Source organism: Pseudomonas sp. IT-93MI4 (assembly GCF_949767635.1).
GTDB lineage: Bacteria > Pseudomonadota > Gammaproteobacteria > Pseudomonadales > Pseudomonadaceae > Aquipseudomonas > Aquipseudomonas putida_A.
In genome coordinates, this window is the sequence record NZ_CATKPP010000001.1 from 57,672 (window position 1) to 114,805 (window position 57,134).

At 61.1% G+C, this 57,134-nt stretch carries 49 protein-coding genes and 1 other RNA gene (2 of these 50 cut by a window edge); 19 read left to right on the forward strand and 31 right to left on the reverse strand.

Annotation, left to right across the window (positions count from 1 at the left end; genetic code table 11):
- The 3 genes from xdhC to xdhA form a co-directional block, all read right to left on the reverse strand.
- Positions 1–485: the 5' portion of a xanthine dehydrogenase accessory protein XdhC gene (gene xdhC / locus ACM6I7_RS00225; protein ID WP_095138654.1), read on the reverse strand. The gene continues 373 nt to the left of window position 1, outside the view; the window shows 485 of its 858 coding nt (coding positions 1–485); it begins with the start codon at positions 483–485; its stop codon lies beyond the left edge, outside the window.
- Between the two features lie 118 nt (positions 486–603).
- On the reverse strand, positions 604–3,003 hold the full coding sequence (gene xdhB, locus ACM6I7_RS00230; protein ID WP_097087625.1) for a xanthine dehydrogenase molybdopterin binding subunit: 2,400 nt from the start codon (positions 3,001–3,003) through the stop codon (positions 604–606).
- Entirely contained in the window at positions 2,996–4,450 is a 1,455-nt protein-coding gene (xdhA, locus tag ACM6I7_RS00235) for a xanthine dehydrogenase small subunit (protein ID WP_414887732.1), read from the reverse strand. Before xdhA ends, xdhB begins: the two co-directional genes overlap by 8 nt.
- A 267-nt stretch (positions 4,451–4,717) precedes the next feature.
- On the opposite strand from xdhA, the gene ACM6I7_RS00240 reads away from it, so the two are divergent.
- The 7 genes from ACM6I7_RS00240 to ACM6I7_RS00270 all read left to right on the forward strand — a co-directional run bounded on the left by ACM6I7_RS00240 (position 4,718) and on the right by ACM6I7_RS00270 (position 16,237).
- Positions 4,718–5,377, forward strand: coding sequence for a GntR family transcriptional regulator (locus tag ACM6I7_RS00240; protein ID WP_007961062.1), 660 nt, complete (start codon positions 4,718–4,720; stop codon positions 5,375–5,377).
- 2 nt (positions 5,378–5,379) lie between these two features.
- On the forward strand, positions 5,380–8,868 hold the full coding sequence (smc, locus tag ACM6I7_RS00245; RefSeq protein WP_414887733.1) for a chromosome segregation protein SMC: 3,489 nt from the start codon (positions 5,380–5,382) through the stop codon (positions 8,866–8,868).
- A gap of 259 nt (positions 8,869–9,127) precedes the next feature.
- Positions 9,128–9,991 carry a cell division protein ZipA gene (gene zipA, locus ACM6I7_RS00250; RefSeq protein ID WP_096797077.1) on the forward strand — a complete coding sequence of 288 codons (864 nt, stop codon included), beginning with the start codon at positions 9,128–9,130 and terminating at the stop codon, positions 9,989–9,991.
- Positions 9,992–10,077: 86 nt separating this feature from the next.
- The gene (gene ligA / locus ACM6I7_RS00255) at positions 10,078–12,435 is read left to right on the forward strand and encodes an NAD-dependent DNA ligase LigA (protein WP_414887734.1); all 2,358 of its coding nucleotides are present in this window, start codon (positions 10,078–10,080) and stop codon (positions 12,433–12,435) included.
- A 252-nt stretch (positions 12,436–12,687) separates the two neighbouring features.
- Entirely contained in the window at positions 12,688–13,854 is a 1,167-nt protein-coding gene (locus tag ACM6I7_RS00260) for a putative zinc-binding metallopeptidase (protein WP_027613268.1), read from the forward strand.
- 111 nt (positions 13,855–13,965) lie between these two features.
- Positions 13,966–14,062, forward strand: an RNA gene (gene ffs, locus ACM6I7_RS00265) — signal recognition particle sRNA small type.
- A 225-nt stretch (positions 14,063–14,287) separates the two neighbouring features.
- On the forward strand, positions 14,288–16,237 hold the full coding sequence (locus ACM6I7_RS00270) for a hypothetical protein (protein ID WP_414887735.1): 1,950 nt from the start codon (positions 14,288–14,290) through the stop codon (positions 16,235–16,237).
- Between the two features lie 121 nt (positions 16,238–16,358).
- Here the strand turns inward: ACM6I7_RS00270 and ACM6I7_RS00275 are convergent, their stop codons facing one another.
- Positions 16,359–17,108 carry a substrate-binding periplasmic protein gene (locus tag ACM6I7_RS00275; protein ID WP_414887736.1) on the reverse strand — a complete coding sequence of 250 codons (750 nt, stop codon included), beginning with the start codon at positions 17,106–17,108 and terminating at the stop codon, positions 16,359–16,361.
- Positions 17,109–17,251: 143 nt separating this feature from the next.
- Between ACM6I7_RS00275 and dnaX the strand changes: the two genes are divergently transcribed.
- The 5 genes from dnaX to ACM6I7_RS00300 all read left to right on the forward strand — a co-directional run bounded on the left by dnaX (position 17,252) and on the right by ACM6I7_RS00300 (position 23,037).
- Complete coding sequence (gene dnaX / locus ACM6I7_RS00280) at positions 17,252–19,333, forward strand: DNA polymerase III subunit gamma/tau (RefSeq protein ID WP_414887737.1); 2,082 nt, start codon at positions 17,252–17,254, stop codon at positions 19,331–19,333.
- A gap of 67 nt (positions 19,334–19,400) precedes the next feature.
- Positions 19,401–19,739: a YbaB/EbfC family nucleoid-associated protein gene (locus ACM6I7_RS00285; protein ID WP_003223337.1), complete on the forward strand. Its 339-nt coding sequence runs from the start codon at positions 19,401–19,403 to the stop codon at positions 19,737–19,739.
- 263 nt (positions 19,740–20,002) lie between these two features.
- Positions 20,003–21,037: an NADP-dependent oxidoreductase gene (locus ACM6I7_RS00290; RefSeq protein ID WP_041067808.1), complete on the forward strand. Its 1,035-nt coding sequence runs from the start codon at positions 20,003–20,005 to the stop codon at positions 21,035–21,037.
- 66 nt (positions 21,038–21,103) lie between these two features.
- On the forward strand, positions 21,104–21,706 hold the full coding sequence (recR, locus tag ACM6I7_RS00295) for a recombination mediator RecR (RefSeq protein WP_027613263.1): 603 nt from the start codon (positions 21,104–21,106) through the stop codon (positions 21,704–21,706).
- 182 nt (positions 21,707–21,888) lie between these two features.
- Positions 21,889–23,037 (forward strand): acyl-CoA dehydrogenase family protein, encoded by a 1,149-nt coding sequence (locus ACM6I7_RS00300; RefSeq protein WP_336841178.1) that lies wholly within the window; start codon positions 21,889–21,891, stop codon positions 23,035–23,037.
- A 110-nt stretch (positions 23,038–23,147) separates the two neighbouring features.
- On the opposite strand, the gene ACM6I7_RS00305 is transcribed toward ACM6I7_RS00300, so the two are convergent.
- Together ACM6I7_RS00305 and fnr are read right to left on the reverse strand one after the other, a co-directional pair.
- A complete protein-coding gene (locus ACM6I7_RS00305; RefSeq protein WP_003223345.1) occupies positions 23,148–23,696 on the reverse strand; it encodes an adenine phosphoribosyltransferase in 549 nt (182 codons plus the stop codon).
- A gap of 78 nt (positions 23,697–23,774) precedes the next feature.
- Positions 23,775–24,509, reverse strand: coding sequence for a fumarate/nitrate reduction transcriptional regulator Fnr (gene fnr, locus ACM6I7_RS00310; RefSeq protein WP_003223347.1), 735 nt, complete (start codon positions 24,507–24,509; stop codon positions 23,775–23,777).
- 154 nt (positions 24,510–24,663) lie between these two features.
- Here fnr and ACM6I7_RS00315 point away from each other — a divergent pair, with 154 nt between their 5' ends.
- Positions 24,664–25,146, forward strand: coding sequence for a hypothetical protein (locus ACM6I7_RS00315; protein ID WP_027613260.1), 483 nt, complete (start codon positions 24,664–24,666; stop codon positions 25,144–25,146).
- Here the strand turns inward: ACM6I7_RS00315 and hemN are convergent.
- From hemN to ACM6I7_RS00355, 8 genes are all read right to left on the reverse strand, one after another.
- The gene (gene hemN, locus ACM6I7_RS00320; protein ID WP_414887738.1) at positions 25,143–26,525 is read right to left on the reverse strand and encodes an oxygen-independent coproporphyrinogen III oxidase; all 1,383 of its coding nucleotides are present in this window, start codon (positions 26,523–26,525) and stop codon (positions 25,143–25,145) included. The genes ACM6I7_RS00315 and hemN overlap by 4 nt on opposite strands.
- 195 nt (positions 26,526–26,720) lie before the next feature.
- Positions 26,721–27,404: a sulfite exporter TauE/SafE family protein gene (locus tag ACM6I7_RS00325; RefSeq protein ID WP_097087645.1), complete on the reverse strand. Its 684-nt coding sequence runs from the start codon at positions 27,402–27,404 to the stop codon at positions 26,721–26,723.
- Positions 27,397–27,609: a cbb3-type cytochrome oxidase assembly protein CcoS gene (gene ccoS / locus ACM6I7_RS00330; protein ID WP_025110359.1), complete on the reverse strand. Its 213-nt coding sequence runs from the start codon at positions 27,607–27,609 to the stop codon at positions 27,397–27,399. The genes ACM6I7_RS00325 and ccoS overlap by 8 nt, the downstream gene beginning before the upstream one ends.
- 22 nt (positions 27,610–27,631) lie before the next feature.
- Positions 27,632–30,082, reverse strand: coding sequence for a heavy metal translocating P-type ATPase (locus tag ACM6I7_RS00335; RefSeq protein ID WP_223007396.1), 2,451 nt, complete (start codon positions 30,080–30,082; stop codon positions 27,632–27,634).
- 173 nt (positions 30,083–30,255) lie between these two features.
- Complete coding sequence (locus tag ACM6I7_RS00340) at positions 30,256–30,795, reverse strand: FixH family protein (protein WP_414887739.1); 540 nt, start codon at positions 30,793–30,795, stop codon at positions 30,256–30,258.
- A gap of 11 nt (positions 30,796–30,806) precedes the next feature.
- Entirely contained in the window at positions 30,807–32,222 is a 1,416-nt protein-coding gene (ccoG, locus tag ACM6I7_RS00345; RefSeq protein WP_098967982.1) for a cytochrome c oxidase accessory protein CcoG, read from the reverse strand.
- A gap of 222 nt (positions 32,223–32,444) precedes the next feature.
- Positions 32,445–32,855, reverse strand: a complete 411-nt coding sequence (locus ACM6I7_RS00350) for a type II toxin-antitoxin system VapC family toxin (protein WP_098967983.1) — start codon at positions 32,853–32,855, stop codon at positions 32,445–32,447.
- Complete coding sequence (locus ACM6I7_RS00355; RefSeq protein ID WP_047599120.1) at positions 32,855–33,109, reverse strand: type II toxin-antitoxin system Phd/YefM family antitoxin; 255 nt, start codon at positions 33,107–33,109, stop codon at positions 32,855–32,857. The genes ACM6I7_RS00350 and ACM6I7_RS00355 overlap by 1 nt, the downstream gene beginning before the upstream one ends.
- Before the next feature lie 626 nt (positions 33,110–33,735).
- Here ACM6I7_RS00355 and ACM6I7_RS00360 point away from each other — a divergent pair.
- Complete coding sequence (locus tag ACM6I7_RS00360; RefSeq protein ID WP_414887740.1) at positions 33,736–34,740, forward strand: metallophosphoesterase; 1,005 nt, start codon at positions 33,736–33,738, stop codon at positions 34,738–34,740.
- 56 nt (positions 34,741–34,796) lie between these two features.
- Here the strand turns inward: ACM6I7_RS00360 and ccoP (ACM6I7_RS00365) are convergent, their stop codons facing one another.
- The 8 genes from ccoP (ACM6I7_RS00365) to ccoN (ACM6I7_RS00400) all read right to left on the reverse strand — a co-directional run bounded on the left by ccoP (ACM6I7_RS00365) (position 34,797) and on the right by ccoN (ACM6I7_RS00400) (position 41,698).
- On the reverse strand, positions 34,797–35,780 hold the full coding sequence (gene ccoP / locus ACM6I7_RS00365) for a cytochrome-c oxidase, cbb3-type subunit III (RefSeq protein ID WP_027613250.1): 984 nt from the start codon (positions 35,778–35,780) through the stop codon (positions 34,797–34,799).
- A complete protein-coding gene (locus ACM6I7_RS00370; RefSeq protein WP_003175465.1) occupies positions 35,777–35,962 on the reverse strand; it encodes a CcoQ/FixQ family Cbb3-type cytochrome c oxidase assembly chaperone in 186 nt (61 codons plus the stop codon). Before ACM6I7_RS00370 ends, ccoP (ACM6I7_RS00365) begins: the two co-directional genes overlap by 4 nt.
- Before the next feature lie 6 nt (positions 35,963–35,968).
- Entirely contained in the window at positions 35,969–36,577 is a 609-nt protein-coding gene (gene ccoO, locus ACM6I7_RS00375) for a cytochrome-c oxidase, cbb3-type subunit II (protein WP_024164411.1), read from the reverse strand.
- On the reverse strand, positions 36,577–38,019 hold the full coding sequence (ccoN, locus tag ACM6I7_RS00380) for a cytochrome-c oxidase, cbb3-type subunit I (RefSeq protein ID WP_414887742.1): 1,443 nt from the start codon (positions 38,017–38,019) through the stop codon (positions 36,577–36,579). Before ccoN (ACM6I7_RS00380) ends, ccoO (ACM6I7_RS00375) begins: the two co-directional genes overlap by 1 nt.
- Positions 38,020–38,504: 485 nt before the next feature.
- Positions 38,505–39,455, reverse strand: coding sequence for a cytochrome-c oxidase, cbb3-type subunit III (ccoP, locus tag ACM6I7_RS00385; RefSeq protein WP_097087653.1), 951 nt, complete (start codon positions 39,453–39,455; stop codon positions 38,505–38,507).
- Positions 39,452–39,649 carry a cbb3-type cytochrome oxidase subunit 3 gene (locus ACM6I7_RS00390; RefSeq protein ID WP_027613249.1) on the reverse strand — a complete coding sequence of 66 codons (198 nt, stop codon included), beginning with the start codon at positions 39,647–39,649 and terminating at the stop codon, positions 39,452–39,454. The genes ccoP (ACM6I7_RS00385) and ACM6I7_RS00390 overlap by 4 nt, the downstream gene beginning before the upstream one ends.
- A gap of 5 nt (positions 39,650–39,654) precedes the next feature.
- Entirely contained in the window at positions 39,655–40,263 is a 609-nt protein-coding gene (ccoO, locus tag ACM6I7_RS00395) for a cytochrome-c oxidase, cbb3-type subunit II (RefSeq protein WP_003223389.1), read from the reverse strand.
- A gap of 10 nt (positions 40,264–40,273) precedes the next feature.
- Entirely contained in the window at positions 40,274–41,698 is a 1,425-nt protein-coding gene (gene ccoN / locus ACM6I7_RS00400; RefSeq protein WP_103368400.1) for a cytochrome-c oxidase, cbb3-type subunit I, read from the reverse strand.
- A gap of 95 nt (positions 41,699–41,793) precedes the next feature.
- Between ccoN (ACM6I7_RS00400) and ACM6I7_RS00405 the strand changes: the two genes are divergently transcribed.
- Positions 41,794–42,471 (forward strand): alpha/beta family hydrolase, encoded by a 678-nt coding sequence (locus ACM6I7_RS00405; RefSeq protein ID WP_027613247.1) that lies wholly within the window; start codon positions 41,794–41,796, stop codon positions 42,469–42,471.
- A 647-nt stretch (positions 42,472–43,118) separates the two neighbouring features.
- On the opposite strand, the gene ACM6I7_RS00410 is transcribed toward ACM6I7_RS00405, so the two are convergent.
- On the reverse strand, positions 43,119–43,586 hold the full coding sequence (locus tag ACM6I7_RS00410; protein ID WP_414887743.1) for a hypothetical protein: 468 nt from the start codon (positions 43,584–43,586) through the stop codon (positions 43,119–43,121).
- A gap of 256 nt (positions 43,587–43,842) precedes the next feature.
- Here ACM6I7_RS00410 and ACM6I7_RS00415 point away from each other — a divergent pair, with 256 nt between their 5' ends.
- Complete coding sequence (locus ACM6I7_RS00415; protein WP_414887744.1) at positions 43,843–44,112, forward strand: DUF6124 family protein; 270 nt, start codon at positions 43,843–43,845, stop codon at positions 44,110–44,112.
- A 739-nt stretch (positions 44,113–44,851) separates the two neighbouring features.
- On the opposite strand, the gene ACM6I7_RS00420 is transcribed toward ACM6I7_RS00415, so the two are convergent.
- From ACM6I7_RS00420 to inhA, 3 genes are all read right to left on the reverse strand, one after another.
- Complete coding sequence (locus ACM6I7_RS00420; RefSeq protein ID WP_003223402.1) at positions 44,852–46,417, reverse strand: methyl-accepting chemotaxis protein; 1,566 nt, start codon at positions 46,415–46,417, stop codon at positions 44,852–44,854.
- Positions 46,418–46,519: 102 nt separating this feature from the next.
- Positions 46,520–47,311, reverse strand: a complete 792-nt coding sequence (locus ACM6I7_RS00425) for a CPBP family intramembrane glutamic endopeptidase (protein WP_285374578.1) — start codon at positions 47,309–47,311, stop codon at positions 46,520–46,522.
- Between the two features lie 237 nt (positions 47,312–47,548).
- Positions 47,549–48,235, reverse strand: coding sequence for an isonitrile hydratase (gene inhA, locus ACM6I7_RS00430; RefSeq protein ID WP_414887745.1), 687 nt, complete (start codon positions 48,233–48,235; stop codon positions 47,549–47,551).
- Positions 48,236–48,324: 89 nt separating this feature from the next.
- On the opposite strand from inhA, the gene ACM6I7_RS00435 reads away from it, so the two are divergent.
- Positions 48,325–49,308, forward strand: a complete 984-nt coding sequence (locus tag ACM6I7_RS00435; RefSeq protein WP_027614209.1) for a GlxA family transcriptional regulator — start codon at positions 48,325–48,327, stop codon at positions 49,306–49,308.
- On the opposite strand, the gene ACM6I7_RS00440 is transcribed toward ACM6I7_RS00435, so the two are convergent.
- The 4 genes from ACM6I7_RS00440 to ACM6I7_RS00455 form a co-directional block, all read right to left on the reverse strand.
- Positions 49,277–50,170 (reverse strand): alpha/beta fold hydrolase, encoded by an 894-nt coding sequence (locus tag ACM6I7_RS00440; protein ID WP_027614208.1) that lies wholly within the window; start codon positions 50,168–50,170, stop codon positions 49,277–49,279. The genes ACM6I7_RS00435 and ACM6I7_RS00440 overlap by 32 nt on opposite strands.
- A gap of 176 nt (positions 50,171–50,346) precedes the next feature.
- A complete protein-coding gene (locus tag ACM6I7_RS00445) occupies positions 50,347–50,736 on the reverse strand; it encodes a hypothetical protein (RefSeq protein ID WP_027614207.1) in 390 nt (129 codons plus the stop codon).
- 390 nt (positions 50,737–51,126) lie between these two features.
- On the reverse strand, positions 51,127–52,953 hold the full coding sequence (locus ACM6I7_RS00450) for a glycoside hydrolase family 15 protein (RefSeq protein ID WP_414887746.1): 1,827 nt from the start codon (positions 52,951–52,953) through the stop codon (positions 51,127–51,129).
- Positions 52,946–53,746 carry a glucose 1-dehydrogenase gene (locus ACM6I7_RS00455; RefSeq protein WP_414887747.1) on the reverse strand — a complete coding sequence of 267 codons (801 nt, stop codon included), beginning with the start codon at positions 53,744–53,746 and terminating at the stop codon, positions 52,946–52,948. Before ACM6I7_RS00455 ends, ACM6I7_RS00450 begins: the two co-directional genes overlap by 8 nt.
- A 251-nt stretch (positions 53,747–53,997) precedes the next feature.
- Here ACM6I7_RS00455 and ACM6I7_RS00460 point away from each other — a divergent pair, with 251 nt between their 5' ends.
- Positions 53,998–55,170, forward strand: coding sequence for an MFS transporter (locus tag ACM6I7_RS00460; RefSeq protein WP_247268332.1), 1,173 nt, complete (start codon positions 53,998–54,000; stop codon positions 55,168–55,170).
- A 179-nt stretch (positions 55,171–55,349) separates the two neighbouring features.
- On the opposite strand, the gene ACM6I7_RS00465 is transcribed toward ACM6I7_RS00460, so the two are convergent.
- Positions 55,350–56,483: a cupin-like domain-containing protein gene (locus tag ACM6I7_RS00465; RefSeq protein WP_183782298.1), complete on the reverse strand. Its 1,134-nt coding sequence runs from the start codon at positions 56,481–56,483 to the stop codon at positions 55,350–55,352.
- A gap of 133 nt (positions 56,484–56,616) precedes the next feature.
- On the opposite strand from ACM6I7_RS00465, the gene ACM6I7_RS00470 reads away from it, so the two are divergent.
- Positions 56,617–57,134: the 5' portion of a thioesterase II family protein gene (locus tag ACM6I7_RS00470; RefSeq protein WP_414887748.1), read on the forward strand. The gene runs 217 nt beyond the window's last position; the window shows 518 of its 735 coding nt (coding positions 1–518); it begins with the start codon at positions 56,617–56,619; its stop codon lies beyond the right edge, outside the window.

Below are 57,134 nucleotides of genomic sequence, written 5' to 3' on the forward strand. Positions count from 1 at the left end.
AGGTCGTCAATTTCATCCACAGGCTCTTCGGCGACGATTTTACGCACGCCATGGGGGATCTGTTCGGGGAATTCCTCTTCCCGCGAATCGATCCAGCGCACCCGGCACGGCAGGCTGGCGAGCAACGGCACCAACGCGCGGCCGACATGCCCGGCGCCGAACACCGCGATCTGCGCCTGCACCTGGCCCATCGGTTCGAACAGCAACACGGTGGCGCCACCGCAGCACTGGCCGAGGCTGGCGCCGAGGCTGAAGCGCTCCAGATGGGTGTCCTGCTTGCCGCTGGCGAGCATCTCGCGGGCGATCTGCATGGCTTTGTATTCCAGATGCCCGCCACCGATGGTGTCGAAGGTCTGTTTCGCGCTGACGACCATTTTCGAGCCGGCATTGCGCGGAGTCGAGCCGAGTTCTTCGATGATCGTCACCAGAACACAGGGTTCGCCCTGGTTCTGCAGGTCGGCGAGGGCGTCGATCCAGTTGTACATGTTCACCTCGACATCTGTCGTTGTCTGTTCGGGCCTCTTCGCGAGCAAGCCCGCTCCCACATTTGGAATGCATTCTCCCTGTGGGAGCGAGCCTGCTCGCGAAGGTCGCACCTCGGTCCTAGAGCGGAGCCAACTCGGTTTCAGCTTCGACCGCTTTCACAGTCTTGAGCTGGCGCATCTGCTCACAGCCCCACAACACCCGCTCCGGGGTCGCCGGCGCATCGATCTGCGGTTGATGCTTGTAATCACCGAGGCTCGCCACCGCGTCCTTGATCGCGCACCACGCGGCAATCCCGAGCATGAACGGCGGCTCACCCACAGCCTTGGAATGGAACACCGTGTCTTCCGGGTTCTTGCGGTTCTCCACCAGCTTCACCCGCAGGTCCAGCGGCATGTCCGCCACGGCCGGGATCTTGTAGCTGGCCGGGCCGTTGGTCATCAGCTTGCCCTTGTTGTTCCAGACCAGCTCCTCCATGGTCAGCCAGCCCATGCCCTGGACGAAACCGCCCTCGACCTGACCGATGTCGATCGCCGGGTTCAGCGAGGCGCCGACGTCGTGGAGGATGTCGGTACGGAGCATCTTGTACTCGCCGGTCAGGGTGTCGACGATCACTTCGCAGCACGCCGCGCCGAAGGCGAAGTAGTAAAACGGCCGACCACGGGCCTGGCTGCGGTCGTAGTAGATTTTCGGGGTCTTGTAGAAGCCGGTGCTCGACAGCGAGACCTGATTGAAATACGCCAGTTGAATCAGCGCCTCGAAGGTCATGATGTGGTCACGCACGCGCACATGGCCGTTGTGGAATTCCACGTCTTCTTCGCTGACCTTGTAGTGCCGCGCGGCGAATTCCACCAGACGCTGCTTGATGATCTCGGCGGCGTTCTGCGCGGCCTTGCCGTTGAGGTCAGCGCCGCTGGAGGCCGCAGTCGGCGAGGTGTTCGGCACTTTGTCGGTGTTGGTCGCGGTGATCTGCACCCGATCCATTTCCACCTGGAACACTTCGGCCACCACCTGCGCGACTTTGGTGTTGAGACCCTGGCCCATTTCCGTGCCGCCGTGGTTCAGGTGGATGCTGCCGTCGGTGTAGACGTGGATCAGCGCGCCGGCCTGATTGAGGAAACTGGCGGTGAAGGAAATGCCGAACTTCACCGGGGTCAGCGCCAGGCCTTTTTTCAGGATCGGGCTGTTGGCGTTGTAGCGACGGATCGCTTCGCGGCGCTCGGCGTACTGGCTGCTTTCTTCCAGTTCGGCGGTCATCTCTTCGAGCATGTTGTGCTCGACGGTCTGGTAGTAGTGGGTGACGTTGCGCTCGGTCTTGCCGTAGTAGTTGGCCTTGCGCACGGCCAGCGGATCGAGGTTGAGGTGACGGGCAATCGCGTCCATCACTTCTTCGATGGCGACCATCCCTTGCGGGCCGCCGAAACCACGGTAGGCAGTGTTCGACGCGGTGTTGGTCTTGCAGCGGTGACCATTGATGGTCGCGTCCCCAAGGTAGTACGAGTTGTCCGAGTGGAACATCGCCCGGTCAACGATCGACGCCGACAGGTCCGGCGAACAGCCGCAGTTGCCGGCCAGGTCCATATTGATCCCGTGCAGGCGCCCGGTGCTGTCGAAGCCGACGTCGTACTCGACATAGAACGGGTGGCGCTTGCCGGTCATCAGCATGTCTTCGACCCGTGGCAGACGCATCTTGGTCGGCTGGCCGGTGAGGTGCGCGATCACCGCGCACAGGCACGCCGGGCTGGCGGCCTGGGTTTCCTTGCCGCCGAAACCACCGCCCATGCGGCGCATGTCGACGACGATCTTGTTCATCGACACGTCGAGCACTTCGGCCACCAGCTTCTGCACTTCGGTGGGGTTCTGCGTCGAGCAGTAGACGATCATGCCGCCGTCTTCGGTGGGCATCACCGAGGAGATCTGCGTCTCCAGATAAAAGTGTTCCTGGCCGCCGATGTGCAGCGTGCCCTGAATGCGGTGTTCAGCCGTCGCCAATGCCGAGGCCGAATCGCCGCGCTGATGGGTGTGGCTGTCGAGCACGAAGTGGCGTTTGCGCAAGGCTTCGACCACGTCCAGCACCGGCTCGAGATCTTCGTATTCGATGATCGCCGCCATCGCCGCTTTGCGTGCGGTTTCCAGGTCTTTCGCGGCCACGGCCAGCACCGGTTGCCCGACGAACTGCACGTCATCGATGGCCAGCAGCGGATCGCCCGGCAGCAACGGGCCGATGTCTTTGAGGCCCGGCACGTCTTCGTGGGTGATCGCAATGCGCACGCCTTCGAAGGCGTAGCAGGGCTTGGTGTCGATGCTGATGATTTTCGCGTGGGCGCGGTCCGACAGCCGTGCGTAAACGTGCAGTTGATTGGGAAATTCCAGACGATCATCGATGTACTGCGCTTCACCGGACACATGCTTGGCGGCGCTGTCGTGCTTGACGCTGCGGCCGACACCGGTGGTCAGGTCCCTGGCGAACAGTTCCGCCAGTTCGGCTTGAGTCTTCTCTACGGCGTGATGGTTAGACATAAGCGGTCACCCGAGTCTCGATGTGCGGTGTTTGCAGTTCGATGAAGTATTTGCGCAGCAGGTTCTGCGCGCTGAGCAGGCGATATTCCTTGCTGGCGCGGAAGTCCGAGAGCGGCGTGAAGTCTTCGGCCAGCGCAGCGCAGGCGCGTTCGATCACAGCGTTGTTGAACGGCTGGCCGAGCAGCACGGCTTCGCAATGGGCGGCGCGTTTCGGAATCGCGGCCATGCCGCCGAACGCCATGCGCGCGTCGGTGATCACGCCGTTTTCCACGCGCAGATTGAATGCGGCGCAGACGGCGGAGATGTCATCGTCCAGACGCTTGGAGACCTTGTAGGCGCGGAAACGCTGTTCGGCGGTGGCGCGCGGGACGATGATTTTCTCGATGAACTCGCTTTCCTGACGGGCGGTGACCTTGTAGTCGATGAAGTAATCTTCCAGGTTCAGCGTGCGCCGGGTTTCGCCTTTGCACAGCACCACTTGCGCGCCGAGGGCGATCAGCAGCGGTGGCGAGTCACCGATCGGCGAGGCGTTGCCGATGTTGCCGCCGAGGGTGCCCTGGTTGCGGATCTGCAGCGAGGCGAAGCGGTGCAGCAGTTCGCCGAAGTCCGGGTATTCGGCGGTCAGCGCTTCATAGCAGTCGGAGAGGGCGGTGGCGGCACCGATTTCGATGCGCTCGTCGAAGGTTTCGATGCGCTTCATTTCGGCGACGTTGCCGACGTAGATCATCACCGGCAGGGTGCGATGGAACTGGGTGACTTCCAGCGCCAGATCGGTGCCGCCGGCCAGCAGCCGCGCTTGTGGGTAAGCGTCATACAGATCGGCCAGATCGGCGACGGTCAGCGGCACCAGGCAACGCTTGTCGCCACTGTTGAGTTCACCGATATCGGTCGGGGCGATGGCTTTGAGGCGGGCGATGGTCTCGGCTTCGCGGGCGTCGAACTGGTCCGGTTGCTTGCCACAGCAGGATTGCTCGGCGGCGGCGAGGATCGGCCGGTAGCCGGTGCAGCGGCAGAGGTTGCCGGCCAGCGCTTCGTGCGCCTTGGCCTGATCCGGTGCATCGCTGTTCTTTTGCAGCGCGAACAGCGACATGACGAAGCCGGGGGTGCAGAAGCCGCACTGCGAGCCGTGGCACTCGACCATGGCTTTCTGCACGCTGTGCAGTTCGCCCTGGTGCTTGAGGTCTTCGACGCTGATCAGTTGTTTGCCATGCAGCGACGACACAAAGGTCAGGCACGAGTTGAGGCTGCGATAGCGAATGTGTTCGCGGCCGGCGTCATCCGTTTGCAACTCGCCGACCACCACGGTGCAGGCGCCACAGTCGCCGCTGGCGCAGCCTTCTTTGGTGCCGGACTTGCCCACGTGTTCGCGCAGGTAATTGAGCACGGTCAGATTCGGGTCCAGGGCGTGCTCGCTACGGAGTTCCTGGTTAAGTAAAAACTGGATCACGGAAGGCCTCGCAGACTCATTATTGTTGTTAACCGACTTCAACCGAATTTAGCAGGTCTGACTTTTCGGTCAATGGTTTTCTGACTTAAAGGTCAGGAAAAGCGGTTTTGTCGATTAACCTGTGCTCTATTGAGTATTGACCCTGAGTGGATCCACTGCTTTTTTGCTTGAATCGTGCCAAAAAGCGCCGTGCGGGCACTCCGCCATGCACCTGCATTTGCGCTACACTGCGCCGCTTGTGCAGATCGAAGAGTTTGAAGGACAACCATGACGTTCAAGGCGCCGGACAGCCTCGCCGAGCAAATCGCTCACCACCTCGCCGAACGCATCATTCGCGGCGAAATGAAGCCGGGAGAGCGCATTCAGGAACAGAAGGTCACGCTGGCCCTCAATGTCAGCCGCGGATCGGTCCGCGAAGCCCTGCTGATCCTCGAACGCCGCCACCTGATCGCGATCCTGCCGCGACGTGGCGCCCATGTCACCGAACTCACCGCGCACAAGGTGCAGAGCCTGTGCACGCTGATGAGCGAGCTGTACATCCTGCTCGGCAATGCGGTCGCCAATGGCTGGCAGACCCAGGCCGACATGGCGCCGTTCGTGCAGATCCAGCAGCGCCTGACCGCCAGCTACGAGCGTCAGGACATCCGCACTTTCGTCGACGACAGCTTCGCCGTGATGCGCGCTGCGTACCCGTTTGCCAACAACCCGTACCTGCAAGAGACCGTCGAGAACCTGCAGCCGGCCATGAGCCGTGCGTATTTCCTCGCCCTCGAACAGCGCAAGGCCGAAATGAGCGAGTTCCTCGAACTGTTCGAACGCCTGCTGGCCGCTGTGCTCGCCCGTGATTTGCCGCAGATCCGCATCGTGCTGACGGCTTACGCCCAGCGCAGCTGCGATCTGGTGGTCTCCGCCCTGACGGTTGCCTGAGCGTGCGGCTGAAGTGCATCAAACTGGCGGGGTTCAAGTCCTTCGTCGACCCGACCACGGTGAACTTCCCCAGTAACATGGCGGCGGTCGTCGGGCCGAACGGTTGCGGCAAGTCGAACATCATCGACGCCGTACGCTGGGTGATGGGCGAGAGTTCGGCGAAGAACCTGCGTGGCGAGTCGATGACCGACGTCATCTTCAACGGCTCGACCAGCCGCAAACCGGTGAGCCAGGCGAGCATCGAACTGGTGTTCGACAACTCCGACGGCACCCTGGTCGGCGAGTACGCGGCTTACGCCGAGATCTCCATTCGCCGCAAAGTCACCCGCGACAGCCAGAACAGCTATTTCCTCAACGGCGCCAAGTGCCGTCGTCGCGACATTACCGACATCTTCCTCGGCACCGGCCTCGGCCCGCGCAGCTACTCGATCATCGAGCAGGGGATGATCTCCAAGCTGATCGAAGCCAAACCGGAAGACCTGCGCAACTTCATCGAAGAAGCGGCAGGCATCTCCAAGTACAAGGAGCGTCGGCGCGAAACCGAAAACCGCATCCGCCGCACCCACGAAAACCTTGCGCGTCTGACCGACCTGCGTGAAGAGCTTGAGCGTCAGCTCGAACGTTTGCACCGGCAGGCCGAGTCCGCCAAGAAGTATCAGGAATACAAGAGCGAAGAGCGCCAGCTCAAGGCGCAACTGTCGGCCCTGCGCTGGCAGGATCTGAACGATCAGGTCGGCCAGCGCGAGTCGATCATCGGCACCCAGGAAGTCAGTTTCGAAGCGCTGGTCGCCGAGCAGCGCAATGCCGATGCGGCCATCGAGCGGCTGCGCGACGGGCACCATGAACTGTCCGAGCGCTTCAATCTGGTGCAGGGGCGCTTCTATTCGGTCGGCGGCGACATTGCCCGGGTCGAGCAGAGCATCCAGCACGGCCAGCAGCGCTTGCGCCAGTTGCAGGACGATCTGAAAGAAGCCGAGCGCGCGCGTCTGGAAACCGAATCGCACTTGGGCCACGACCGCACGCTGCTGCTGACCCTTGGCGAAGAGCTGGACATGCTCATTCCCGAGCAGGAAGTCACCAGCGCCGCCGCCGAAGAAGCCGCCGCTGCGCTGGAAGATTCCGAAAGCGTCATGCACGGCTGGCAGGAGCAGTGGGACACCTTCAACCTTACCGCCGCCGAACCCCGGCGTCAGGCCGAAGTGCAGCAGTCGCGGATCCAGCAGCTGGAAACCAGCATGGAGCGTCTGGCCGATCGGCAAAAGCGTCTCGCCGAAGAGCGCGATCTGCTTTCCGCCGACCCGGAAGACGCGGCGATCATGGCGCTCAACGAGCAGCTCGCCGAATCCGAAGCGACCCTCGAAGATTTGCAGACCAGCGAAGAAGCGCAGGTCGAAAAACTTGAACAACTGCGTCAGGAATTGCAGCAGGCACTGACCGCGCAGCAGCAGGCGCAAGGCGATTTGCAGCGCCTCAACGGGCGACTGGCGTCGCTGGAAGCCTTGCAGCAAGCCGCGCTCGACCCGGGCACCGGCACCGCCGAATGGCTGAAGGAACACCACCTCGCCGAACGGCCGCGTCTCGCCGAAGGCTTGAAGGTCGAGGCTGGTTGGGAGCTGGCGGTGGAAACCGTGCTCGGCGCCGATCTGCAAGCGGTGCTGGTCGACGATTTCAGCGGCTTCGATCTGTCCGGGTTCACTCAAGGTGATCTGCGCCTGCTCAGCCCCGCCAGCGATGGTGTGCGGGTAGCGGGCAGTCTGCTGGACAAGGTCGAGGCACAGATCGATCTGTCGCCGTGGCTCGGCCAGGTCAAACCGGTCGACAGCCTTGAACAGGCGTTGGCCCTGCGCGGCCAGTTGAGTGCCGGGCAGAGCCTGATCAGTCGCGACGGTTACTGGGTTGGCCGACACTTCCTGCGGGTGCGTCGCGCCAGTGAGGCCGAGAGCGGCATGCTCGCCCGTGGCCAGGAAATCGAGACGCTGCAGGTCGAACGCGAAGAGCGCGAAGCCACGGTCGAAGCCATGGAAACCCGTCTGCAAACCCTGCGGGCGCAACAGCGGCAGCAGGAAAACGGTCGTGAGCATTTGCGTCGTTTGCTGCAGGACGAAGCCCGTTCTCAGGGTGAATTGAAGGCTCAACTGTCCGCCGGCAAAGCCAAGGCCGAACAGCTGACGCTGCGCCGCACCCGACTCGATGAGGAGCTGATCGAACTCGGCGAGCAGCGCGAACTGGAACACGAACAGATCGGCGAAGCGCGCATGCAATTGCAGGAAGCGCTCGACGCCATGGCGCTGGATACCGAGCAGCGCGAATTGCTGCTGGCTCAGCGTGACAGCCTGCGCGAACGCCTTGATCGCGTGCGCCAGGAAGCCCGTCAGCACAAGGATCACGCCCATCAACTGGCGGTGCGTCTCGGCTCGTTGCGCGCGCAGCACGATTCCACGCGTCAGGCGTTGGAACGTCTGGAGATGCAGGCCGAGCGCCTGACCGAAAAACGTGAGCAGTTGAGTCTGAATCTGGAGGAGGGCGAGGCACCGCTGGAAGAGCTGCGCCTGAAACTCGAAGAGCTGCTCGACAAACGCATGACCGTCGACGAAGAACTGAAGACTGCGCAGATTGCGCTGGAAGACGCCGACCGCGAACTGCGCGAGGCGGAAAAGCGCCGCACCCAGGCCGAGCAGCAATCGCAACTGATCCGTGGCCAGCTCGAACAACAGCGCATGGAATGGCAAGCGCTGACCGTGCGGCGCAAGGCGTTGCAGGATCAATTGCTCGAAGACGGCTACGATCTCAATGGCGTGCTCGCGACGTTGACCCCCGAGGCCAGTGAACGCGCCGCCGAAGAAGAACTCGAACGGATCAATGCGCGGATTCAGCGCCTGGGTGCGATCAACCTCGCGGCCATCGACGAATACACGCAACAATCCGAGCGTAAACGTTATCTGGATGCGCAGGACGCCGATCTGGTCGAAGCACTGGAGACCCTGGAAAACGTCATTCGCAAGATCGACAAGGAAACCCGTAACCGCTTCAAAGATACCTTTGATCAGATCAATGGCGGTTTACAGGCGCTTTTCCCGAAAGTTTTCGGTGGTGGCAGCGCGTATTTGGAACTGACGGGCGAAGATCTACTCGATACAGGGGTGACGATCATGGCGCGGCCGCCAGGAAAGAAGAACAGCACCATCCATTTGCTCTCTGGCGGGGAAAAAGCCCTGACCGCACTGGCACTGGTTTTTGCGATCTTCAAATTGAATCCGGCGCCGTTCTGCATGCTCGATGAAGTTGACGCGCCACTGGATGACGCTAACGTTGGACGCTACGCACGATTGGTTAAAGAAATGTCGCAGACCGTGCAGTTCATCTATATCACCCACAACAAGATCGCCATGGAAATGGCCGATCAACTGATGGGCGTGACGATGCACGAGCCGGGTTGTTCGCGACTGGTTGCAGTGGATGTCGAGGAGGCGATGGCGATGGTGGACGCCTGAGTCAGCGTGGTGTCGGAAGGGTATGAGTAGTCTGTAGGACTTTTTTACCGACTTCGACTTGCTGGCCAATCGACATATTCGCGCAAGCCAATGTGACAGACGGTGTAAAGTTGTCTTTGGTCGTGCTAGTTTAATGTCAATTTTTCGTATACGTGGGCAAAACGCCTGTCAGAACATAGAGTTGGCGCCACGTTTTAAAGCGGTTTGCACAATGTAAACCCCTTATTTTTCAGCATTTTTTATAGAGGCACGGGATTACATGGAAATCGGTCTGCGCGAGTGGCTGATCGTCATCGGCATCATTGTGATAGCCGGTATTCTTTTCGATGGCTGGCGCCGTATGCGCGGCGGCAAGGGAAAACTGAAATTCCGTCTTGACCGAAGTCTGTCCAACCTGCCGGACGAGGACACCAGCGCCGAGCTGTTGGGCCCGGCCCGCGTACTGGATACGCACAAAGAGCCGCAACTGGACGAACACGATCTGCCGTCGGTGAGCATGCCGGCCCGCGAAGCACGCGAGCCTCGCGAATCCGCTTCGAAACGTGGCAAGCGCGGCAGCAATGGTCCGGCCCAGGGCGACCTGAACCTCGATCTGGATCTGGACGGCGGCCCGAGCTTCAGCAGCCGTGATGATGACTTCGTCGACGACAGCAAGCCTGCGCCAGCCGTGGCCGACAAGGATCAGCCGCAAGCCGAAGAAGTCCTGGTGATCAGCGTGATCTGCCGCGACGCCGCCGGCTTCAAAGGCCCGGCGCTGTTGCAGAACATCCTGGAAAGCGGTCTACGTTTTGGCGAGATGGATATTTTCCACCGCCACGAAAGCATGGCCGGCAACGGTGAAGTGCTGTTCTCCATGGCCAATGCGGTCAAGCCGGGTATCTTCGATCTGGACGACATCGACCATTTCAGCACCCCGGCGGTGAGCTTCTTCCTCGGCCTGCCAGGCCCGCGTCATCCGAAGCAGGCCTTCGACGTGATGGTGGCGGCAGCGCGCAAGCTGTCCCAAGAGCTGAACGGCGAGCTGAAAGACGACCAGCGCAGCGTGCTGACCGCGCAAACCATCGAGCATTACCGTCAGCGCATCGTCGAATTCGAACGCCGCGCCCTGACCCAGAAGCGTTGATTGAAAGGTTGCCTCGCGATAATGAGGCAATCGGCAAAATAGATTGAGCAGCCTCGGCTGCTCTTTTGCTTTATGAGAGAACACCCATGACCGCCGCCAAAAACCGCATTCTAGAGCTGCGCGCTGAACTCGATCAGCACAACTACCGTTACCACGTCCTCGACGAGCCGAGCATTCCGGACGCCGAGTACGACCGGTTGTTCCACGAGCTCAAGGCGCTGGAAGCGGCCAATCCGGAATTGATCACCAGTGACTCGCCTACCCAGCGTGTCGGCAGTGTAGCGCTGACCGCGTTCACCCAGGTGCGTCACGAAGTACCGATGCTCAGCCTCGGCAACGCCTTCGAAGAAAACGACATGCGCGAGTTCGACCGTCGGGTGACCGAGGGTCTGGATCTGCCGGCCGGCGATCTGTTCGGTGGCGGTGCGGCGGTGGAATACAGCTGCGAGCCGAAACTCGATGGCCTGGCGGTCAGCCTGCTGTATCAGGACGGCGTGCTGGTGCGCGGCGCCACCCGTGGCGATGGCACCACCGGTGAGGACATCAGCGTCAACGTGCGCACCGTGCGCAACATTCCGTTGAAGCTGCATGGCACAGGCTGGCCGGCGACTCTGGAAGTGCGTGGGGAAGTGTTCATGTCCAAGGCCGGTTTCGAGCGCCTCAACGCCTCGCAACTGGAAGTCGGCGGCAAGACCTTCGCCAACCCGCGCAACGCCGCTGCCGGCAGCCTGCGTCAGCTGGATTCGAAGATCACCGCCAACCGCCCGCTGGAATTCTGCTGCTACGGTATCGGTCAGGTCTCCCACGATATTTCCGACACCCATATCGGCAACCTCAAGCAATTGCAGAAGTGGGGCATGCCGATCAGCCACGAGCTGAAGCTGGCCAAAGGCATCGGCGAGTGCCTGGATTACTACCGCGACATGGGTGAGCGACGTAACTCGCTGACTTATGAAATCGACGGCGTGGTGTTCAAGGTCAACAGCATCGCCGATCAGCGTGAGCTGGGCTTCCGTGCCCGCGAACCGCGCTGGGCGATTGCGCACAAATTCCCGGCCATGGAAGAGCTCACCGAACTGCTCGACGTGGAATTCCAGGTCGGCCGTACCGGCGCCGTCACTCCGGTGGCACGACTGAAACCGGTCAAGGTCGCCGGCGTCACCGTCGCCAACGCCACCCTGCACAACATGGATGAAGTGGCGCGCCTGGGCCTGATGATCGGTGACACGGTGATCATCCGTCGCGCCGGTGACGTGATCCCGCAGGTGGTGCAAGTGGTCACCGAACGTCGCCCGGAGAATGCCCGTCCTGTAGCGATTCCAGAGAATTGCCCGGTCTGCGGCTCCCATGTCGAGCGCACGCAACTGGTCAAGCGCAGCAAAGGTAAGGAAACCATCAGCGAAGGCGCGGTGTACCGCTGCGTTGGCCGTCTGGCCTGTGGCGCGCAACTGAAGCAGGCGATCATTCACTTCGTCTCGCGCCGGGCGATGGACATTGAAGGCCTTGGCGACAAGAGCGTCGAGCAACTGGTCGACGAAGGTCTGGTCAGTTCGCCGGCCGATCTGTATGCGCTGAAGTTCGACGACATTGTCGATCTGGAAGGCTTCGCCGAGGTCTCCAGCAACAAGCTGTTGGCGGCGATTGAAGACAGCAAGCAACCGGGGCTGGCACGGTTCATTTATGCGCTGGGCATTCCCGATGTCGGCGAGGAGACGGCCAAGGTGTTGGCGCGCTCGCTCGGTTCGCTGGAGCGCGTGCAGCAGGCGTTGCCGCAAGTGCTGACCTACCTGCCGGACATCGGCCTGGAAGTGGCCCACGAGATTCACAGCTTCTTCGAGGATGCACACAACCAGCAGGTGATCACCGAGTTGTTGGGGCATGGCCTGCAGATTCAGGATCAGGGTGAACTCGGCGCCGAATTTGCCGCCAGCACCACCCTCGGTGGTCTGCTCGACAAGCTGCACATTCCCTTTGTCGGCCCGGGCGGCGCGCAGAAACTGGCGGACAGGTTCGGTTCGCTGGAGGCGGTGATGAATGCCGACTGGCTGGACATGCGTCAGGCGCTGCCGGAGAAGCAGGCCAATTCGGTGCGCGAGTTTTTTGCTGTGCCCGAGCATCGGCAGATCGCCGAGGCCGCCGAGAAACAGCTGCGGGATTTCGGCATGCACTGGCTGAGCGAGAAGAAAGTCGTTGAGGGCCTGCCGCTGTCCGGCGAAACCTGGGTGCTGACCGGCAAGGTCGAGTTGATGAGCCGCGATGTGGCCAAAGAACACCTGGAGAGCCTCGGCGCCAAGGTCGCCGGCTCGGTATCGGCGAAAACTCATTGCGTGGTTGCAGGGCCGGGTGCTGGCTCGAAGCTGACCAAGGCCAATGAGCTGGGGGTGAAGGTGATGGATGAAGAGGCGTTTATCGCGTTCCTCAAAACCCATGGCATTTCTGCCTGATAGGGCTCAAACCTGTAGTGAGGGGATTTATCCCCGACCGGCTGCGCAGCAGTCGTAAAGCCTGAGCACACAGTTTGTCTGATTCAACTGAGTGGTAGGGTTCTGGGGCTGCTTCGCAACCCATCGGGGCGGTGCGACGTTTCGCTAAATCCCCTCACCACAAGGGTGGTATCGGCCAATAGCCGTGGAGTATTCGGAACGATGTCGGCTCGGCAATGATCTAGTCTTGGCAAGCCCCAGGGAGAGATCGCCATGTACCGCTTTTTCGAGCAGCTCAGTTCTCGCATTGTCGCGCCGTTCATGGGCGAATCTTCACGCAACAGCAAAATCTGGCCGTGCCGCTGCGGCCAGTCGTTGTTCTTTCGCAACAGTCAGTGTCTGGCTTGCAGCGCCATGTTGGGCTATCAGCCTGAAGAAAGTCGCCTGACCTCGTTGCAGCCCGGCCCGCAGGACGGCAGTTGGACACTCGATGCCGATCCCGACGCCGGATTGTTTCGTCGCTGCGCCAACCTCGACACGCCCGCCGCGTGCAACTGGCTGCTGCCGGATAACGGCCACGACAGCCTGTGCATCGCCTGCAGCCTCAACCGCACCATCCCCGACCTCTCAGTGCCGGAAAACCCCGAACGCTGGCGCAAAGTCGAAATCGCCAAGCGCCGGCTGGTGGCGCAACTGATCACCCTCGGCCTGCCGGTCATCCCGAAAACCGTGGATGAGGCCACCGGTCTGGCCTTCGACTTCATCGGCGTCGACCTCGAAGGCAACGCGCCAATGACCGGCCACGCCAACGGTCTGATCACCCTCGATATCAAAGAAGCCGACGACGCCCATCGCGAGCAGGTGCGGGCGGCAATGCATGAACCCTATCGCACGCTGCTCGGGCATTTCCGGCATGAGGTCGGGCATTATTATTGGGATCGTCTGATCGCCAATGGGCCGTGGCTTGAACCTTTCCGCAACCTGTTCGGCGACGAGCGCGCCAGTTACGCCGAAGCGCTCGACCGTCACTACCAGCAAGGCGCACCGCTGGACTGGCCGCAACACTACGTCAGCGCCTACGCGACCATGCACCCATGGGAAGATTGGGCCGAAACCTGGGCGCATTACCTGCACATGATGGATGCGGTGGATACCGCGCTGGGTTTCGGCATGAGCGCGCGGGAAATGGACTTCGACTACCAGCCGTTCCCGTCCAGCACGCTGTACGACCCGGAGCACCCCGGCGGCGCGGCGTTCCTGTCGTTCGTCAATGCGTGGATCGAACTGGCGGGCATGCTCAACGAGCTGTCACGCAGTATGGGCCAGCCGGATTTCTACCCGTTCGTGCTGCCGGCGGCGGCGATTGCCAAGTTGCACTTCATCCATCTGGTGATCCAGCAGGCGGGCGGCAAGGCGGACGAGGTGTTGCAGGCGCAATAGCAAGTGCTTGAAGCCCTTCATATTTTTAATCTGAAACCAACGGTTGTAACTTCGCTTCAGATAGGTACAATGGCGCGGCTCGCCGACAGGTGAGTGTCGTTATGGTGACCCCATCGGTCCCCCCGCAACGATTACCCGTGAACCTGGTCAGAGCCGGAAGGCAGCAGCCACAGCGGGAACATTGTGTGCCGGGGTGTGGCTGGTGGGGTTACCACCTTAACGAACGAAGAACGCTTCAACAGAACTGCATGGGTTTCGCCCACTGCGGTTTTTTTATGCCCGCGATTTGGGCTTTCACGCCAGCCCCTGTGGGAGCGAGGCTCGCGAAGGCTGCCCCCCGATGCCTGTTCAGTCACCAAGGTTGAACAGTGGCATACTCCACCGTCTTGCTGCGCGCGTCGTTGACAAGTTCGCGCCCTGGCTACGAGGTTGTATGCACCCGGAACATCACGATTTATCCACCGCCGTGTACTTGCCCGTGACGGATGAGACCTGCGCCAGCCTGTTGCAGCCCGATGGCGCAAAAACCCTCGGCGAGTTGACGGATGCGCAGCTGGCCGCCGTGCTGGTCATCCAGAATCTGGCTCAGGCCACCGAAAAGGATCTCACCGCCGCAGCGGCGGAGAAGGTGCTGGCGCGCCTGATCGCCTGGGCGGTCGATGGCGGGGCAGGGCTGCTGTCCGAGGCGCAACGGCTGTTCGACCCGCGCCAGTTGTACTTCGGCCTGAACGCCATCAGGGGATTGAACCTGCGATTGCTGTTGGCCGAAGAGGTGTCGGCGCAGGATTACCTGCTGCCCGATGGCAAGTGGGATGACGAGTTCAAGACGCGCCACCACGCGATCAACAATCCGTTCAGCCAGCAGATGATCAGCCCCGCGCACCGCGAGCGCTGGCTCAGCGCCGCGCAGGACAAACTGGTCAGAACCTTCCGCGCCAACCTCGATGAAGACCTGCACGTGCAAGGCTATGCCGGGATCGGCAAGAGCCACCTGGTCGGTGCCTTGACCGAGTGCCTGGACCCCGGGAAAACCCTGTTGCTGGCACGCACCCCGGAAAAACTCGCGACCCTGTGCCAGCGCATGGGCGTTGCCAGTGAACGCAAGCCAGGCATCACCTTTGAGGCGTTCGCGCGCGGGCTGATTTATGGGCGCAAGCCACAGCCGGCAGGCGCCGCGAGCCGAGTCGCGAGTAAACAGAGTCTGGCGCAGGAGCTGAACATCCTCGGCTTTCGCGAGCATGACGCGCAACGCACCCTGAACGTCTGCCTGGAAACCCTCGAGCGCTATTGCCACTCCCGGGACTACAGCCTGTCGGCGCATCATCTGCCGTATTTCAAACTGTCCTTGTCCGGCCTTGAGTCCAAAGTGTTGCTGGAGTATTCGAGCCGCGTCTGGACTTACCTTGAGGCCAACCCGGCGTGGGGCCGGCAGAGCGGCTTTGAAGCCTTGTTGCTGATCAAGCGTGCAAGCCTTGCGGGCTGCGTGGTGCCGCCGCGTTATACCCACGTGCTGATCGACGAGAGTCAGGACATTCCCGCTTCGCTGCTGCAGATTATCGAGCGTGGCCGACAGGTGCTGATCACGCTGGGCGATGAGTACCAGCACGCCGAGCGTGATCTGGTGAAGAGAAAGCGTGAGGTGCGCCAGAGCGATATCACCTACTCGGTACGCTCGGGTCGTAACGTCGAGCGTCTGGTCAATCCGCTGATTTCCCGGCACTCGGAAAAGAGCAAGGTGCCGTTCGAAGGCGCGCGTGAAGCTGACGTCGGCATCGAGTTTTATCCGCAGGGCTTTGTCCCGCCGGAAGGTTGCGTGGTGCTGACGGCCTCCCCTTGGGACACCATGAAGTGGGCCATGCAGCTGCACGATGCCAATTGCCTGTTCAGCTTTGCCGACATGACAGCGCAGCGCGACCTCGAGCACTTCATGACCAGCGCCATCGAGTTGTTCAGGGTGGATTACTACAGTTCCACGCACAGCGAGAAGGGCCCGCATCGCTATTTCAGCGATCTGCCGAAGTGGCAGCAGGTGCGCGATGCCAACCAGTTCGACGAGGCGTTTCTGTGGGTCGAGGCCGAGCTGGAGAAGGGCTTCAAGGTCGCTGACCTGACCCGGCTCAACCGGATGATCGGCGGCCCCGGCAAAAGCTGCCTGCTGATGCTGGCGCAAGAGGCGGGCGGCATGGAGTTCGACCGCGTTCTGCTGACGCCCGAGCTGCTGACCAACGTGCAGTTCAAGGACGCCTACGCGTTCGATCAGCGGATCTGCGCCGTATACATCGCCATCTCCCGCGCCCGGCAGCAGCTTTATCTGCCGTACGACGTGGTCGAGTGGATCGAGTTTCACGACTACCAGAAGTTCCGTGAGTCGCACGGCTACTGAATAATTCTCTGTCGGAAATGTCCCCCTGTGGGAGCGGGCTTGCTCGCGAAGGCGGTGTGCCAGTTAACGAATCAGATGACTGACACACCGCCTTCGCGAGCAAGCCCGCTCCCACAATGGGTTATGGGGTGGCTTCAGTGGACCCGGTATACAACCGGATGATGTCATCAATCTCCCCCGACATTTTCATCCGCAACAACGTGCGCAAGATCCGCTGCACCGGCACCTGAGGGTCATTCCTCACGTAGCAGCCCACATGCTGCTCCTGCAGCACCGCGACGCCGTGCAGTTGCTGCCCGGGCAGCAGGCGCTGATTGAACCAGTCGAGTGTCCATTGATTGCTCACCGCATAGCGGTAGCGGCCGGCCAGGAGTTTTTCCAGCACTTGTTCCTGATTACGCGCGTCCTCGCGTTGCAGGCGATCGGCGTCGAACAGCGGTTGCAGGGTCGGATAGGTATAGCCGAGCACGGTGCCGATCGATTGGCGGGGCAGGTCGGCAGGGTCGACGCGGGGCGGCTGAGCGTCGCGGCTGATCAGCAAATCGCGCTGGAACAGCAGCGGAAGGCTCCAGATATAGTCCCCGGACTGATTCGGCAGCCACGATTGTGCGGCATAGCAGCGCACGTCGACTTCACCGTGCTCCATGGCGTTCTGCACCCGGGCGCGCGGCAGGACGTGGAATTCGGCCGGCACACCGACCTGCGTCGCAAGGCTGAGCATGATGTCGTGGAGGATGCCCTGGGTCGGGCGGCCGTGGTCGATCTGCACCATCGGCATCGCCCAGCTGTCGGCCACGACGAAGCGCAGCGGCGGTTCGGCCGCGCTCACGCTCAGACTGATCCCCAACAAAGCTTCCAAGGCCCAACGCATAAATGCTCCGATGAGTCCCGATCACGAGCGAAATTTCCCCGCCAACAGCAGCTTAGCCAGATTAGACGAGCACACCGGATGCAATTTTGCCCTTGCTCCGCTAGCATTAGCCGCTTCAGCTTCCTTCGTTGCGACGGTTTTCGATGAGTTATCAGGTTCTTGCACGTAAATGGCGTCCGCGCTCGTTCCGCGAAATGGTCGGCCAGACCCATGTGCTCAAGGCTCTGATCAATGCCTTGGACAGCCAGCGGCTGCACCACGCGTACCTGTTCACCGGTACCCGCGGGGTCGGTAAGACCACCATTGCGCGGATCATTGCCAAATGCCTGAACTGTGAGACAGGTATCACTTCCAGCCCTTGCGGCGAGTGTTCGGTGTGCCGCGAGATCGACGAAGGCCGCTTCGTCGACCTGATCGAGATCGACGCCGCGAGCCGGACCAAGGTCGAAGACACCCGCGAGCTGCTCGACAACGTGCAGTACGCGCCGAGCCGTGGGCGCTTCAAGGTCTACCTGATCGACGAAGTGCACATGCTCTCCAGCCATTCCTTCAATGCGCTGCTGAAAACCCTCGAAGAGCCGCCGCCGTACGTCAAGTTCATCCTGGCGACGACGGATCCGCAGAAACTTCCGGCAACGATTTTGTCGCGTTGCCTGCAGTTCTCGCTGAAGAACATGACGCCCGAGCGCGTGGTCGAGCATCTGACCCACGTGCTCGGCGCCGAAAACGTGCCGTTTGAAGACGACGCGCTGTGGTTGCTGGGCCGCGCCGCTGACGGCTCGATGCGTGACGCCATGAGCCTGACCGACCAGGCCATCGCCTTCGGTGAAGGCAAGGTATTGGCCGCCGATGTGCGAGCGATGCTCGGCACGCTGGATCACGGCCAGGTCTTCGACGTGCTGCACGCGCTGATCGAAGGTGACGCCAAGGCGTTGCTCGAAGCCGTGCGCCACCTGGCCGAGCAAGGCCCGGACTGGAGCGGCGTGCTCTCGGAAATTCTCAACGTGCTGCACCGCGTCGCCATCGCCCAGGCCTTGCCTGAAGGTGTCGACAACGGTCATGGCGACCGTGACCGCGTATTGGCATTGGCTCAGGCGCTGCCAGCCGAAGACGTGCAGTTCTATTACCAGATGGGCCTGATCGGTCGCCGCGACTTGCCGCTGGCGCCGGATCCCCGTGGTGGTTTCGAAATGGTCCTGCTGCGGATGCTGGCCTTCCGGCCGGCGGATACGGCGGACGCCCCGAGGCAACCGCTAAAGCCAGTGGGGATCAGCCAGGCCACAGTTGATTCCGCAAATTCAGTGGCTGCCGCGCCCAAGCCTGCGCCGGTAGTCGCTGCGGCTGTTGCGCCTGCACCGGTTGTTGCTCCAGCACCAACGCCGGCTCCAGAGCCAGCGCCTGTGGTGGCCCATGCGCCAGAACCGGAACCAGAGCCAGTCGCCGCCGAAGCGGTGGTCGACCTGCCGTGGAACGACCCGGTCGAACCCGAGCCGGAACCCGAGCCAGTGCAGCAACCAGCCGTCGAGCCGGTACTGGAAACCGCCAGCGAGCAGCCCGAGTTGCCGCCGATGCCGCTGCCGACCCCGGACAGCGTGGTACCGGATGCGCCGGAATGGGCCGCCGCGCCGATTCCCGAGCCGTCGGTCGCCGAAGTCGATGCCGCCACACCGGGCATGGATCTCGACGATGAGCCGCCGTTGGACGAAGACTACATCGAGCCGGACATGGATTCGGCCTACAGCTACCTCGACGATCTGGCCAGCGAACACACCGCCGAGCCAGCCCCGGAACCCGAGCCGGAGCCTGCGGCCGCGCCGGCCACCGGTCTGGCGTTGCAATGGCTGGAGCTGTTCCCGCAACTGCCGATCTCCGGCATGACCGGCAGCATTGCCGCCAACTGCACGCTGATCGCGGTCGATGGCGACCACTGGCTGATGCACCTGGACCCGGCGCACAGCGCGCTGTTCAACGCCACGCAGCAGCGGCGCCTGAACGATGCGTTGAACCAGTTCCACGGTCGCACGCTGAGCCTGACCATCGAACTGATCAAGCCCGAGCAGGAAACCCCGGCGCAGGCCGCGTCCCGTCGCCGGGCCAACCGTCAGCGCGAGGCGGAGGAATCGATCCACGGGGATCCGTTCATCCAGCAGATGGTCCAGCAGTTCGGTGCAGTGGTGCGACACGATACTATTGAACCTGTCGATGCCTTGGTCGCCCAAGGCTAATAACTGAGGGCGTTCGGCGTTATGCGCCGGGCGCTGTTTTGATCCAAGTACTTTTGAGGTGATTCCCATGATGAAAGGTGGCATGGCCGGCCTGATGAAGCAGGCACAGCAGATGCAGGAAAAAATGGCCAAGATGCAGGAAGAACTGGCCAACGCCGAAGTCACCGGCAAGGCCGGTGGCGATATGGTCACCGTGGTAATGACCGGTCGTCACGACGTGAAAAGCGTCAGCATCGACCCAAGCCTGGTTGAAGGTCTGAGCGAAGACGATAAGGAAATGCTCGAAGCCGTGGTCGCTGCCGCCGTCAACGACGCCGTGCGCAAGATCGAAGCCAACAGCCAGGAAAAAATGGGCAGCATGACCGCCGGCATGAACCTGCCAGCAGGTATGAAACTGCCATTCTGATTCGCCTTTGCGGGTTGGATGAGCTACACAAAATGCCAGGCATCGCGCCTGGCATTTTTGTTTATGCCTCCAGGAGGTGCGGTGTCTTTGATGCCGCCTTCGCGAGCAGGCTCGCTCCCACATTTGGAATGCATTTCCCTGTGGGAGCGAGCCTGCTCGCGAATGAACTCACCTCGGTACAACTGAATAAACATCGAACGCCCCAATGCCACAAAGGTCTGCTCCCTATACCCCCGAATTCCCCATTCACAGGAGACGCTGACATGTCCGACCCTCTGACCCTCAACCAACGCTTCGTCCTCGCTTCACGCCCGGTCGGTGCGCCAACCCCGGAAAACTTCCGTCTGGAGCGCGAAGCGTTGCCGGATCTCGAAGACGGCCAGGTGCTGCTGAAAACCCTGTACCTGTCGCTGGACCCGTACATGCGCGGGCGCATGAGCGATGCACCGTCCTACGCCGCGCCGGTACAAATCGGCGAAGTGATGACCGGTGGCGCTGTCAGCCGTGTCGAGGATTCCCGTCATCCGAAATTCCACCAGGGCGATCTGGTGGTCGGCCTCACCGGCTGGCAAAGCCACAGCATCAGCGACGGGCGTAACATCATGCCGATTCCGTCCGGTCTGCCGAGCCCGTCGATGGCGCTCGGTGTACTGGGCATGCCGGGGATGACCGCGTACATGGGGCTGATCGACATCGGTCAACCGAAAGAAGGCGAAACCCTGGTGGTCGCTGCGGCTTCGGGTGCGGTCGGTTCAGTGGTCGGTCAGGTGGCGAAGATCAAGGGCCTGCGCGCCGTGGGTGTGGCCGGTGGAGCCGACAAATGCAAATACGTGGTCGAGGAACTGGGGTTTGATGCCTGCATCGATCACAAGGCGCCGGACTTTGCCGAACAACTGGCCAAGGCTTGCCCGAATGGCATCGACATCTATTACGAGAACGTCGGCGGGCATGTGTTCGATGCGGTGGTGCCGCTGCTCAATCCCAAGGCGCGCATTCCACTGTGCGGGCTGATTGCCGGTTACAACGCCACTGAGGTGCCGCAAGGCCCGGATCGTCTGCCGATGCTGCAGCGTACGTTGCTGACCAAGCGTGTGCGGATTCAGGGCTTTATCGTGTTTGATGACTACGGCGACCGCCAGCCGGAGTTCATCAGCCATATGGTGCCGTGGGTGCGCGACGGCAAGGTCAAATTCCGCGAAGACGTGGTGGAAGGTCTGGAGCAGGCACCCGAGGCGTTCATCGGTCTGCTGGAGGGACGCAACTTCGGCAAACTGGTGGTGAAGGTTGCCCAGGACTGAGCATTTGACGCTGGCCAGAGGCGCGGGTATAAACCGCGTCTCGTTGTTTTGTCGGACTTTTTACCCATGAGCTTCAGCCCTTTGATTCGCCAACTGATCGACGCCCTGCGCACTTTGCCGGGCGTGGGTCAGAAAACCGCCCAGCGCATGGCGTTGCAGTTGCTCGAACGTGACCGCAGCGGTGGCACGCGACTGGCTCAGGCCCTGAGCCAGGCCATGGAAGGGGTGGGTCACTGCCGTCAGTGCCGCACGCTGACCGAAGACGATCTGTGCCCGCAATGCGCCGACACGCGCCGCGACGACACGCTGCTGTGCGTGGTGGAAGGGCCGATGGACGTGTACGCGGTGGAGCAGACCGGTTTCCGTGGGCGCTACTTCGTGCTCAAGGGCCACCTGTCGCCGCTCGACGGCCTGGGGCCGGAGGCCATCGGTATTCCGCAGTTGATGGCGCGTATTGAAGAGGCGGGCAGCTTTACTGAAGTCATCCTCGCCACCAACCCGACGGTGGAAGGTGAGGCGACCGCGCATTACATCGCCCAACTGCTCAGCAACAAGGGCCTGATCGCTTCGCGGATTGCCCATGGCGTGCCGCTGGGTGGGGAGCTGGAGTTGGTGGATGGCGGAACGCTGGCGCATTCGTTCGCCGGGCGTAAACCGATTTCCCTCTGAGTTCAGCGGTGCTTTGACTGGCGCCTTCGCGAGCAAGCCCGCTCCCACATTGGAATGCATTCTCCTGTGGGAGCGGGCTTGCTCGCGAATGGCGCACCTCGGTCTGACTGATACACACAAACATATTGAAAACCAAGCAAGCGCTCGGTTAACGTCGGCCAACCCTTCGATGGAGTTCGCCGATGCCTGCCTTCCAGGAATACTTCGACCCCAGCCACCAAATGGTTCGCGACAGCGTCAGACGTTTCGTCGAGCGCGAGGTCCTGCCGGACATCGATGCGTGGGAAGAAGCCGAAAGCTTTCCCCGTGAGCTGTACCTGAAGGCCGGGGCGGCGGGGATTCTCGGTATCGGTTATCCCGAAGTGCTGGGCGGCAGCCACGAAGGTGATGTGTTCGCCAAGGTTGCCGCCAGCGAAGAACTGATGCGCTGCGGCTCCGGTGGGCTGGTCGCGGGCCTCGGTTCGCTGGATATCGGCCTGCCACCGATCGTCAAATGGGCCCGGCCCGAGGTGCGCGACCGCGTCGTGCCGCAAGTGCTCAGCGGCGAGAAGATCAGCGCGTTGGCGATTACCGAACCCGGCGGCGGATCCGACGTCGCCAACCTGCAGACCCGCGCCGTGCGTGACGGCGAGTTCTACCGGGTCAGCGGTAGCAAAACCTTCATCACCAGCGGCGTGCGTGCCGATTTCTACACTGTCGCGGTGCGCACCGGAGCGCCGGGTTTCGGTGGCATCAGCCTGCTGTTGATCGAGAAGGGCACCCCAGGCTTCACGGTAGGCCGCCAGCTAAAGAAAATGGGCTGGTGGGCCTCGGACACCGCTGAGCTGTTCTTCGACGATTGCAGGGTGCCTGTGGGCAATCTGGTCGGCGCCGAGAACATGGGTTTCGCCTGCATCATGGGCAATTTCCAGAGTGAACGGCTGGCGCTGGCGCTGATGGCCAACATGACCTCGCAGCTCGCGCTCGAAGAGGCGCTGAAGTGGGCGCGTGAGCGTGAGGCGTTCGGCAAACCCATCGGCAAGTTTCAGGTGATCAAGCACCGGCTGGCCGAGATGGCCACGGCGCTGGAAGTATCGCGCGAGTTCACCTACCGCCAGGCGGCGAAAATGGCGGCGGGGCAGAGCGTGATCAAGGAGATTTCCATGGCCAAGAACGTCGCCACGGACACCTCGGACCGGATTACCACCGAGGCAGTGCAGATTCTTGGCGGCCTGGGTTACATGCGCGAAAGCCTGGTGGAGCGGCTGTATCGGGATAACCGCATTCTGTCGATTGGCGGCGGGACGCGGGAGGTGATGAACGAGATTATCAGCAAGCAGATGGGGCTTTAGGTTCTGCGTTGAGGCGGCCGGCCCCTTCGCGAGCAGGCTCGCTCCCACAGGAGAATGCATTCCAAATGTGGGAGCGAGCCTGCTCGCGAAAGCGGTCTGACAGGCGCTACTTACTTATCAGTCAGGGCAAACTGCGTCAGGCAGAAGGTAGGGATGCCCATATCTTCCAGACGCTGCGACCCACCCAACTCCGGCAGATCGATAATCGCCGCCGCCTCATGCACCCGCGCGCCCATGCGGCGGATCAGGTTGGCGGCTGCGATCAGCGTGCCACCGGTGGCGATCAGGTCATCGAACATCACCACCGAATCGCCTTCGCACAGGCTGTCGGCGTGGACTTCGAGGAACGCTTCGCCGTACTCGGTTGCGTAACCTTCGGCCAGCACGTCCGCGGGCAGTTTGCCTTGCTTGCGGAACAGCACCAGCGGCTTGTTCAGCTGGTAGGCCAACACCGAACCGATCAGGAAACCGCGCGCATCCATCGCGCCGATGTGGGTGAAATCGGCTTCCACATAACGGTGGGCGAAGCTGTCCATCACCAGGCGCAGGGCCTTGGGCGACTGGAACAGCGGGGTGATGTCGCGAAAGATCACGCCCGGTTTCGGGAAGTCGATCACGGGGCGGATCAGGGATTTGATGTCGAAGGAGTCGAAGACCATCGTCGAGGTGTCCTGGCAGGGCTGCAAACGGCGCAGTATACCCGCGGCTGAAACGCTTCGCTCAACCGCGGATCGAGATCAGCCTTCGAGCGAGCCGCCGGCCAGGGCGCAGAGCTGGATCGGGTCGAGGATGTGGATCTCTTTGCCCTCGGCGGCGATCAGTTCGTTCTGCTGGAAGCGGGTGAACACCCGTGACACGGTTTCCACCGCCAGGCCCAGGTAATTGCCGATCTCATTGCGCGACATGCTCAGGCGGAACTGGTTGGCCGAGAACCCGCGAGCACGGAAGCGGGCCGACAGATTGACCAGGAACGTGGCGATGCGCTCGTCGGCGGTTTTTTTCGACAACAGCAGCATCATCTGCTGGTCGTCACGGATCTCGCGGCTCATCACCCGCATCAACTGACGGCGCAGCTGCGGCAGTTGCAGGGCCAGTTCATCAAGGCGTTCGAAAGGAATTTCACAGACCGAGGTGGTCTCCAGGGCCTGGGCCGACACCGGGTGTTTCTCGGTGTCCATGCCGGACAGACCAACCAGTTCGCTCGGCAAGTGGAAACCGGTCAGTTGTTCTTCGCCGCTGTCGCTCAGGCTGAAGGTCTTCAGGGCGCCGGAGCGTACTGCATAGACGGAATCGAAGGTGTCGCCCTGACGGAACAGGAACTCACCCTTTTTCAACGGGCGGCCACGTTTAACGATTTCGTCCAGCGCATCCATGTCTTCCAGATTCAGAGAAAGTGGCAGGCAGAGAGGAGCCAGGCTGCAATCCTTGCAATGGGCCTGGTTGTGAGCGCGCAGTTTGACTGGCTCGGACATTTCTTAAATCCTTGTGGGAAAACACACATAAGCCGTAAGGGTAACCCACGGGAGGACATTCAGGCCAGTCTGCGGCGAGTTTGTCCCACGGGCGTAAAGCCGCAGGGCAAGTGGCCGATAAACAGGTATCAACACGCATGCAAGGAACCGCTCGATGGCCGCCATTGACACGCTGAACCCCGGTAACAGCGGCGTTGCGTCTGTGCCGAGCATCGCCAGGACAGACACCGACAGCGAGCAGAATGCCGCCTCTGCGCCGTTGGCAACCCCGACCTTGGTCGAGGGCGTCAAAGTGTCGCTGTCCGGCGCCTCCATCGAAAAATCCTTCAGCGTCGGTGGTGAGAACAGCGACATCGAAGACAGCGGCTTGCCCGAGAACGTCCAGCAGTTGCTGAAGATGATCCGCAAACTGCAAAAAGAGATCGCCGAGAAGAAAGCCCGGATGGCGGCCGTCATGTCCGACAGAACACTGACCAACGAAGCCAAGGTCAATATGCTCGCCGCGCTGCGCGGTGCCATCGCCGCCCTGAATACCGGGCTGATCAGCGCCAATCTGGCCCTGTCCAAAGTCATGGATCAGTCCGGCCTCACCTCCGAGCAGAACCTCAAACTCGGCTCACTGCTGACGAAAAACTAGATCACCCGCGAGAAGCGCTGGCGGTTCTGCTGTTCCAGATACGCGTCGAACACCATGCACACCGAACGCACCAGCAGACGCCCGGCCGGCAACACTTCGATCCGCTCGCGTTCCAGATTGATCAGCCCATCGTTGGCCATGCCTTGCAGTTGCGGCCACAGCGCGCCGAAGTAACCCTGAAAATCGATGTTGAACGCCTGCTCGATTTCGGCGAATTCCAGGCTGAAATTGCAGATCAGTTGCTGGATCACCGCGCGGCGCAGGCGATCGTCGGCATTGCACACCAGGCCACGGCTGGTTGCCAGTTGCGCGGCGGCGAGGGTGTTCTGGTACTGGTTCAGATCGCTGTTGTTCTGGCAGTAGAGGTCGCCGATCTGGCTGATCGCCGACACCCCAAGACCAATCAGGTCGCAATGACCGTGGGTGGTGTAGCCCTGAAAGTTGCGCTGCAGGGTCTGCTCTTCCTGGGCAATCGCCAGCTCATCGTCGGGCAGGGCGAAGTGATCCATGCCGATGTAACGGTAGCCGGCGGCAGTCAGTTGTTCGATGGTGCGCTGAAGCATTTCGAGTTTCTGCGCAGGGCTCGGCAGCTCGTGGCTGTTGATCCGCCGCTGCGGCATGAAGCGCTCCGGCAGGTGTGCATAGTTGAACACCGATAGCCGGTCCGGTTGCAGGCTGATGACTTCCTCGACGGTGCGCGCAAAGTTCTCCGGGGTCTGCTTCGGCAGGCCGTAGATCAGGTCGATGTTGATCGAGCGAAATTGCAGGGTGCGCGCGGCGTCGATCACCGCGCGGGTTTCTTCCAGGCTTTGCAGGCGATTGACCGCCCGCTGCACCGCCGGGTCGAGGTCTTGCAGGCCGATGCTGACCCGGTTGAAGCCGAGTTCGCGCAACAGACCCATGGTCGACCAGTCGGCCTCGCGTGGGTCGATCTCGATGCCGTAGTCGCCGGAATCGTCATCCAGCAGATTGAAGTGTTTGCGCAGGTGCGCCATCAACTGCCGCAGGTCGTCGTGGCTGAGAAAGGTCGGGGTGCCGCCGCCGAAGTGCAGTTGCTCGACTTTCTGCGCCGGTTCCAGGTGGCAGGCGATCAACTGGATTTCCTGCTCCAGCCGTTGCAGATACGGCTGCGCTCGCCCGCGATCCTTGGTGATGACCTTGTTGCAGGCGCAGTAGTAGCAAATGTTCGCGCAGAACGGCACGTGCACATACAGCGACAAGGGGCGCAACGCCTTGCGGCTGTCGCGCAGGGCGTGGAACAGGTCGAAGGTGCCGACCTGGCTGTTGAATTGCACGGCCGTCGGATACGAGGTGTAGCGCGGCCCCGCCAGGTCGTAGCGGCGGATCAGATCAGTGTCCCAACGAATGGCGTCGAGCATGCGGGCATTCCCCCGGATAGGCTGGCAGTGTGGCGAGTCTAGGGGAGGGCGCGGCGGGGCATCTTGATTTGTATCAACGGGGAGGATTCGTATAAGTCACGCGGCCCCATCGCGAGCAGGCTCGCTCCCACAGGAGATTTGTGGCGTACACAAAACCTGTGGGAGCGAGCCTGCTCGCGAAGGCCGCGCCGCCGGTCAGTGGCCCATCAACCAATGTTGGTGAGGGCCAGGAAGCGTCCAGATCCCGAACACAATCACCAACAACCCCCCAGCCATGCGCACGCTGCGTTTACGCAGCAACGCCGTGACCCGCTCGGCCGCCAGCCCAGTCGCCAGCAGCACCGGCCATGTGCCCAGCCCGAACGCCAGCATCAACAGCGCACTGTCCAGCGCATTGCCCTGGCTCGCCGACCACAGCAGCGTGCTGTAAACCAGTCCACACGGCAGCCAGCCCCACAGCGCGCCGAGCAATAACGCACGGGGCAGTGTCGACACCGGCAGCAGCCGATTGGCCACTGGCTGAATGTAACGCCACAAACCACGACCCAGGCTTTCGATGCGGGTCAGGCCGCTCCACCAACCGGCCAGATACAGGCCCATGGCGATCAGCAGCAGTCCAGCGAGGATGCGCATGACCATCGCCGCCGGGCTGTTCGCCACCGCCCAACCGGCGAGGCCGATCAGCAAACCGGCGGTCGCGTAACTGAGGATCCGTCCGAGGTTGTACGCCAGCAGCAGACGAAAGCGTCGGCTGCGCTGCTCCTTGGGGATCGCCAGGGTCAGCGCGCCCATCAGGCCGCCGCACATGCCCAGGCAATGCCCGCCACCGAGCAGGCCGAGGATCAGTGCCGAGACCAGCAGCGGCGCCAGCTCAAGCATGGGGTGGTGCCTTGTCCTGCGGTTTGTCGGATTTGGCTTCGTCGACGGCGGCGGTGTGGTTCGGGTCCTGATCATCGAACAGGATGCTGTGGGCCGGACCATCGAGGTCGTCGTACTGCCCGCTGTCCACCGCCCAGAAGAAGATGTACACGGCGATGGCCACGATCAGCAGGGCGGCCGGGATCATCACGTAAAGAGCTGGCATCGGTACTCCAGGCCCGCGCGGCTCAGGCCGGCAACGGACGGGTTTCTGAACGGGTGCCAGCGACCGGCGCGCTCGGCAGGCGAGTCAGGCGCAGGGCGTTGAGCACCACGGTCAACGAACTGATCGACATGCCGACCGCCGCCCACACCGGAGTGATCCAGCCGAGGGCGGCGAACGGCAACATGAGGCCATTGTACAGCGCTGCCCACAGCAGGTTCTCGATGATTACCCGACGGGTTCTGCGCGCTAACGTGAAGGCTTGCACCAGTGCGTCGAGGCGGTTGGACAGCAGCACCGCGTCGGCGCTGGTTTTCGCCAGATCGGTGGCCGAACCCATGGCCACGCTGATGTCGGCAGCAGCCAGCACCGGCACGTCGTTCACCCCATCGCCGAGCATCAACACCTTGCGTCCTTCTTGATGAAGCTGTTGCAGCACCTGCAATTTGTCGTCCGGACGCAGACCGCCACGGGCCTCGTCGATACCCAGTTCGGCGGCGACGCTGGCGACCATCGGCGAGCTGTCGCCGGACAACAGCAGCGTGCGCCAGCCACGGGCCTTGCAGGCGGCGAGCAGGGCGGGCGCATCGTCGCGCAGGCGGTCGTCGAGAACGAACCACGCCAGCGCTGCCGAGTCATCGCCGAGCAGCAGCCACTGACCCGGTTCATCCGGCATCGCCGGCAGCGGCGAACCGCTGAGGGCGCAGACAAATTCTGCCTGACCGATGCGCAAACGCTGTGTGCCAACCAGCCCTTCGAGGCCAAGTCCCGGCGTGCTGTGCACTTCTTCAGCCGCCAGTGGCGCACGACCGAAGGCGCGGGCAATCGGGTGTTCCGAACGATTTTCCAACGCGGCGGCAAGGCTCAGGCACTGGTCGCTGTTCAACGTGCCCAGTGGACGGATCGAACGCAAAACCAGCCGCCCCTCGGTGAGGGTGCCGGTCTTGTCGAAGATCACCGTGTCGATCTGGTTCAGGCCTTCCAGCACATGGCCGCGCGTCAGCAACAGGCCGAGTTTGTGCAGGGTGCCGGTGGCGGCGGTCAACGCCGTCGGGGTTGCCAGCGACAGCGCGCAAGGGCAGGTCGCGACCAGCATCGCCAGCACGATCCAGAACGCCCGCGACGAGTCCAGCTGCCACCACAACAGGCCGATCGCTGCGGCCGCAATCAGCGACAACAGCAGGAACCACTGCGCAGCGCGGTCGGCGATTTCCGCCAATCGCGGTTTCTCGGCCTGGGCGCGATCAAGCAGACGGACAATGGCCGACAGGCGCGTGTCCTGACCCAGCGCCAGAACCTCGACGGTGAGCGCGCCTTCGACATTCAGCGTGCCAGCGGTGACCGCATCGCCCAGCGTGCGCGGTTGCGGCAGGTATTCACCGGTCAGCAGCGATTCGTCGATGCTCGACTGGCCGTCGAGGATCTTGCCATCCGCCGGCAGGATCGAACCCGGTTGCACCAGCACCCGGTCACCCAGGCGCAATTCGCTGAGCAGGATGCGTTCGCTCTGGCCGTCGGCGTCGAGGCGCAGGCACGAGGCTGGCAACAGGTTCACAAGCTGCGCGGTGGCAGCGGCGGTGCGTTCGCGGGCGCGGCGTTCCAGATAGCGCCCGGCGAGCAGGAACAGCGCAAACATCCCGACCGCATCGAAATACAGCTCACCGACGCCGGTGATCGAGGTCCAGATCCCGGCAATGTAGGCGCTGCCGATCGCCAGCGACACCGAGACATCCATGGTCAGGTGGCGGGTGCGCAGATCGCGCATCGCGCCTTTGAAGAACGGCGCGCAGCTGTAGAACACGATCGGTGTGGTCAGGAACAGCGCGACCCAACGTAGGATCGTGTGCAGTTCGGGGCTGAGGTCGATGTTGAATTCCGGCCAGGTCGCCATGGTCGCCATCATTGCCTGAAACCACAGCAGCCCGGCGACACCGAGCTGACGCAACGCGAGACGGTTTTCGCTGGCCAGTTGCTCGCTGGCGCGGTCGGCCTGATAGGGGTGGGCGGCGTAACCGATGTGGCGCAGCTCGGCGAGGATCTGGCTCAGCGGCAATTGTGCGTCGGCCCATTGCACGTGCAGGCGATGGTTGGACAGGTTCAGCCGCGCCTCGGCCACCGCCGGCAGGCTGCGCAGGTGTTTCTCGATCAGCCAGCCGCAGGCGGCGCAACTGATGCCTTCCATCAACAGGGTGGTTTCGGCGAGCTCGCCCGCGTGACGGACGAAGGGCTTTTGCACGTCCGCGCGGTCGTACAGCGCCAGTTCATCGGTCAATTGCACCGGCAAGGCTTCGGGGTTGGCCGAGGCTTCGCTGCGATGCTGGTAATAGCTTTCCAGACCACCGGCGACGATGGCTTCGGCCACGGCCTGACAGCCGGGGCAGCAGAACTCGCGGGACTCCCCGAGCACGACGGCGGTGAAGCGGCTGCCCGACGGGACGGGCAGAGCGCAGTGGTAGCAGGGGAGTGGGGTGGTCATTTAGTTGGCCATAAAAGCGATATTGGCAAAACTGACTTGGCTTTTGTGGTGAGGGGATTTATCCCCGATCGGCTGCGTAGCAGTCGTTAAGCTTGCGCGCGCAATGCCTGAAAGAAAGCAGGGGGCGCTGCGCGCCCCATCGGGGATAAATCCCCTCGCCACAGTGCAGATTTTTATTTATTCAGGTCTTCGGCGCCCTGCAGCGGTTCGTCACCGAGCAGCAGATCCTTGTCGTGGCTGACCTGTTCCTCTTCGAACATGCGCCACACGTGGTCGTCCTGCGTGCCCAGCAATTCGACAAAACGCCGGCCTTCGACCTTGTCGCCCAACTGGCCGATGTAACGGCCGGTTTCGGTTTCGCTGCGGGTCAGGACGATCTTGCGATCCTTCTCCGGTTGGGTCGGCGAGATCAGGTTCAGTTCCAGGGTTTTCGGTTGGCTGTCGCCGCTCAGGCGCAGGTCAACTTCGCCGGTCAGGTCATCCAGATGCACGCTGGCGCGCATCTTCAGCTCCTGCGCCAGCAGCTCGCGATCCAGCGAGCGGTTGATGCCTTTGCCGGCCTCATAATAGTTGTCGTTGACCAGGTTGTCCGGGTTGTTCACCGCGATGGTCACCATCGACAGGGTCAAGGTCACCGAACAGGCCAGAATTCCGATGATGATCCACGGCCAAAGGTGCTTGTACCAAGGGCTGGCGGCGTTTGCTGCGGGCATGTTCAGTTCTCTCAACGGGTTTGTGGGCCGATGAATCGGCTCTTGGCTTCAACGTGGACGCTATCATCGTCGGCATCCTTGAGGATGAATTTCACCTCGTTGGTGCTCGACGGCAATTGTTCCGGTGCGCTCGACAACTCCACCGGCATGCTGAAGATTTCGCCGGCCGGCACCTTGATCTCGCGTTTGCCTTGCAGGCGCAGATCCGGCAGGCCGGCGGCTTCCAGCACGTAAGTGTGGTCGCGCTGATCCTTGTTCATGATCTTCAGGCTGTAGACGTTTTCGATCCGGCCTTCGGCGTTTTCGCGGTACAGCACGCGGTCCTTGCTGACGTCGAAACCGACCAGCGAGCGCATGAAGAACGCGGTCACCAGCAGGCTGATCATCGCCAGCAGCACCACAGCGTAGCCAATCAGGCGTGGCCGCAGTTTATGGGTTTTCTGGCCGGAGAGGTTATGTTCGGTGGTGTAGCTGATGAGGCCGCGCGGGTAGTCCATCTTGTCCATGATCGCGTCGCAGGCGTCGATGCACGCGGCGCAACCGATGCATTCGATCTGCAAGCCGTCACGGATGTCGATACCGGTCGGGCACACCTGAACGCACATGGTGCAATCGATGCAGTCGCCCAGACCCATGGCCTTGTAGTCGACACCTTTCTTGCGCGGGCCACGGCTTTCGCCGCGACGCGGGTCGTAGGAAACGATCAGGGTGTCCTTGTCGAACATCACGCTCTGGAAACGTGCGTACGGGCACATGTAAATGCACACCTGCTCGCGCAGCCAGCCGGCGTTGCCGTAGGTGGCGAGGGTGAAGAAACCGACCCAGAAATACGACCAGCCATCGGCCTGACCGGTGAAGAATTCGAACACCAGTTCGCGGATTGGCGAGAAGTAGCCGACGAAGGTCATGCCGGTGACGAAGCCGATCAGCAGCCACAATGAATGCTTGGCGAGCTTGCGCAGAAATTTGTTGCCGGTCATCGGCGCTTTATCGAGCTTGATCCGCTGGTTGCGGTCGCCTTCGGTGACCTTCTCGCACCACATGAAAATCCACGTCCACACGCTTTGCGGACAGGTGTAGCCGCACCAGACGCGGCCAGCGTAAACGGTGATGAAGAACAGGCCGAACGCCGCGATGATCAGCAGCCCCGACAGCAGGATGAAGTCCTGCGGCCAGAAGGTCGCACCAAAGATGAAGAACTTGCGTTCCGGCAGGTTCCACCACACCGCCTGATGCCCGCCCCAGTTCAGCCACACCGTACCGAAATACAACAGGAACAGCGCGGCGCCGCCGATCATCCGCAGATTGCGGAACAGGCCGGTGAAAGCACGGGTGTAGATTTTTTCTCGAGAGGCGTAAAGATCGACGCTGTTGTTCGCGTTTTTGCTCGGTGGTGTGACGTCGTGTACCGGAATCTGGTTGCTCATCATTGCATCCCACGGCAGTGGACAAATGCCTCGGTCGATACGTGCCGACCGCGGTCAGAAAGGGGTGTCGCAGTGGCGCAATGATACGCCTGTCGCTCTAACTCAAGGGTGCGACCTTTGGTCGCGTTGGGGAAAAAGCATTATTGGTGTAGCGAATGCAGCAAAGCCTGATGCAGATCAATTGACTTGTTGAGTATGGACGGTTTTGGGGTGGCGGCTAATTCATTGTTCCCACGGGTTGATCAGGGCGACGCCGCTCGATCGGAAATCACCGACATTGCGCGTGACCACCGTGAGTCCATGCACCAGGGCCGTGGCAGCGATCAATGCATCGCTTTCATTGGCCTGGTCGGGTACGTGCAGGCTGGCACAACGCAGTGCCACCGCGGCATCGACCGGCAGGATTCGGGCTTCGAATGCCGGAATGACGTGACGCGTCAGCCAACTGCGCAACAGCTTTCCTTGAGCAGGATCACGCCGTTCCATTCGCAGTACTCCGGTTTCCAGTTCTTTCAAAGTAATGGCGGAAATGTACAGGCGCGGGGCGATGACGCCTTTGGCCCAACTGACCACATTGGCATCGGCCTGCGGCTTGCGAAGTTCGGAAATCACATTGGTGTCGAGTAAATACATCAGGACAGATCCACGGGACGATGAATGATGACTGCGCGCTCGGTTTCGAAATCGATGTCGGCAGCCTCCGGCATGACCAACAAATCGACAATGCTCGTGTTTGCGCCGCTCAGTTTCTGATATTCCTCAATGCTCAACAGGACATGAGAGGCCTTGCCACGGTCGGTGATGATCACTGGACCCAGACGCGCAGCCTTTTTGGCGCTGCTGGTGTCCTGATTGAATTCACGGCTGGAGATGGTGGTGATTGCCATCATGGTTGACCTCTCGCAATACAGATGTAGCAACGTTACTACTTCGCCTTGGGGGCGGCAATCAAGGAAGACAGAACTCAGCCGTCCGTTGGTCGGTCCGTGGCTGGCATAGTCGAGCCAGCCTCGCAAAAGGCGCAGGCCGGCTCGGATTGATTCAGACGTGGCTTCAATACTCAGGGAAGTCTGCCGCCGCCCAGGCTCTCGAGACTGCCGGTATTTCTGTGGGGCTTTGTGGTGCTTCTGGAGTCGGGTTGCAACGGATTACCCAGTGTCACGGCAATCGATTCCACGGGGTGGTTCGATGGATCGATTGCCTGATCGTTGTCTGTGAGTTTCTGATCAACCGGGAGAGGGTTTTTGCTGTCATTCAACATAGCGGCTTCATCCTTGAAGTGGCTCCGATGAGGGTCAACGGGCTGTGGACGACCCTACAGAGCATAGCGAATCGAGTCCATCAGGCATGTGTCTCAAAGTATTAATTTCGAAGGCGATTTTAATATTCCAGAAATATCATTAGTTAATTAATGGGTTTTGTTTTCTTGTTTTTTTCGAATAGCTTATTGGCTGTTCTGCAGCGTGTTAGTTGCATGTTCATGTTTTGAAATTTAACGGAATAATGGAGTGTTATGAAAATCAAGGAAGTTAAAAAGCTTTTCGCTTGTCTGTGTCTGGTGTCCCTGACTTCTCTCGCCAGTGCCGATGAAGGTATGCCGCAGCACATGGTATTTGCATCAGACCCGCAATACCCGTGGACAGAAAAGTCGGACAGTGGCGAGGATGAGTCGAGCGCGGATTTCGAAAAACGCGCGAAATGGCTGGTGGAAACCCAGTTCGCGAGCATTGCCCAGTTCCGCACCGAGATGGGCGGGCAGGCTGCCGTGCCATTGATGATCAACGGTGACATGACCGCGTTTGGCCACGGCTGGCAGCGCTCTTTCATCGGTTCGATGCTGAAGAAACACTTTGGCGACCATGTGCTCTACGGATTGGGCAATCACGACTACCAGAACAACGTGAATGACTGTTTCAGTGAAAGTTGCGCAGCGGGCAGTATTGTTGATTACCGTGATCATCATGTCGGTAAAGTCGATGAATTTGATCTGGAAGTCACCGGCAGCTTTGTGAATAAACACTATCTGGGTAGTCTGGCTTATTCAAAGAATATGGGTGAAGTGCATCTGGTGCAGTTGAACAATGAACCCACTTATGCGGTGAAGATTTCTCACGCGTTGAATCCGACCACATTCGATATCACGGCGTCGCTGGACTGGCTGGAAAATGATTTGCGAATAGCGCGAGCGCAGGGCTACGCGATCATTATCAACATGCACAAGCCCTATGAGTGGAAAGGCAGTTGGGATCAAGAGAAGCGCTTTCGCGAAATGATTGAAAAGTATCAGGTGACGGCGATGTTCGCCGGCCACTTCCACGACGAGGGTGGTAGCCAGACCTATATGGGGAGCGTGCCGATGTTTCTCAGCGGTTCAGCTTCTCAGCAGACGTACCTGACCGCCACTTTTTCCAAGGATCGCAAGCAATTGGAGGTGAGTCTGGTCGAGGACAATCAGTGGCGCAAACGTACGCCGGTGGCCACCGTGCCGGTGAAGTCGATCTGGGCCAGTAACCCATAAAAAAATCCCCCGCCAGAGCACCGGCGGGGGATTCTTCATTACATCAAGCCCTGGCCTTATTGCGCCTCGGCCTCCGGCGCTTTTTCACCGTGGGACAGGCTGTACACGTACGCTGCCAGCAGGTGCACCTTGTCGTTGCCTTGCAGTTGTTCCTGCGCCGGCATCTGGCCCTGACGGCCGTAACGGATGGTCTGCTGCAGTTGCGCGAAGCTCGAACCGTAGATGAACGCGGCCGGGTGGGTCAGGTTAGGCGCGCCCATCGCCGGGGTGCCTTTGCCTTCCGGACCGTGGCAGGCCACGCAGTTGGCGGCGAACAGTTTCTGGCCGTTGGCCGGGTCAGCCTTGGTGCCTTCCGGCAGTTTGCGGCCATCAAGTTGAGTGACCACGAAGGCTGCGACATCGGCTACGCCTTGTTCGCCAATGACTTCGGCCCAGGCCGGCATCACCGCGTGTCGACCGCCCATGATGGTGGTCTTGATGGTTTCTGGCTCGCCGCCCCAGCGCCAGTCGGCGTCGGTCAGGTTCGGGAAGCCATAGGCGCCCTTGGCGTCGGAACCGTGGCATACCGAACAGTTGGAGGCGAACAGACGGCCGCCCATCTTCAGTGCTTGCGGATCCTTGGCCACTTCCTCAATCGGCATCGCCGCGAACTTGGCGAAGATCGGACCGAACCTGGCGTCCGAGCGGGCCATTTCCTTTTCCCATTCATGCACGCCGGTCCAGCCGGTCTGGCCGTTGGCGAACGCGGTCTGCTTGTCGTTATCGAGGTAGTTGTAGCCCGGCAGCAGGCCTTTCCAGTTGCCCAGGCCCGGGTACAGCACCAGATAACCCAGGGCGAACACGATGGTGCCCACGAACAGCATGAACCACCATTTCGGCAGTGGGTTGTCGTACTCCTCGATCCCGTCGAAGGAGTGGCCGACCGTTTCGTCCGTCTGTTCGCTGCGCTGGCCCTTGCGGGTCGACAGCAGCAGCCAGGTCAGGGCGAAGATCGTACCGAGACTGAGGACTGTGACGTACAGACTCCAGAATGTAGTCATTCTTTGTTACTCCTAGAAGCTTGCTCGACGTGCTTGATGGCTTCGGGATCATCCGCAAAAGGCAGCAAGGTTGCGTCTTCAAACTCCGACTTGCGCTTGGGGCTGAATACCCACAACGCCAAACCGATGAAGGCCACCATCACGACGACGGTGCCCAGGCCGCGAATCATCCCGATATCCATGAAGAATCACCGTTTGCTTTTGATGATGGTGCCCAGGCCCTGAAGGTAGGCCACCAGCGCGTCCATTTCGGTTTTGCCCTTCACGGCATCTTTTGCACCGGCGATGTCTTCGTCGGTGTAAGGGACGCCGAGCGTGCGCAACACTTCCATTTTCTTGGCCGTGTCTTTGCCGTCGAGCTTGTTTTCCACGAGGAACGGGTAAGCCGGCATTTTCGACTCAGGCACCACGTTGCGCGGGTTGTACAGGTGCGCACGCTGCCAGTCATCGGAGTAACGACCGCCCACGCGAGCCAGATCCGGGCCGGTACGTTTGGAACCCCACAGGAACGGGTGGTCCCAGACGCTTTCACCGGCGACCGAGTAGTGGCCGTAGCGTTCGGTTTCAGCGCGGAACGGACGGATCATCTGCGAGTGGCAGCCGACACAACCGTTGGCGATATAGACGTCGCGGCCTTCCAGTTCCAGCGCCGAACGCGGCTTCATGCCTTCGACCGGCTTGTTGGTGACGTCCTGGAAGAACAGCGGAACGATCTGGGTCAGGCCGCCAATGCTGACGGCGATGACCATGAAGAAGGCCAGCAGGCCAATATTCTTCTCGACAGCTTCATGCTTCATCAGTGAGCTCCAACAACAGAGATCTGGGCGGCGGCTTCGGCTTCAGCCGCGTTCGAGGCGCGCACGGTGCGCCAGACGTTGTAAGCCATCAGGAACATGCCGCTGGCGAAGAAAGCACCGCCCAGGGCACGGACGATGTAGCCCGGGTGGCTGGCCTGCAGCGCTTCGACGAACGAGTAGGTGAGGGTGCCGTCATCGTTGATTGCACGCCACATCAGACCCTGAGTGATGCCGTTGACCCACATCGAGGCGATGTACAGCACGGTACCGATGGTCGCGAGCCAGAAGTGCGCGTTGATCAGGCCGACGCTGTGCATCTGCGCACGACCGAACAGTTTCGGGATCATGTGGTAGATCGCGCCGATCGAAATCATTGCCACCCAACCCAAAGCGCCGGCGTGGACGTGGCCGATGGTCCAGTCGGTGTAGTGCGAGAGCGAGTTGACGGTCTTGATCGCCATCATCGGACCTTCGAAGGTCGACATGCCGTAGAACGCCAGCGACACCACAAGGAAGCGCAGGATCGGGTCGGTGCGCAGCTTATGCCAGGCGCCCGAGAGGGTCATCATGCCGTTGATCATGCCGCCCCAGCTTGGCGCCAGCAGGATGATCGACATCGCCATGCCCAGCGACTGTGCCCAGTCCGGCAGCGCGGTGTAGTGCAGATGGTGCGGGCCGGCCCAGATGTACAGGGTGATCAGCGCCCAGAAGTGCACGATCGACAGGCGATAGGAGTAGATCGGACGTTCGGCCTGTTTCGGCACGAAGTAGTACATCATCCCGAGGAAGCCGGTGGTCAGAAAGAAGCCCACGGCGTTGTGGCCGTACCACCACTGGATCATCGCGTCAGTCGCGCCCGAGTAGGCGGAGTAGGACTTGAAGAAACTCACCGGCAGGGAGGCGTGGTTGACGATGTGCAGCATCGCGGTCACGACGATGAACGCGCCGTAGAACCAGTTACCGACATAGATGTGTTTGGTCTTGCGCTTGGTGATGGTGCCGAAGAACACCAGCCCGTAGGAGACCCAGACAATGGCCAGCAGAATGGCGAGCGGCCATTCCAGTTCGGCGTATTCCTTGGTGGTGGTGTAGCCCAGCGGCAAGGTAATGATGGCGCCGACGATAACCGCCTGCCAGCCCCAGAAGGTGAAGGCGGCAAGGCTGTCGGAGATCAGTCGCGTCTGACAGGTTCGCTGCACGACATAGTAGGAAGTGGCAAACAGTGCACAACCACCGAAGGCGAAAATCACCAGGTTTGTGTGCAACGGGCGCAGGCGTCCAAAGCTCGTCCACGGCAGACCGAAGTTCAACTCCGGCCAGACCAGTTGCGAGGCGATGAAGACACCAAGCCCCATGCCAAGGATCCCCCAGACCACCGTCATGATGGCGAACTGGCGGACTACCTTATAGTTATAAGCAGTCGGACTGATTGCTGTGCTCATTCTAAGGTTCCACGGTTTGGGTGTTTTATTAGGATTAAAATCGGCCGCAAGTATGCAGAGAGCAGGGGGTCATTGCAACGCGCCATGACCTGGGTCAATGCTTTCCAACGCTGATTCTGCGGCCTTTCCATACGCCGCGTAAGGTCAAAATTGGCCTCGGACAAAATGTCGCAGCGGACGAAAAAAGCGAGGGGATCAGGTCGCTTGTAACGGGGTGTGTTCAAACGCTCAGTTCGGGTGACGGACGGTAAATGGCACGACAGCCGGTATCTACCGGCGTTTGCGGCCACATCAGTCAGCCGGTTCGCAGAACACAGCAGTCAGCGTTGACCTGGAACCAGCACAAGCCAGTCCGCATCGAGCAAGCGTAGACCCGAATCCGGGGAACCGAAAGGAGAGGGTGTGACGGGGTGCGACAATGCGTCGCAAAGGGGCGGGATGCTGCCGCACCGAGAATGGTGCGGCAGAGGTGTGTGCAATGATTACTATTTGTTGTCTTCAGTAATCAGCTTATCTGTATTCAATCCATGGCTCAGGCTGTACACATAGGCAGCTAGCAATTGCACTTTATCGTTGCCCAGCAGTTCGTTCTGCGCTGGCATGTGGCCCTGGCGACCGTGGCGTATGGTCTGCTCAAGCTGTGTCAGGCTGGTGCCGTAGATAAATCCGGCCGGGTGCGTCAGATTCGGCGCACCCATGGCTTCAGTGCCGTGGCCGGTTGCCCCATGACAGGCTACGCAGGTGGTGCTGAACGCTTGCTGTCCGGCTTGCAGGTCAGCCTTGCTGTCGGCAGGCAGCGGCAGGCCCGCGAGTTCGTGACGCACATACGCCGCGACGTTCTTCACCCCGGCTTCGCCGAGCACTTCGCCCCAGGCCGGCATCGCCGCCATCCGCCCACCCATGATGGTGGTCTTGATGGTCTCGGCGTCACCGCCCCAGCGCCAGTCCTTGTCGGCTAGGTTAGGGAAGCCGAAAGCGCCTTTGGCGTCGGAGCCGTGGCACACCGAGCAGTTGGAGGCGAACAACCGGCCACCCATTTTCAGCGCCTGCGGATCCTTCGCTACTTCCTCCACCGGCATGGCGGCGAATTTGGCGAAGATCGGCCCGAATTTGGCGTCGGCCTTGTTCATTTCCTTTTCCCACTCGTGCACGCCGGTCCAGCCGTCCTCGTAGCCGGGCAGAATACCTTTCCAGTTGCCGAGGCCCGGATACAGGATCAGATAGCCCACGGAAAACACCAGCGTGCCGGCGAACAGCATGAACCACCACTGCGGCAGCGGGTTGTCGTACTCCTCGATGCCGTCGAAGCTGTGGCCCATGGTCTGGTCGACGCTGCCCTTGGTCTCGCCCCGGCGGGTGCCGATCAGCAGCCAGGTCAGGCCGATCAGGCTGCCGATGGTCAGTACGCAGATCCACGTACTCCAGAAGGTGGTCATGGCCGGGTACTCCTTGTTTCAGGTGCTTGGGTAATGTCGGGTTGCGGCTCGTCGGCGAACGGCAGCAGGCGCGCTTCGGCGAACTCCGGCGTGCGCTTGCGGTTGAACACCCAGATCGTCAGGCCGACGAAGGCGACGAACACCACGACGGTGCCGAGGCCGCGAATCAGCCCTGCACTCATTTCAATGATCATTGTGCTCACCTCTTGCTCTTGATCGCAGTGCCGAGCACTTGCAGGTAGGAGACGAGGGCGTCCATTTCGGTCTTGCCCTTGAGGCTGGCGACCGCGCCGCTGATGTCGTCGTCGGTGTACGGCACGCCGAGGGTGCGCATGGTCTTGAGCTTGGTTTCGGTGTGGCTGCTGTCGACCGCTTGCGTCACCAGCCACGGGTAGGCCGGCATTTTCGACTCCGGTACCACGTTGCGCGGGTTGTACAGGTGCGCGCGGTGCCAGTCGTCCGAGTAACGCGCGCCGACCCGGGCCAGGTCTGGCCCGGTACGCTTGGAACCCCACAGGAACGGGTGATCCCATACGCTCTCACCGGCCACCGAGTAGTGCCCGTAGCGTTCGGTTTCGGCGCGGAACGGCCGGATCATCTGCGAGTGGCAACCGACGCAGCCTTCGCGGATATAGATGTCGCGGCCTTCCAGTTGCAGCGCGGTATAGGGCTTCATGCCCTCTACCGGTTTGTTGGTGACGTCCTGGAAGAACAGCGGGACGATCTGGGTCAGGCCGCCGATGCTCACGGCGAACACCATCAGCAGCATCAGCAGGCCGACGTTCTTTTCAATCGTTTCGTGTTTCATGGCGGACTCCTCAGGCCATCTGCGCGGCAGCAACGACGTCAGCAGGCTGCGAGGCCCGCACGGTGCGCCAGGTGTTGTAAGCCATCAGCAACATGCCGCTGAGGAAGATCGCCCCACCCACCAGACGCACGATGAAGCCTGGGTGGCTGGCCACCAGGGTTTCGACGAAGGAGTAGGTCAGCGTGCCGTCCTCGTTGACTGCGCGCCACATCAGGCCCTGGGCGATGCCGTTGACCCACATCGAGGCGATGTACAGCACGGTGCCGATGGTCGCGAGCCAGAAGTGCGCGTTGATCAGGCCGATGCTGTGCATCTGCTCTTTGCCGAAGACTTTCGGGATCATGTGGTACAGCGCGCCGATCGAGATCATCGCCACCCAGCCGAGGGCGCCGGCGTGTACGTGGCCGATGGTCCAGTCGGTGTAGTGGGAGAGGGCGTTTACAGTCTTGATCGCCATCATCGGACCTTCGAAGGTCGACATGCCGTAGAACGCCAGCGACACCACGAGGAAGCGCAGGATCGGGTCGCTGCGCAACTTATGCCAGGCGCCCGAGAGGGTCATCATGCCGTTGATCATGCCGCCCCAGCTCGGTGCCAGCAGAATCAGCGACATCACCATCCCCAGCGACTGTGCCCAGTCCGGCAGCGCGGTGTAGTGCAGGTGGTGGGGGCCGGCCCAGATGTACAGGGTGATCAGCGCCCAGAAGTGCACGATCGACAGGCGATACGAATACACCGGACGTTCGGCCTGTTTCGGCACGAAGTAGTACATCATCCCGAGGAAACCGGCGGTGAGGAAAAAGCCCACGGCGTTGTGGCCGTACCACCATTGCACCATCGCGTCGGTTGCACCGGCGTACACCGAGTAGGACTTGGTCAGGCTCACCGGCAACTCAAGGTTGTTGACGATGTGCAGGATCGCCACGGTGATGATGAACGCGCCGAAGAACCAGTTGCCGACGTAGATGTGCTTGGTCTTGCGCTGCATGATCGTGCCGAAGAACACGATGGCGTAGGCGACCCAGACGATGGTGATCAGAATGTCGATCGGCCATTCCAGTTCGGCGTATTCCTTGGAGCTGGTGTAACCCAGTGGCAGGCTGATCGCTGCCAATAGAATCACAAGCTGCCAGCCCCAGAAGCAGAACGCGGCGATTTTCGGCGCGAACAATTGCGTCTGGCAGGTGCGTTGCACCGAGTAGAACGAACTGGCGAACAGCGCGCAGCCACCGAAGGCGAAGATCACCGCGTTGGTGTGCAGCGGGCGCAGACGGCCGAAACTGGTCCAGGGCAAATTGAAGTTGAGTTCCGGCCAGACCAATTGGGCCGCGAGAAAAACCCCGAGCCCCATGCCGACGATGCCCCACACCACCGTCATAATGGCGAATTGGCGGACCACCTTGTAGTTGTAGGCGGTACTGATAGAAGTGTTCATGGTTCCCCATCCACGGTTCAGCCGAAGTGAGCGCGCGCAGAAAACGCCGCGAATCCTTCGCCTGGAGTTATAGGCAGACTAAAAGCGAGGCAAGCATGGACAAACAGCACAAGGCCAGTATTGACGGGGATCAATGGGCGCAGTGCGTGCGGGATCATGGGTGGTTGTGGGATGCCGCGTCGGGCGAGGCTTCGGCGACTTTGATCCTGGCGCATGGGGCAGGGGCGCCGATGGACAGTGAGTGGATGACGGATATGGCTGGGCGCCTTGCTGCACTTGGGGTGAATGTGTTGCGGTTTGAGTTTCCGTATATGGCGCAGCGGCGGGTGGATGGCAGTAAACGGCCGCCTAATCCGGCGCCGAAACTGCTTGAGTGCTGGCGCGAAGTGTTCGCTGAAGTGCGACGTCATGTCGCTGGGACTTTGGCCATCGGTGGTAAGTCCATGGGCGGGCGGATGGCCAGTCTTTTAGCTGACGAGTTGGGCGCCGATGCGCTTGTCTGTCTTGGATATCCGTTTTATGCGGTTGGGAAACCTGAGAAACCGCGGGTTGAGCATTTGGCTTCTTTGCGGACTCGGACGTTGATTGTTCAGGGCGAGCGGGACGCTCTTGGCAATCGGGACGCTGTCGAGGCTTACGATCTATCGCCGAGTATTGAGGTGTTTTGGTTGGCCTCTGGGGATCATGATTTGAAGCCGCTCAAGGTTTCCGGGTTTACGCATTCGGACCATTTGGCTTCGGCGGTGGAGAAGGTTGCCGGGTTTCTTCGTTGAGGTTTGGTTGGGGGGTATATCCGTTGCTGCGGTAACGGCGACTTAGGGTTTCGCCCTTACGGCGACTCACTTTTTTTACAAGCGCCTAAAAAAAGTAAGCAAAAAAACGCTTGCTCCTGCGTTCGGCCCGCTCGCTGGGGCTCGGGGTTCCTTCGCTCCGGGCTCCATCCGGGCGCAGCGCCTACGGTTTGCTTCGCTGCACCTCCTCTCGCTGTGTTTGGCTTCGCCAAACGGTCGCTGCGCTCCCACCCCCGGATGAATCCCTCCGCTCAGCCTTCCGATGTCGCCCGTGGATCAAGCTCAAGAGCTGCAGCCGAGCTTGCGCTCATCCTGTTGAGTGGTGAGGAGCAAGAGCGGTACGCGTTCTGCTCTTGCTTTTGTGTGGGAACCCGCCTGCTGGCGATGGCGGCCTGACAGCCGACCAATTCCTTACTGAAGTACCCGGCCCTACTGTGGGAGCGAGCCTGCTCGCGAAAGCTGTCTTCCAAGCGCCATCCATTTCAAACAAGCAATAAACCCCGGAGGCTTTCGCTAACCGGTTTTTCACGATCAAAAGATCGCAGCCTGCGGCAGCTTCAAGGAGTCATTCTTGCAAATTACATTGAAGGGGTACTCTTCTGGAGTTGCTGCGAGCACCCCTGCCAGATCTAGCCAGCATCCGACGGTCTCAGTCTCGTCATGGTGAAAGTCCCCTTGGGATTCAGGCGATAGCGATGACTTTTGAACACGGCCTCGAATGATCCCGTAGCGATATCCGTTTCAGCATCATATTTAACGCTGAGGATCGCCGAGTCGGCGTCCACCGAAGCCATTCCGATAAATCCCGGCGGCGCAGGGATCCAATGGCTGTGGACAAATGTCAGCCCGTTGTCGAAGTTATAGACGCCTGTGAGTGACTCATCGGATTGGTAGGGCAGAGTCATGGCAAACGAAAAATAGCTTTCATCGTCGAAATTTCCTGTTCCACCACTGATGGACCAATACCGCTCGCCCAAGAACTCGTCCTGATAGAAAGATCTGAATTTCGCTGTTTTCCGTTTACCGCCCAATCTCCATTGAAACCTGTCATCACTGACGAGTGGTTTTTTCGGGAGAAACATAACGTGCGTGGTCATTGTTCAACCTGCCTTTTAGATTGAGAGGAGGTGTTACAACCGACTGCAATTACGGTTTCTCTTGATATGCGCTCGAACAGGTGTGCGTCTACTGTCAGATCTGACAGCTAGGCAACCAGACTTATATGTGCTGGTCAGCTAATAACGTTGCCGAGACTGCGTGAATATCCGTTGCCGCGGTAACGGCCACTTAAGGTTTCGCCCTTACGACGACTCACTTTTTTGACAAATACCTCAAAAGTAAGCAAAAAAACGCTTGTTCCAACGTTCGGCCCGCTCGCTGGAGCTCGGGGTTCCTTCGCTCCGGGATCGATCCGGGGGGCAGCGCCTACGGTCTGCTTCGCTGCACCTCCTCTTGATCGCCGAGGCTTGCGAATCGTTGTCGTCGGCCAAAGTCATGGCTGGCAATATCGCCAACTCAATCGGCGGCCCGGAGCGCAAACCGCTGCTGGCGCTGCAACAGCTGATCATGTTGAACGAGCTGTTGGTTAATCGATTGCTGGACAAACTGCGGTTGCCTCAATAATTCCGCTGGCCGTTATGGCCTCTTCGCGAGCAAGCTCGCTCCCACATTGGTTCTGCGTACACAGGACTAAATGTGGGAGCGAGCTTGCTCGCGAATGCGGTCTGCCAGACACCACCAGTTTCAGACTGGCAACAAAAAGCCCGGACGCTTTCGCTGCCCGGGCTTCCAGGTCAAAAGATCGCAGCCTTCGGCAGCTCCTACGGGTGATCGGTGAGCTGCCGCAGGCTGCGAACTTTTGATTTACTTTGTGGTGGATAGCCTGCCAGAGATCACATATTTATCGAACACTTTCTGCCCATCACGCGCGGCGTGCCGAACATCCAGGAATGTCAGTTCATCACGAACTTTCGGTTTGTGGGGTTTTCGCGTGGGGTATGGATTCATGCTGGCCGATCTGCGTGATTGAGTAGCGACCGGCAAACGATAGAACTTGGCTGCACCAAGCACCAGTCGGCGCATTCTGGCGCAGTTGTAGGCAGTGTCTGCGTTGCTTGAGTGAGATCGTCGTTGGTAGAGAAGGCCTCTTCGCGAGCAGGCTCGCTCCCACATTTGGAATGCATTTCCCTGTGGGAGTGAGCCTGCTCGCGAATGCGGTCTGCCAAGCACCATCATTTTCAGACTGGCAATAAAAAGCCCGGACGCTTTCGCTGCCCGGGCTTCCAGGTCAAAAGATCGCAGCCTGCGGCAGCTCCTACAGGTGATCGGTGTAGGAGCTGCCGAAAGCTGCGATCTTTTGCTTTTAGCGGTTAAACCGCTCCACCAACGAATACTGAGTATTCGCAGTCTTGGTCAGCTCTTCACTCAGCAACGCCGAGTTATGCGCCTGTTCCGAGGTCTGATCCGCCAGTTCCGAAATGTTGCTGATGTTGCGGCTGATCTCTTCAGCCACCGCACTTTGCTCTTCGGTCGCCGCGGCGATCTGGGTGGTCATGTCGGTGATGTTGGCCACTGCTTCGCTGATGCCGACCAGTGCCTGATCCGCTTCCAGTACCCGCGCCACACCTTCTTCGGCCTGGCGATGCCCGGCTTCCATGGTTTGTACGGCGCTGGATGCAGTTTGTTGCAGCTTGGCGATCAGGGCGTGGATCTGGCCGGTGGATTCGCTGGTGCGTTGTGCCAGTTGACGGACTTCGTCGGCTACCACGGCGAAGCCACGGCCCATCTCGCCGGCACGTGCTGCTTCGATGGCGGCGTTGAGCGCGAGCAGGTTGGTCTGGTCGGCGATGCCTTTGATCACGTCGACCACGCCGCCGATTTCGTCGCTGTCCTTGGCCAGTTGGGTGACGGTCAGGCCGGTTTCGCCGACCACCACCGACAGGCGCTGGATGGCTTCGCGGGTTTCGCCGGCGATGTCACGGCCACGACCGGTCAGGCGATTGGCTTCCTGGGTGGCGTCAGCGGTGCGCTGTACGTGGCTCGCCACTTCCTGGGTGGTCGCAGCCATCTGGTTGACGGCGGTGGCGACCTGTTCGGTTTCCACGCGCTGACGTTCCAGACCGCTGGAGCTGTTGTGCGCCAGGGCGTCGGACTGTTTGGCCTGATCGGTCAGGTGCTCGGCGGTGTCCTGTAGACGGGTCAGGCAGGTTTTCAGGCGCGCTTCCTGGCTGAGGATCGACATTTCCAGACGCGCTTGCGCGCCACGGCTGTCGGTGTACATCTGCGCGATCAGTGGGTCGGAGGTGGTCTGTTCGGCCAGGCGCAGCAGGCGCTTGAGTCCGCGTTGCTGCCATTGCAGGCCCATCAGGCCCAGTGGTACCGACAAACCGGCCGCGAGGGCAAAGCCCCAGTGCGAGTTCAGCGTCGCGCCGATCACGAAGCTCAGCTGGCTGACCAGAATGAATGGCAGCCAGTCCTGTAGCACCGGCAGCCATTTGTCGCTGGAAGGGATCGCCGACTTGCCCTGGTTGATGCGTTGGTAGAGCGCTTCGGCACGGCGGATCTGTTCGGCGGTGGGTTTGATCCGCACCGACTCGTAACCGACCACCTGATTGCCGTCGAACACCGGTGTCACGTAGGCGTTCACCCAGTAGTGGTCACCGGATTTGCAGCGGTTCTTGACAATGCCCATCCATGGCAAGCCTTGTTTCAGTGTGCCCCACATGTGCGAAAACACCGCAGCCGGGACGTCGGGGTGACGAACCAGGTTGTGCGGCGCACGGATCAGCTCTTCACGCGAAAACCCGCTGATTTCGACGAAAGCGTCGTTGCAGTAGGTGATCACGCCTTTGGCGTCGGTTGTGGAAATCAACCGCTGCTGAGCCGGGAAAGTCCGTTCGCGTTGTGTAATGGGCTGGTTATTACGCATGGTTTTTCAATCCGCAAGGCTTTGAAAGGTTGTCGGCGCTGTCAGGAAATTATTGAAGTTTTTTTTCAGATATAAGTACGGCGTCGCAAAACGGCTCTTGCTTCAAGCGACCAGCATCGGATAGGTGAACAGCGCAAAATGCAGCAGGTTCAGCCCGAAGTGCGTGGCGATCGCCGCCGCAAGGCCACCGAAACGGTAGGCCAGACCATAGCCGACACCCGCCAGACCCGCCAGCAACACCCAGTGCCAGCCGGCACCCACATGCGCCAGGGCAAAGATCAGCGACGCCAGCAGCAGGGCGAGGTTGTCGCCGTGGGGCTGGTGTTTGAACAGTCGGCTCAAACCGCCCTGTATATAGCCGCGAAACAGCGCCTCCTCGACCAGCGTCACCAACAGCAGATTGTTCAGCAGCCACAGCCACGCCTGATCGGGCCACTTAGGCGCCCAAGCAATCATGCCGAACAACAGTGCGCCGCCCAGTGCCAGGACGGCGCTCAAGGTCAGGGCGAGGACGCTGGCGTACACCGTCGGACGCAGCGAGCGTGCCGCGACAATCCACGGGCAGGCGAGCAACAGCCAGAAGCCGATCAAGGGTTTGTCCAGATTCAGGTACATCGCAAACGGCACGGCGTCGTCGGTGAAACGCAGCGGGGCGATGGCCCGGCCGTTGGCGAATCCCGGCAACCAGTGCAGCGCCAGCGACAGGGCGAGGAAGATGAACACGGCATGCCCCAACAGGCGCGCCACCGGCACCTGCTGTTGGCGCACGGCGAAACCGGTCAACAGCAATAGTCCCACGGAGATCAGCGCGAGCCAGCCGAGTTGGCCAAAGCTCAACGCCAATCCATAACCGAGGCTGAGAAGTGCCAGATAGAGCCATGGCAACGCCTTCATCGAAAGTCCTTGTGCAGAATTTTGTGGAAGGGCTTTCTACACGGGTAAGGGCGTGGGGACAAGTAAAGCTGTGGCGGGATGCGGGGACAGGTTTCCAAACCTTAGGCTATCCACAAAACCCATTGTGGGAGCGGGCTTGCTCGCGAATGCGGTGTGTCAGGCGATAAAAATCTCGACGGATACACCGCATTCGCGAGCAAGCCCGCTCCCACAGTAGATCTGTGTGTGGCTGAGGAATCAGCGCAAATCGAGCTTCGCCGCCGCGCGCTCGGTGATTTCCGTGCGCAGTTTCAGCGACGGTGCTGCACGCAGGCGAGCCTCATCGACGATCGCGCTCGGTGCCGTATCAGGGCTGCCCGAATTGAACGGCGGCGCCGGCGCATATTCCAGTTGCAACTGAATCAACTGCGCCGCCTCGGCTCCCACCAGTTCGGCGGCCAGCACCAGGGCAAAGTCGATGCCTGCGGTAATCCCGCCACCGGTAAACAGATTGCCGTCGCGCACCACTCGGTCCTGCACCGCAATCGCGCCGAGTTTCGGCAGCAGTTCGTGATAGGCCCAGTGGGTGGTCGCGCGTTTGCCTTTAAGCAGACCTGCCGCGCCCAGCACCAGCGAACCGGTGCACACCGATGTCACATATTTGGCCTGCGCCGCCTGGCGTTTGATGAACCCCAGCGTCTGCTCATCTTCCATCAGCGGCCCGACCCCGGCGCCGCCGGGAACGCAGATCACATCCAGATTCGGGCAATCCTCGAAGGTGGTGATCGGTTTCAACAGCAGGCCGGTGCTGGCGGTGACCGGCACCAGATCCTTCCAGATCAGATGCACCTGCACGTCCGGCAGCGAGGCCAGCACGTCATAGGGCCCGGTCAGGTCGAGTTGCTGCACCTGCGGAAACAACAGAAAACCGATCTGCAACGTCATGGGGTTTTTCTCCAGTTGAGGGGTGGACGGCTTCACTGTAGGCGCGTAGGTTCTGGCGTATACGCCATTAACCCCACGAATTACGCCAAATGCCCAAAGCCATTCACGTACTCGCGTTCGCCAACATGCAGATCCTCGACGTCACCGGCCCGCTGCAAGTGTTCGCCTCGGCCAACGACATCGCCCGCCAGCGCGGCTTGCCGGTGCCGTATGCGCCGTCGGTGATCGCCAGTGAGGGCGGGGCGGTGATGTCGTCGGCAGGGCTGGCGGTGCTGGCCGAACCGTTGCCGCAGCAGGCCAGCGATACCTTGATTATCGCCGGTGGCTGGGGCATTTACCCGGCGGCGGAGGATTTGGCACTGGTGGACTGGGTGCGCGAACATGCGGCGAAATGTCGACGGGTGGCCTCGGTCTGCACCGGCGCTTTCCTGTTGGCGGCGAGCGGCTGGCTCGACGGACGTCGCGTGGTCACCCACTGGACCCGCTGCGAACAACTGGCGCAGCAGCATCCGAAGCTGCAGGTCGAAGCCAATCCGATCTTCATCAACGACGGCCCGGTCTGGACCTCGGCCGGCGTTACCGCCGGCATCGATCTGGCGTTGGCGATGGTCGAGGAAGATCTGGGCCGCGACATCGCCCTCGACGTCGCCCGGCATCTGGTGGTGTTCCTCAAACGGCCCGGCGGGCAATCGCAATTCAGCGTGACCCTGGCCCTGCAGAATCAGGGCAATCGCTTTGATGAGCTGCACGCCTGGATCGCCGAAAACCTCACCTGCGACCTCGGCGTCCCGACCCTGGCCGAACAGGCCGGCATGAGCGAACGCAGCTTCGTCCGCCACTACCGCGCCGACACCGGCCAGACCCCGGCCCGCGCCATCGAACTGATCCGCGTCGAAACCGCCCGCCGTTTGCTGAGTGACACCGGGCTGCCGGTGAAACGGGTTGCGGCCAACTGCGGGTTTGGCAGTGAAGAAACGTTGCGCCGCAGTTTTCTGCGCGCGATCGGGGTGACGCCGCAGGCGTACCGGGAGCGGTTTTCGGTCAGTGCCGGAGCAGATCCAGTAGTGCCTTGAGCGTTTGCTGCGGTGCTTCTTCGGGAATGTTGTGGCCGACACCGGGCAGCACGCGCCTTTCGTACAGACCGGTGAAGTGGTGTACATCTTCATCTTCTTCCGGCGCAGGACCGACCCCATCGTCGGCACCGCACAGGGAAATAGTCGGCGCGCTGATCGGCGGTTGTTTGATCAACGCGTCTTCCATCCATTGCAGCGCCGGATCGCCTGCGGCGTACATGAAGCGATGACGGTAGGAATGAATCACCACGTCAACGAAGTCCGGGTTGTCGAAGGCCGGTGCGCTCAGCGGATAACGTTCGGCGTTGCGTGCCCAGGTTGGTGACCACAATTTCCACAGCAGTTCACAGAACGCCTGCCGGTTTTGCGTCAGGCCCGCGACGCCGCGTGGCGTGTGGAAATAGTACTGGTACCAATAACGGTGCTCGGTCTCGGGATCCAGTGGTCGGGTCGAATTGGCGATGTCCTGCACGTTATAGCCATCCCCCGTCACCAGCCCGCGCACCCGCTCGGGAAACAACGCCGCAACGATGCACGCTGCCCGACCGCCCCAGTCGTAACCGCAAAGCGTGGCGTGTTCGATACCCAATGCATCCATCAACTCCAGCAAGTCCTGGGCGAGGGCTGCTTGCTGGCCGGAGCGCAGTGTTTCGGGGTGGTTGAAGCGAGTCGGCCCGTAACCGCGCAGGTACGGGACGATCACCCGATAACCGTGGGCGGCGAGGACCGGGGCGATTTCGTCGTACGCCCGAGGCGAGTAGGGGAAGCCATGCAGCAATATGACCGCGTCGCCGCTGGACGGGCCGTGCTGTTCAAAGGCTACGGCCAAGTTCGGTGTCAATACGCATTGAATGTCAGACACGGCAGACTCCACAGCAATTGGGCGTCAGGCAACACTAGACCATTCCTTTGTGGCGAGGGAGCTTGCTCCCGCAGGCCTGCGCAGCAGGTCCATTGAAGTATGGGGTCGCTTCGCAACCCGGCGGGAGCAAGCTCCCTCGCCACAGGTGAAGCGTCACTTGCCGGGGTTGCTTCTCCTTAAGCCTCGGCTTCCGCCACCTGATTGAAATACTTCGTCCGATCCGGGGTAAACGTCACCCGCATCTTCGTCCGCGAGCAGGTCAGCGAACGTTCCTCACCCAGATCAATATCCAGATCCTCGCCACGCAACCCCTGCCACTGCGCCAGGTATTTCAGCGAGCCGTATTTCTCGTTTTTCTTCAGGCTGCGGCTCACGCCACCTTTCCAGCCGAGCACCGGCAGTTCGCCGGCGAGGCATTGTTGCGCAAGGTCGGGGAAGCGGGTGGCGCGCTGGCGGCCGATTTCCCAGCACTTGATCAGGCCTTTGTCGGCGGCTTCCCAGAGTTGGGTGCGGGTCAGGCCGGTGCGCAGGGGCGTGGCGATGGGGCGGTGGACGTGCTGGGTCATTCTGGTTCCTTGAATTCGGGTTTTATTGGACAGCTCCGCTGTGCCCGTTGCGGTGGATGGTAGGGGGGGATGTAACAGCTGGCAACAGGGTATTTCAGGGTGTAAGTGCAGGTTGCGGGGGAGGGATTTGCCTGGGTGTTGTTTAGAAGAAGCAGGAACAAACTACCCAAACTGTGGTGAGGGGATTCATCCCCGATCGGCTGCGCAGCAGGCGCAAAGCCAAGCAACGCGGTGCTGTTGACGAAATGCACCGGAAAAATCAGGACTGCTGCGCAGCCGATCGGGGATAAATCCCCTCACCACAGGAGATCTGATTCTGTTTACTTCTGTGTAGGGGTTAGCCCGGCGAAGCGCGCTGATGCGGCATATTTCCTACAGACACTGGCGAAATTACGGCTGCCAAACACTCTTCTCCCCGCTCAACCGCCGATCAAGAAAACTCGCCGCACTGATCAGCGCCAGATGCGTCAGCGCTTGCGGGGTGTTGCCCAGATGGCGGCCTTTGCTGTCGAACTCTTCGGCGTACAGGCCCAGCGGGTTCGCATAACGCAGCAATTGCTCGAACTCCAGATGCGCCTTTTCCACCTGACCGGCCCGGGCCAGGCATTCGACGTACCAGAACGAGCAGGCGGCAAACGCGCCTTCGGTGCCGGTCAGACCGTCGATGTTGGCGTCGTCGTTGCGATAGCGATAAACCATGCCGTCGCGCACCAGATGCTTTTCGATCGCTTCAAGGGTCGACAGCCAGCGCGGGTCCTTGGCGCTGACGAAGCGCACCAGCGGCATCAGCAGCATCGAACCGTCGAGCGCGGTGCCGCCCTTGTACTGGACGAAATGCCCGCGCTCCTCATCCCAGAAGTTGTCCCAGATGTCGGCATAGATCGCCTGCCGGGTCTGATCCCACTGGACGAACGGCGCCGGCAGCGAGCGTTTCGAGGCCAGGCGGATGGCCCGGTCAAGCGCCACCCAACACATCAGTCGCGAGTGCAGGAAGTGATGTTGCTCACCGCGCATTTCCCAAATGCCTACGTCGGTGGTCTGCCAGGTCTCACACACCTGATCGACCACTTCGCGCACGTGTTTCCAGCCTTGGTGGGAAATCGCGTCGCCGTACTTGTTGACCAGGTACACCGCGTCCATCAGTTCGCCGAAGATATCGAGCTGAATCTGATCGTACGCGCCATTGCCGATGCGCACCGGTTGTGCGCCGCCATGACCGGAGAGGTGAGAAAGTTCGGTTTCCGGCAGCTCCTGGCGACCGTCGATCGCATAGAGGATGTTGAGTTTTGTCGAATTACCCTGACAATCGCTGACCCGCCCACGCAGCCAGCCCATGTAGGCATTGGCCTCATCGACAAAACCCAGGCGCATGAACGCGTAGACGGTGAACGAGGCGTCGCGGATCCAGGTGTAGCGATAATCCCAGTTGCGCTCGCCGCCGGGAGTTTCCGGCAGGCCGAAGGTGGCGGCGGCGAGGATCGCGCCGTGCTTGCGCGAGGTCAGCAACTTCAGCGCCAGTGCCGAGCGATTGACCATCTCGCGCCAGCGCCCGCGGTAGTTGGACTGGCCGATCCAGTCGCGCCAGAACTTCAACGTGCGCTCCAGGCACATTTTCGCGCCGTCATCCTTGAAACGCGAATCGTCGGCGCCACCGAGAACAAATTCGGCGTGCTGATCCTGTTTCAAGCTGAAGGAAGCAACGGCCGACTCGCCATCGATGTGCAACGCCTGATCCGCCACCAGCCGCAGCGATGGCTGACCCTCGGCGCTAAATATCACCGATTGTTGATCCATCTGCGCCCGGGTGTTGGCGCGGGCATAGTCATGGCGCACCGCGCAACGCATGTGAAACGTCGCTTCCCCGCTGACCACCCGCACCCGGCGCATCAGCAGCGGCAGGTCATCGACACTGTCGCCGATCGGCAGCAGGTCGGTGATTTCCACCACCGCATACTCGCTGAGCCAGCGCGTCTGCAGCACGTTGGTGTCCGGCAGGTAGATCTGCTCGCGCCGGGCATCGGGCAAGTCCGGGGCGAGCTGGAAAATTCCTGCCTCGGGCGTGTCGAGCAGCGAACAGAAGATCGACGGGCTGTCGAATTCCGGCCAGCAGAAAAAATCCACGCTGCCCTTGTCGTTGACCAGTGCGGCACTGCGCAGGTCGCCGATGATGCCGTGGGCGTCGATCGGGCTTTGTCGTTCAGGATGATGCTCAGCCATTGCCGCGAAACTCCGGATAAAGACTCATGCCGCCGTCGATGAACAGGGTGGTGCCGACGATGTAGTCGGCGGCATCGGAAGCGAGAAACACCACCGCATTGGCGATGTCCTCAACGTCGCCGATGCGACCGTAGGGGATCAGCTCCAGCAGCTTTTCACCGGCGGCGCCTTCGGTGGCTTCTTTGTTGATTGCCGTGCGAATCGCCCCCGGCGCGATGCCGTTGATACGGATGCGCTGCTGGCTGACTTCCTGGGCGAGGGTCTGCATCAATTGATCGACGCCGCCCTTGGACGCCGCATAGTTGACGTGCCCGGCCCACGGAATGCGTTGATGTACCGAACTCATGTGAATGATCTTGCCGGCCGCGCGGGACACGCCTTCACGCACACCCTGGCGATTGAAAATCCGCAGCGCGGCGCGAGCGCAGAGGAACTGGCCGGTGAGGTTGACGCCGATCACCGTGTTCCAGTCTTCGAGGGTCATGTCGACCGCAGCGGCATCCTTTTGCAGGCCGGAGTTGGCCACCAGGATATCCAGCGAGCCAAAGGCCTCAAGGGTCTCGGCGAACAGCCGTTCAACCTCGTCTTCCTTCGACACATCGGCGCCGATGGCCAGTGCCTGACCGCCGTCGGCGATGATTTGCTGCGCCAGCGCCTCGGCAGGTTCGGCCTGACGGTTGTAATTGATCACGACGGCTGCGCCGGCAGCGGCCAGCGCTTTGGCGGCAGCGTGGCCGATGCCGGAGCTGGCGCCGGTGACCAGTGCCACTTGGCGGGCGAGGGATATTTGCATGCGAAGTCGTGCCTTGATTGAGGACTTATTTAGCTGACTGGTCGCAAGCCATGAGAGTTCATTCGACGGTGACGTGTTGTGGTGAACATGCCGGCCTCTTCGCGAGCAGGCTCGCTCCCACGGTTAGAATGCGTTGCCCCTGTGGGAGCGGGCTTGCTCGCGAAGGGACCTTCACATTCCACCAACAATTCCCCGCTTCCACGCTCATCAATCTTTATGGCAACTTGGCGGCCCTTGATGAGGCTGTACCCATGGCAAACCCCTACCGCGAATTATTCACCGCCCCCGGCGCCCGGGCTTTTGTACTGGCCGGGATGATCGCGCGCATGCCGATTTCCATGACCGGCATTGGCGTGATCACCATGCTCTCGCAGCTCAAGGGCGGGTACGCGCTGGCCGGTGCGGTGGCGGCGACGTTTGCCCTGGCCACGGCGTTTTGTGCGCCGCAGGTCTCGCGGCTGGTGGATCGTTACGGCCAGGGCAAAGTGCTGCCGTTGTCGGCGTTGATCGGTGGCGGGGCGCTGTTGATGTTGCTGCTGTGCACGCGTTTGCAGGCGCCGACCTGGACGCTGTTCATCTTCGCCGCGCTGGCCGGGTGCATGCCGAGCATGTCGGCGATGGTGCGTGCGCGCTGGACCGAGATCTATCGCGGCCAGCCGCAATTGCAGACCGCCTACGCGCTGGAATCGGTGCTCGATGAAGTCTGTTTCATCGTCGGCCCGCCGCTGTCGGTGGGTTTGTGCGTGGTGGCGTTTCCCGAGGCTGGGCCGTTGGCGGCGCTGCTGGCACTGGCGATCGGGGTGACCGCGTTTGTTGCTCAGCGCAGTACCGAGCCGGCGGTGCACCCGCAGGAATCACAGCATCAGGGTTCGATCATTCGCTCGACCGACGTGCAATGGCTGCTGGCGTTGATGCTTGCCATGGGCGTCATCGTCGGTGTGGTCGATGTGGTCAGCGTCGCCTTCGCCCAGCAGCAGGGCCAACCGGCGGCGGCGAGCATCGTGTTGTCGGTGTACGCCATCGGCTCGTGTCTGGCCGGTATCGCGTTTGGCGCGATGCGCTCGAAACTGCCGTTGCCGCGCCTGTTTCTGTACGGCGGCGTGGCGACGGCGGTGACCACGCTGCCATTGTTGCTGGCGAGCAATATTTTCGGTTTGTCGCTGGCGGTGTTTGTCGCGGGATTGTTCTTCTCGCCGACGCTGATTGTGGCGATGGCGTTGATCGAGCGCATCGTGCCGCCGGCCAAACTGACTGAAGGCCTGACCTGGCTGGTGACGGGGTTGAGCATCGGCGTGGCGATCGGCGCCGCCGGCTCGGGCGCTCTGGTGGATGCTTTCGGTGCACGCAGCGGATTCTGGCTGGCGATTGTGGCGGGGGCGGTGGTGTTGGCGTCGGCGTTTCAGAGTTATCGGCACCTGAAATAACCCGGCATTGATGAGCTGTTGTGGTGAGGGGATTTATCCCCGATGGGCCGCGAAGCAGCCCCAAATCCAGCCAGCTCTTTCCTTCAGAAGAAGCGTGCCGGGTGAGTTTGCGACTGCTGCGCAGTCGATCGGGGATAAATCCCCTCGCCACAGAGTTATCCACACAGACAGCGGATGGGTTACCAACCCCGTCCCGAATTCACCCAGAAATTCACCGACAGTGACGTCGACACCGATTCCACCTGATGGAACCAGCCCTCCGGCAGAAACAGCAGATCCCCGGCCTCCAGCGTCACGCGCAGGAACGTCACATCGCGTGCTGCGGGAAAGCGCTCATAGTCCGGTGCGTCGGGGTTGAAGTCGCAGCCATCCAGGCCACCCTTTGGCGCTGTCGACCAGGTGCCCAGCGCCTCGCGGTGATGCGGGGCGGCGAGGGTGAACTGCTTCTGGCCCCAGACCTGCGCGAACAAGTTGTCGGTGTCGTCGCGGTGCAGCGGCGTCAGCGTGCCTTTGGGGCCGATCCAGATCCGTGGCGGGATGAACAGCGAGGCATCGAAGTAGGGCGGGTACTTGATCTGCTGCAGCAATTGCGCCGGCAGGATGTTGTTGCCCATGTAGGCTGGCGGTTCGCCGTCAGCCCGTTTGACTGCCGGTTGGTCCAGCGAGGCAATGAACTCGGCCATCGACGTCGAGCGGAAATCACGTTCGGTGGAAAAGGTTTTCTTCACGTAATCGCCGTGGCGGGTGATGCCCTGCAGTTCGGCGAAATGCACCAGTGATTCCTCGCGACTGAGCTTGAACAGCGGCCAGTCCTGCAAGGCATTGCTGATCACCACCGGGATGCCGTTGGGCAAGTATCTGCTTTTGAATTCGCTGACCGACAATTCATCGCGCGCATGGCGCTCGATGCGGGTCTGCACCGGCAGCCCGGCGGTGAGTTGTTCACTGAAGCGTGGTGGGGTCGGGTAGCGCTTGTTCATGTCGACCTTTTGCGCCACTGCGCCACCGTGCATCGCATGCTCGATAATCTGCGGCAGCAGCGTCGCCAGGCCCATGTTACCGCCTATTTTCAGACGGCCGCTGGCGAACAGTTCTTCGACATTGACTCGGCCGCCCATGATCCCGAGAAAATCACTCTCGGCGACTTCAATGGTCACGTCGGGGCTGGGGTGGCGTCCGGGCGCGGTGCGACTGCTGGCCTTGACCTCGGACCAGTAGGCCTGCTGCGGGCCAAACACGAATTGGAAAACGCCTTCGATGCCGACGGCACTGGCATTGGCGAACAACTTGCCCAGGATGCTCTGCAGGTCCACGGTGAATCCTCGTTATTGGTTTTGGCCTGAACAGTTAACGAGCGCCTGTTGGCGCAATTTACCGGCGCGCGACTAATTTGCCGGGGGCGTAATCCGTTTCTCTCTACAGACAAATTTTTCGAGGAAAAGCTGGGTGAACAAGCTGACCCTGCTGTGCCTGCCGTACTCCGGCGCCAGCGCCATGGTCTACAGCCGCTGGCGGCCAAAACTGCCGCAATGGCTGCAACTGCAACCGGTGGAACTGCCGGGGCGCGGCGCACGTTTCGACGAGCCGCTGCACACGGATATGCGGGCGCAGGCGATGCAACTGGCCAAGGAATTGCGGCCGAATCTCAAAGCGCCGTATGCGTTGTTCGGCCATAGCCTGGGCGCGCTGCTGGCCTGCGAAATCGCTCACGCGCTGCGCGCATTGGGCTGTCCGGAACCGGTGGCGCTGTTTGCCTCGGGCACGGCGGCGCCGACGATGCGCGCCGATTACGATCGCGGTTTTGCCGAGCCGAAAACCGACGCCGAGCTGATCGATCAATTGCGCACGCTCAACGGCACCAGCGAAGAAGTGCTGGCCAATGCCGAGCTGATGAGCCTGACCCTGCCGATCCTGCGCGCCGACTTTCTGCTCTGCGGCAAATTCGAGCCGTTGTCGCGGCCGTT

Excerpts from the sequence above, each read along its gene's own strand:
- ccoN (WP_103368400.1), bottom strand. The coding sequence starts at position 41,698 with ATGAACACTTCTATCAGTACCGCCTACAACTACAAGGTGGTCCGCCAA.
- ACM6I7_RS00355 (WP_047599120.1), bottom strand. The coding sequence starts at position 33,109 with ATGGCAATCACCACCATCTCCAGCCGTGAATTCAATCAGGACACCAGC.
- zipA (WP_096797077.1), top strand. The coding sequence starts at position 9,128 with ATGGAAATCGGTCTGCGCGAGTGGCTGATCGTCATCGGCATCATTGTG.
- ACM6I7_RS00275 (WP_414887736.1), bottom strand. The coding sequence starts at position 17,108 with ATGCGTTGGGCCTTGGAAGCTTTGTTGGGGATCAGTCTGAGCGTGAGC.
- fnr (WP_003223347.1), bottom strand. The coding sequence starts at position 24,509 with ATGTCCGAGCCAGTCAAACTGCGCGCTCACAACCAGGCCCATTGCAAG.
- ACM6I7_RS00410 (WP_414887743.1), bottom strand. The coding sequence starts at position 43,586 with ATGACCACGCACGTTATGTTTCTCCCGAAAAAACCACTCGTCAGTGAT.
- ACM6I7_RS00460 (WP_247268332.1), top strand. The coding sequence starts at position 53,998 with ATGGCAAACCCCTACCGCGAATTATTCACCGCCCCCGGCGCCCGGGCT.
- ACM6I7_RS00390 (WP_027613249.1), bottom strand. The coding sequence starts at position 39,649 with ATGATCATTGAAATGAGTGCAGGGCTGATTCGCGGCCTCGGCACCGTC.
- ACM6I7_RS00450 (WP_414887746.1), bottom strand. The coding sequence starts at position 52,953 with ATGGCTGAGCATCATCCTGAACGACAAAGCCCGATCGACGCCCACGGC.
- ACM6I7_RS00325 (WP_097087645.1), bottom strand. The coding sequence starts at position 27,404 with ATGCTTGAGCTGGCGCCGCTGCTGGTCTCGGCACTGATCCTCGGCCTG.
- inhA (WP_414887745.1), bottom strand. The coding sequence starts at position 48,235 with ATGACGTTGCAGATCGGTTTTCTGTTGTTTCCGCAGGTGCAGCAACTC.
- ccoN (WP_414887742.1), bottom strand. The coding sequence starts at position 38,019 with ATGAGCACAGCAATCAGTCCGACTGCTTATAACTATAAGGTAGTCCGC.
- ACM6I7_RS00305 (WP_003223345.1), bottom strand. The coding sequence starts at position 23,696 with ATGGTCTTCGACTCCTTCGACATCAAATCCCTGATCCGCCCCGTGATC.
- ACM6I7_RS00270 (WP_414887735.1), top strand. The coding sequence starts at position 14,288 with ATGCACCCGGAACATCACGATTTATCCACCGCCGTGTACTTGCCCGTG.
- recR (WP_027613263.1), top strand. The coding sequence starts at position 21,104 with ATGAGCTTCAGCCCTTTGATTCGCCAACTGATCGACGCCCTGCGCACT.
- ACM6I7_RS00360 (WP_414887740.1), top strand. The coding sequence starts at position 33,736 with ATGAAAATCAAGGAAGTTAAAAAGCTTTTCGCTTGTCTGTGTCTGGTG.
- ACM6I7_RS00290 (WP_041067808.1), top strand. The coding sequence starts at position 20,003 with ATGTCCGACCCTCTGACCCTCAACCAACGCTTCGTCCTCGCTTCACGC.
- ACM6I7_RS00300 (WP_336841178.1), top strand. The coding sequence starts at position 21,889 with ATGCCTGCCTTCCAGGAATACTTCGACCCCAGCCACCAAATGGTTCGC.
- ACM6I7_RS00260 (WP_027613268.1), top strand. The coding sequence starts at position 12,688 with ATGTACCGCTTTTTCGAGCAGCTCAGTTCTCGCATTGTCGCGCCGTTC.
- ccoS (WP_025110359.1), bottom strand. The coding sequence starts at position 27,609 with ATGCCAGCTCTTTACGTGATGATCCCGGCCGCCCTGCTGATCGTGGCC.
- ACM6I7_RS00315 (WP_027613260.1), top strand. The coding sequence starts at position 24,664 with ATGGCCGCCATTGACACGCTGAACCCCGGTAACAGCGGCGTTGCGTCT.
- ligA (WP_414887734.1), top strand. The coding sequence starts at position 10,078 with ATGACCGCCGCCAAAAACCGCATTCTAGAGCTGCGCGCTGAACTCGAT.
- ACM6I7_RS00425 (WP_285374578.1), bottom strand. The coding sequence starts at position 47,311 with ATGAAGGCGTTGCCATGGCTCTATCTGGCACTTCTCAGCCTCGGTTAT.
- ccoG (WP_098967982.1), bottom strand. The coding sequence starts at position 32,222 with ATGAGCAACCAGATTCCGGTACACGACGTCACACCACCGAGCAAAAAC.
- ACM6I7_RS00240 (WP_007961062.1), top strand. The coding sequence starts at position 4,718 with ATGACGTTCAAGGCGCCGGACAGCCTCGCCGAGCAAATCGCTCACCAC.
- ACM6I7_RS00340 (WP_414887739.1), bottom strand. The coding sequence starts at position 30,795 with ATGCCCGCAGCAAACGCCGCCAGCCCTTGGTACAAGCACCTTTGGCCG.
- ccoP (WP_027613250.1), bottom strand. The coding sequence starts at position 35,780 with ATGACTACATTCTGGAGTCTGTACGTCACAGTCCTCAGTCTCGGTACG.
- dnaX (WP_414887737.1), top strand. The coding sequence starts at position 17,252 with ATGAGTTATCAGGTTCTTGCACGTAAATGGCGTCCGCGCTCGTTCCGC.
- ACM6I7_RS00405 (WP_027613247.1), top strand. The coding sequence starts at position 41,794 with ATGGACAAACAGCACAAGGCCAGTATTGACGGGGATCAATGGGCGCAG.
- ccoO (WP_003223389.1), bottom strand. The coding sequence starts at position 40,263 with ATGAAACACGAAACGATTGAAAAGAACGTCGGCCTGCTGATGCTGCTG.
- ACM6I7_RS00445 (WP_027614207.1), bottom strand. The coding sequence starts at position 50,736 with ATGACCCAGCACGTCCACCGCCCCATCGCCACGCCCCTGCGCACCGGC.
- ACM6I7_RS00455 (WP_414887747.1), bottom strand. The coding sequence starts at position 53,746 with ATGCAAATATCCCTCGCCCGCCAAGTGGCACTGGTCACCGGCGCCAGC.
- ACM6I7_RS00285 (WP_003223337.1), top strand. The coding sequence starts at position 19,401 with ATGATGAAAGGTGGCATGGCCGGCCTGATGAAGCAGGCACAGCAGATG.
- ACM6I7_RS00420 (WP_003223402.1), bottom strand. The coding sequence starts at position 46,417 with ATGCGTAATAACCAGCCCATTACACAACGCGAACGGACTTTCCCGGCT.
- ccoO (WP_024164411.1), bottom strand. The coding sequence starts at position 36,577 with ATGAAGCATGAAGCTGTCGAGAAGAATATTGGCCTGCTGGCCTTCTTC.
- hemN (WP_414887738.1), bottom strand. The coding sequence starts at position 26,525 with ATGCTCGACGCCATTCGTTGGGACACTGATCTGATCCGCCGCTACGAC.
- xdhB (WP_097087625.1), bottom strand. The coding sequence starts at position 3,003 with ATGTCTAACCATCACGCCGTAGAGAAGACTCAAGCCGAACTGGCGGAA.
- ccoP (WP_097087653.1), bottom strand. The coding sequence starts at position 39,455 with ATGACCACCTTCTGGAGTACGTGGATCTGCGTACTGACCATCGGCAGC.
- ACM6I7_RS00350 (WP_098967983.1), bottom strand. The coding sequence starts at position 32,855 with ATGTATTTACTCGACACCAATGTGATTTCCGAACTTCGCAAGCCGCAG.
- ACM6I7_RS00335 (WP_223007396.1), bottom strand. The coding sequence starts at position 30,082 with ATGACCACCCCACTCCCCTGCTACCACTGCGCTCTGCCCGTCCCGTCG.
- ACM6I7_RS00370 (WP_003175465.1), bottom strand. The coding sequence starts at position 35,962 with ATGGATATCGGGATGATTCGCGGCCTGGGCACCGTCGTCGTGATGGTG.
- ACM6I7_RS00435 (WP_027614209.1), top strand. The coding sequence starts at position 48,325 with ATGCCCAAAGCCATTCACGTACTCGCGTTCGCCAACATGCAGATCCTC.